The 57,671-nt window shown below is 65.9% G+C and carries 49 protein-coding genes (2 of these 49 only partly in view); 12 read left to right on the forward strand and 37 right to left on the reverse strand.

Going from position 1 to position 57,671, the window contains the following annotated elements; genetic code table 11:
- The 4 genes from J2S45_RS08805 to J2S45_RS08820 all read right to left on the reverse strand — a co-directional run.
- Positions 1–73, reverse strand: the beginning of a protein-coding gene (locus J2S45_RS08805) for an ABC transporter ATP-binding protein (protein ID WP_270975481.1). Its footprint begins 734 nt before the window's first position; 73 of the gene's 807 nt are visible here — the first part of the coding sequence; it begins with the start codon at positions 71–73; the stop codon falls past the left edge of the window.
- Positions 70–2,151 carry a dipeptide/oligopeptide/nickel ABC transporter permease/ATP-binding protein gene (locus J2S45_RS08810; protein ID WP_307635156.1) on the reverse strand — a complete coding sequence of 694 codons (2,082 nt, stop codon included), beginning with the start codon at positions 2,149–2,151 and terminating at the stop codon, positions 70–72. The genes J2S45_RS08805 and J2S45_RS08810 overlap by 4 nt, the downstream gene beginning before the upstream one ends.
- 3 nt (positions 2,152–2,154) lie before the next feature.
- Entirely contained in the window at positions 2,155–3,108 is a 954-nt protein-coding gene (locus J2S45_RS08815; RefSeq protein WP_296929273.1) for an ABC transporter permease, read from the reverse strand.
- 132 nt (positions 3,109–3,240) lie between these two features.
- Positions 3,241–4,827 (reverse strand): ABC transporter substrate-binding protein, encoded by a 1,587-nt coding sequence (locus J2S45_RS08820; RefSeq protein WP_296929275.1) that lies wholly within the window; start codon positions 4,825–4,827, stop codon positions 3,241–3,243.
- 64 nt (positions 4,828–4,891) lie between these two features.
- Here J2S45_RS08820 and J2S45_RS08825 point away from each other — a divergent pair, with 64 nt between their 5' ends.
- The 7 genes from J2S45_RS08825 to J2S45_RS08855 all read left to right on the forward strand — a co-directional run bounded on the left by J2S45_RS08825 (position 4,892) and on the right by J2S45_RS08855 (position 13,678).
- The gene (locus J2S45_RS08825) at positions 4,892–5,656 is read left to right on the forward strand and encodes a FadR/GntR family transcriptional regulator (protein WP_296929277.1); all 765 of its coding nucleotides are present in this window, start codon (positions 4,892–4,894) and stop codon (positions 5,654–5,656) included.
- Between the two features lie 108 nt (positions 5,657–5,764).
- Complete coding sequence (locus J2S45_RS08830) at positions 5,765–6,235, forward strand: DoxX family protein (protein ID WP_307635157.1); 471 nt, start codon at positions 5,765–5,767, stop codon at positions 6,233–6,235.
- Entirely contained in the window at positions 6,232–7,497 is a 1,266-nt protein-coding gene (gene aroA / locus J2S45_RS08835; protein ID WP_296929281.1) for a 3-phosphoshikimate 1-carboxyvinyltransferase, read from the forward strand. Before J2S45_RS08830 ends, aroA begins: the two co-directional genes overlap by 4 nt.
- Positions 7,490–8,500 carry a ribosome small subunit-dependent GTPase A gene (gene rsgA, locus J2S45_RS08840; protein WP_270975495.1) on the forward strand — a complete coding sequence of 337 codons (1,011 nt, stop codon included), beginning with the start codon at positions 7,490–7,492 and terminating at the stop codon, positions 8,498–8,500. The genes aroA and rsgA overlap by 8 nt, the downstream gene beginning before the upstream one ends.
- Before the next feature lie 113 nt (positions 8,501–8,613).
- Entirely contained in the window at positions 8,614–9,411 is a 798-nt protein-coding gene (hisN, locus tag J2S45_RS08845; RefSeq protein ID WP_270975497.1) for a histidinol-phosphatase, read from the forward strand.
- A gap of 83 nt (positions 9,412–9,494) precedes the next feature.
- Entirely contained in the window at positions 9,495–10,634 is a 1,140-nt protein-coding gene (locus tag J2S45_RS08850) for an exonuclease SbcCD subunit D (protein ID WP_307635158.1), read from the forward strand.
- Complete coding sequence (locus J2S45_RS08855) at positions 10,634–13,678, forward strand: AAA family ATPase (RefSeq protein WP_307635159.1); 3,045 nt, start codon at positions 10,634–10,636, stop codon at positions 13,676–13,678. Before J2S45_RS08850 ends, J2S45_RS08855 begins: the two co-directional genes overlap by 1 nt.
- Here the strand turns inward: J2S45_RS08855 and J2S45_RS08860 are convergent.
- The 3 genes from J2S45_RS08860 to J2S45_RS08870 all read right to left on the reverse strand — a co-directional run bounded on the left by J2S45_RS08860 (position 13,675) and on the right by J2S45_RS08870 (position 16,056).
- The gene (locus J2S45_RS08860; protein ID WP_307635160.1) at positions 13,675–14,142 is read right to left on the reverse strand and encodes a DUF6912 family protein; all 468 of its coding nucleotides are present in this window, start codon (positions 14,140–14,142) and stop codon (positions 13,675–13,677) included. The genes J2S45_RS08855 and J2S45_RS08860 overlap by 4 nt on opposite strands.
- 202 nt (positions 14,143–14,344) lie before the next feature.
- Positions 14,345–15,475: an AAA family ATPase gene (locus J2S45_RS08865; RefSeq protein WP_307635161.1), complete on the reverse strand. Its 1,131-nt coding sequence runs from the start codon at positions 15,473–15,475 to the stop codon at positions 14,345–14,347.
- Entirely contained in the window at positions 15,475–16,056 is a 582-nt protein-coding gene (locus J2S45_RS08870) for an SAF domain-containing protein (protein ID WP_307635162.1), read from the reverse strand. The genes J2S45_RS08865 and J2S45_RS08870 overlap by 1 nt, the downstream gene beginning before the upstream one ends.
- Positions 16,057–16,163: 107 nt before the next feature.
- Here J2S45_RS08870 and J2S45_RS08875 point away from each other — a divergent pair, with 107 nt between their 5' ends.
- Entirely contained in the window at positions 16,164–16,373 is a 210-nt protein-coding gene (locus tag J2S45_RS08875; protein WP_270975510.1) for a helix-turn-helix domain-containing protein, read from the forward strand.
- Here the strand turns inward: J2S45_RS08875 and J2S45_RS08880 are convergent.
- A complete protein-coding gene (locus tag J2S45_RS08880) occupies positions 16,370–16,951 on the reverse strand; it encodes a hypothetical protein (protein WP_307635163.1) in 582 nt (193 codons plus the stop codon). The genes J2S45_RS08875 and J2S45_RS08880 overlap by 4 nt on opposite strands.
- Positions 16,952–17,226: 275 nt before the next feature.
- Here J2S45_RS08880 and J2S45_RS08885 point away from each other — a divergent pair, with 275 nt between their 5' ends.
- Both J2S45_RS08885 and J2S45_RS08890 read left to right on the forward strand, forming a co-directional pair.
- Complete coding sequence (locus tag J2S45_RS08885) at positions 17,227–17,808, forward strand: LysM peptidoglycan-binding domain-containing protein (protein WP_270975514.1); 582 nt, start codon at positions 17,227–17,229, stop codon at positions 17,806–17,808.
- A gap of 9 nt (positions 17,809–17,817) precedes the next feature.
- The gene (locus J2S45_RS08890; RefSeq protein ID WP_307635164.1) at positions 17,818–18,351 is read left to right on the forward strand and encodes an Rv3235 family protein; all 534 of its coding nucleotides are present in this window, start codon (positions 17,818–17,820) and stop codon (positions 18,349–18,351) included.
- A gap of 11 nt (positions 18,352–18,362) precedes the next feature.
- Here J2S45_RS08890 and secA read toward each other — a convergent pair whose 3' ends face one another.
- The 18 genes from secA to J2S45_RS08980 all read right to left on the reverse strand — a co-directional run bounded on the left by secA (position 18,363) and on the right by J2S45_RS08980 (position 40,523).
- Entirely contained in the window at positions 18,363–21,227 is a 2,865-nt protein-coding gene (gene secA / locus J2S45_RS08895) for a preprotein translocase subunit SecA (RefSeq protein WP_307635165.1), read from the reverse strand.
- Positions 21,228–21,395: 168 nt separating this feature from the next.
- Positions 21,396–22,406, reverse strand: a complete 1,011-nt coding sequence (locus tag J2S45_RS08900; protein WP_307635166.1) for a polyprenyl synthetase family protein — start codon at positions 22,404–22,406, stop codon at positions 21,396–21,398.
- Positions 22,403–24,010 carry an NADH-quinone oxidoreductase subunit NuoN gene (gene nuoN / locus J2S45_RS08905; protein WP_307635167.1) on the reverse strand — a complete coding sequence of 536 codons (1,608 nt, stop codon included), beginning with the start codon at positions 24,008–24,010 and terminating at the stop codon, positions 22,403–22,405. The genes J2S45_RS08900 and nuoN overlap by 4 nt, the downstream gene beginning before the upstream one ends.
- A complete protein-coding gene (locus J2S45_RS08910) occupies positions 24,007–25,530 on the reverse strand; it encodes an NADH-quinone oxidoreductase subunit M (protein WP_307635168.1) in 1,524 nt (507 codons plus the stop codon). The genes nuoN and J2S45_RS08910 overlap by 4 nt, the downstream gene beginning before the upstream one ends.
- Positions 25,531–25,543: 13 nt before the next feature.
- Positions 25,544–27,484, reverse strand: coding sequence for an NADH-quinone oxidoreductase subunit L (gene nuoL, locus J2S45_RS08915; protein ID WP_407702486.1), 1,941 nt, complete (start codon positions 27,482–27,484; stop codon positions 25,544–25,546).
- A 13-nt stretch (positions 27,485–27,497) separates the two neighbouring features.
- Positions 27,498–27,797, reverse strand: a complete 300-nt coding sequence (gene nuoK, locus J2S45_RS08920; protein WP_296932500.1) for an NADH-quinone oxidoreductase subunit NuoK — start codon at positions 27,795–27,797, stop codon at positions 27,498–27,500.
- Between the two features lie 3 nt (positions 27,798–27,800).
- A complete protein-coding gene (locus J2S45_RS08925; RefSeq protein ID WP_270975529.1) occupies positions 27,801–28,781 on the reverse strand; it encodes an NADH-quinone oxidoreductase subunit J in 981 nt (326 codons plus the stop codon).
- Entirely contained in the window at positions 28,778–29,458 is a 681-nt protein-coding gene (gene nuoI / locus J2S45_RS08930; RefSeq protein WP_270975531.1) for an NADH-quinone oxidoreductase subunit NuoI, read from the reverse strand. Before nuoI ends, J2S45_RS08925 begins: the two co-directional genes overlap by 4 nt.
- Positions 29,459–30,781 carry an NADH-quinone oxidoreductase subunit NuoH gene (gene nuoH / locus J2S45_RS08935; RefSeq protein ID WP_296932503.1) on the reverse strand — a complete coding sequence of 441 codons (1,323 nt, stop codon included), beginning with the start codon at positions 30,779–30,781 and terminating at the stop codon, positions 29,459–29,461.
- The gene (locus tag J2S45_RS08940; protein ID WP_307635169.1) at positions 30,778–33,354 is read right to left on the reverse strand and encodes an NADH-quinone oxidoreductase subunit G; all 2,577 of its coding nucleotides are present in this window, start codon (positions 33,352–33,354) and stop codon (positions 30,778–30,780) included. Before J2S45_RS08940 ends, nuoH begins: the two co-directional genes overlap by 4 nt.
- The gene (gene nuoF, locus J2S45_RS08945; RefSeq protein ID WP_307635170.1) at positions 33,351–34,691 is read right to left on the reverse strand and encodes an NADH-quinone oxidoreductase subunit NuoF; all 1,341 of its coding nucleotides are present in this window, start codon (positions 34,689–34,691) and stop codon (positions 33,351–33,353) included. Before nuoF ends, J2S45_RS08940 begins: the two co-directional genes overlap by 4 nt.
- Entirely contained in the window at positions 34,688–35,365 is a 678-nt protein-coding gene (nuoE, locus tag J2S45_RS08950; protein ID WP_296932508.1) for an NADH-quinone oxidoreductase subunit NuoE, read from the reverse strand. Before nuoE ends, nuoF begins: the two co-directional genes overlap by 4 nt.
- On the reverse strand, positions 35,365–36,666 hold the full coding sequence (locus J2S45_RS08955; protein WP_296932521.1) for an NADH-quinone oxidoreductase subunit D: 1,302 nt from the start codon (positions 36,664–36,666) through the stop codon (positions 35,365–35,367). Before J2S45_RS08955 ends, nuoE begins: the two co-directional genes overlap by 1 nt.
- Before the next feature lie 41 nt (positions 36,667–36,707).
- Positions 36,708–37,391 carry an NADH-quinone oxidoreductase subunit C gene (locus tag J2S45_RS08960; protein WP_296932522.1) on the reverse strand — a complete coding sequence of 228 codons (684 nt, stop codon included), beginning with the start codon at positions 37,389–37,391 and terminating at the stop codon, positions 36,708–36,710.
- A 17-nt stretch (positions 37,392–37,408) separates the two neighbouring features.
- Complete coding sequence (locus J2S45_RS08965) at positions 37,409–37,963, reverse strand: NADH-quinone oxidoreductase subunit B (protein ID WP_270975541.1); 555 nt, start codon at positions 37,961–37,963, stop codon at positions 37,409–37,411.
- A gap of 5 nt (positions 37,964–37,968) precedes the next feature.
- A complete protein-coding gene (locus J2S45_RS08970; protein WP_270975542.1) occupies positions 37,969–38,328 on the reverse strand; it encodes an NADH-quinone oxidoreductase subunit A in 360 nt (119 codons plus the stop codon).
- Positions 38,329–38,419: 91 nt separating this feature from the next.
- A complete protein-coding gene (locus J2S45_RS08975; RefSeq protein WP_296932510.1) occupies positions 38,420–39,691 on the reverse strand; it encodes an NAD(P)/FAD-dependent oxidoreductase in 1,272 nt (423 codons plus the stop codon).
- 130 nt (positions 39,692–39,821) lie between these two features.
- Positions 39,822–40,523, reverse strand: a complete 702-nt coding sequence (locus tag J2S45_RS08980; RefSeq protein ID WP_307635171.1) for a demethylmenaquinone methyltransferase — start codon at positions 40,521–40,523, stop codon at positions 39,822–39,824.
- A 39-nt stretch (positions 40,524–40,562) separates the two neighbouring features.
- On the opposite strand from J2S45_RS08980, the gene J2S45_RS08985 reads away from it, so the two are divergent.
- Positions 40,563–41,816 carry an isochorismate synthase gene (locus J2S45_RS08985; RefSeq protein ID WP_307635172.1) on the forward strand — a complete coding sequence of 418 codons (1,254 nt, stop codon included), beginning with the start codon at positions 40,563–40,565 and terminating at the stop codon, positions 41,814–41,816.
- A 4-nt stretch (positions 41,817–41,820) separates the two neighbouring features.
- Here J2S45_RS08985 and J2S45_RS08990 read toward each other — a convergent pair whose 3' ends face one another.
- The 3 genes from J2S45_RS08990 to J2S45_RS09000 form a co-directional block, all read right to left on the reverse strand.
- Positions 41,821–43,575, reverse strand: a complete 1,755-nt coding sequence (locus J2S45_RS08990) for a trypsin-like peptidase domain-containing protein (protein WP_307635173.1) — start codon at positions 43,573–43,575, stop codon at positions 41,821–41,823.
- Positions 43,576–44,101: 526 nt separating this feature from the next.
- A complete protein-coding gene (gene menD, locus J2S45_RS08995) occupies positions 44,102–45,817 on the reverse strand; it encodes a 2-succinyl-5-enolpyruvyl-6-hydroxy-3-cyclohexene-1-carboxylic-acid synthase (RefSeq protein ID WP_307635174.1) in 1,716 nt (571 codons plus the stop codon).
- Positions 45,814–46,791, reverse strand: a complete 978-nt coding sequence (locus J2S45_RS09000) for an o-succinylbenzoate synthase (protein WP_296929777.1) — start codon at positions 46,789–46,791, stop codon at positions 45,814–45,816. The genes menD and J2S45_RS09000 overlap by 4 nt, the downstream gene beginning before the upstream one ends.
- Before the next feature lie 33 nt (positions 46,792–46,824).
- On the opposite strand from J2S45_RS09000, the gene J2S45_RS09005 reads away from it, so the two are divergent.
- Positions 46,825–47,799: a 1,4-dihydroxy-2-naphthoyl-CoA synthase gene (locus J2S45_RS09005; RefSeq protein WP_307635446.1), complete on the forward strand. Its 975-nt coding sequence runs from the start codon at positions 46,825–46,827 to the stop codon at positions 47,797–47,799.
- A 25-nt stretch (positions 47,800–47,824) separates the two neighbouring features.
- Here the strand turns inward: J2S45_RS09005 and J2S45_RS09010 are convergent, their stop codons facing one another.
- From J2S45_RS09010 to J2S45_RS09045, 8 genes are all read right to left on the reverse strand, one after another.
- Positions 47,825–48,463 (reverse strand): DUF4125 family protein, encoded by a 639-nt coding sequence (locus tag J2S45_RS09010; RefSeq protein WP_307635175.1) that lies wholly within the window; start codon positions 48,461–48,463, stop codon positions 47,825–47,827.
- Positions 48,451–49,332, reverse strand: coding sequence for a DUF4037 domain-containing protein (locus J2S45_RS09015; protein WP_307635176.1), 882 nt, complete (start codon positions 49,330–49,332; stop codon positions 48,451–48,453). The genes J2S45_RS09010 and J2S45_RS09015 overlap by 13 nt, the downstream gene beginning before the upstream one ends.
- Entirely contained in the window at positions 49,329–50,228 is a 900-nt protein-coding gene (locus tag J2S45_RS09020; RefSeq protein WP_296929766.1) for a tetratricopeptide repeat protein, read from the reverse strand. Before J2S45_RS09020 ends, J2S45_RS09015 begins: the two co-directional genes overlap by 4 nt.
- Before the next feature lie 14 nt (positions 50,229–50,242).
- Positions 50,243–51,202 carry a glycyl-radical enzyme activating protein gene (locus J2S45_RS09025; RefSeq protein ID WP_270975555.1) on the reverse strand — a complete coding sequence of 320 codons (960 nt, stop codon included), beginning with the start codon at positions 51,200–51,202 and terminating at the stop codon, positions 50,243–50,245.
- 9 nt (positions 51,203–51,211) lie between these two features.
- Positions 51,212–52,894 carry a PucR family transcriptional regulator gene (locus J2S45_RS09030; protein ID WP_296929762.1) on the reverse strand — a complete coding sequence of 561 codons (1,683 nt, stop codon included), beginning with the start codon at positions 52,892–52,894 and terminating at the stop codon, positions 51,212–51,214.
- 48 nt (positions 52,895–52,942) lie between these two features.
- A complete protein-coding gene (locus J2S45_RS09035; protein ID WP_296929759.1) occupies positions 52,943–54,247 on the reverse strand; it encodes an MFS transporter in 1,305 nt (434 codons plus the stop codon).
- Between the two features lie 86 nt (positions 54,248–54,333).
- Positions 54,334–56,979, reverse strand: a complete 2,646-nt coding sequence (locus J2S45_RS09040; RefSeq protein ID WP_296929756.1) for a pyruvate formate lyase family protein — start codon at positions 56,977–56,979, stop codon at positions 54,334–54,336.
- Positions 56,980–57,281: 302 nt separating this feature from the next.
- On the reverse strand, positions 57,282–57,671 hold the end of the coding sequence (locus J2S45_RS09045; RefSeq protein ID WP_307635177.1) for a CPBP family intramembrane glutamic endopeptidase. 486 nt of this gene lie beyond the right edge of the window; 390 of the gene's 876 nt are visible here — the last part of the coding sequence; the start codon falls outside the window, past its right edge; it ends in the stop codon at positions 57,282–57,284.

Consider the following 57,671-nt stretch of genomic DNA (forward strand, 5'->3'; position numbering starts at 1 on the left):
TGAAGATCGAGCCGGCGCGGGTCTTGAAGATGACGTGCAGGTCGCGCAGTTCGATGATCGGAGTCTCGCTCATCGTGCTTCTCCCTTCGCTTCGGTGGTCTGCTGCGCCGGAACTCCGGGCTGGGCAGGGGCCGGGTAGCCGGCGTCGGTCCATGCCGAGTCCGGTACGGCCGCGTAGTAGTGATCGCGTCCGGGGATCTCCATACGCACCGGCGGGGTGGTGAGCCCGACGTCGGGGTGGGAGGAGCGCGGCGCAAAGCGGTCGCCCGCCGGGAAGTCCTTCGGCGAGGGGACGGTGCCGGGGACCTGGTGTAGGCGGTCGGCACCCGATTCGATGGAGAGCACCGAGCCGAGCAGGCCGCGGGTGTACTCGTGGACGGGGTGGCTGAGCAGCTCCGAGGCCGGCGCCTGCTCGACCACCTGGCCGGCGTACATGACCGTGATCTTGTGGGCGACCTCGGCCACGAGGGCCAGGTCGTGGGAGACGAAGACCATCGCAAATCCGAGCTTCTCGCGCAGGTCATTGAGCAGCTCGATGACCTGCTTTTGCACCGTCACGTCGAGCGCGGTGGTCGGCTCGTCGGCGATGATGAGCTTCGGGTCGCGGGTGAGCGCCATGGCGATGAGCACGCGCTGACGCTGGCCGCCGGAGAGCTCGTGCGGGTAAGACTCGAGCGTGCGCTTCGGATCAAGGCCCACCAGTTCGAGCAGCTCCTCGGCGCTGCGGGTGCCGCCGCGGGAGGTCAGCTGCTTCATCTGGCTACGGATGAGCATAGCCGGGTTGAGCGAGGACAGGGCGTCCTGGTAGATCATGGCCATCTCGTTGCCGAGCAGGCCCTGGCGCTCCTTGGCGCTCATCTTGAGCAGGTCCCTGCCCTCGTAGAAGATCTCGCCGCTGATCTGCGCGCGCGGGTCGATGAGGCCCATGACCGTGAGGGCGGTGATCGACTTGCCACAGCCCGACTCGCCCACAAGGCCCATCGTCTCACCCTTGTGGACGGAGAAGTTCACGTGGTCGACGACGTTGATGTCGCCGTGGCGCGGGAACTTGATCGACAGGTTGCGCACCTCCAGCAGGGGCTGGCCGGTCGCCGTCGCGACGAAACGGTCGGTGCGCTTGGACTCGACCACCTGGAGCTGGTCGAGGCGGGCCTTGAGCGATTCCGCCTGCGCGGCGTAGGCCAGGCGCGGGTCGAGGAGCAGCTTGTCCTGCTCGCGAGTGCCGGTGACGGCCTCAACCTTTTGTGCCGAGGAGGGAGCTGCGACCATCGCGTCGGTGATGCCCTCGGACAGGATGTTCAGGCACAGCACCGTCAGCATGATGAACAGGCCCGGGAAGAGCGCCGTCCACCACATGCCCAGCAGCACCGACAGGTTCGAGGAGGCGTCCGAGAGCACGTTGCCCCAGGTGGGAACCATCGTGGACTGCAGGCCCGAGCCGATGAAGGTCAGCGAGGCCTCGAGGATGATCGCGTCTGCCACCAGCACGGTGGCGAACACCAGCACCGGGGCGGCGGTGTTGCGGGCGACGTGGCGGATGAGGATCCACGGCGCACGCGCACCCGAGACGATAACCGCACGCACGTAGTCCTCGCCGTAGGCGCTCATCACGTTCGCGCGAACGATGCGGGCCAGCTGCGGGATGTAGACGAAGGCGATCGAGCAGATGATGACGAAGACGAGGCCGACCACGTTGTCCGGCTCGAGGCGGCGGGAGAAGACCAGCACCATGACGGCCGCCATCGCGATGCCGGGGACGGCCATGATGACGTCCATGATTCGCATGATCACTTCGCCGATCCACTTGCGTGACACCGCCGCGATCGCGCCGATGAGCGCGCCGAAGAAAAGTGCCACGAGGGTGGCGGCCAGGCCAATCATGAGCGAGAAGCGGCCGCCGTAGAGGATGCGGGAGAGGATGTCACGGCCGACGTGGTCAGTTCCGAAGATGAACTCACCGTTGGGCGGGCTCCACTTGTCTGCCAGCGCGTCCGGGTTGTAGGGCGCGATGAGCGGGGCGAGGAAGGAGACAACGAAGACGATGGTGAGGAAGACCATGGCCAGGCGCGCGCCGATCGACATGTTCTTGATCCGTGAGAAACGGACGCCAGGCGCCGTAACCTTGTCAAGCTTCTTTTTCTTGGACGTCATCTGTTACACCGACCTAATACGCGGGTTGATGAGGAGGTAGAGCATGTCAACGATGATGTTGACGATGATGAAGGCGATCGCGACAACAAGTGCGCCGCCCTGAACGAGGTTGACCCAGTTGTTCTGGATACCGAGGATGAGAACCTTACCCATGCCCTGCAGGCCGAAGATGATCTCGATGACGACGGCGCCACCCATGAGGTAGCCGACGCGAAGGCCGAGGACGGTCACGGGGGTGATGAGGGCGTTGCGCAGGACGTTGCGGCCGATGACGACCGAGCGCGGGATGCCCGCGCCCAGCGCGGTACGCACGTAGTCGCGGTCTAGTTCTTCTACCATTGAGGTTCGCACCACGCGGGTCATCTGGCCGATGACCGGGATCGCCAGGGAGAAGGCGGGAAGCAGCATGCGCATGAACCAGCCGCCAAAATCCTCACTCATGGATGGCAACCCACCCGAGACGGGGATGGATCCGCCCACGAAGGCGAGCACCAGGAGGGAGGCCAGCCAGAAGGACGGGGTGCCGATGCAGATCACCGAAAAGACGCGGATGATCTGGTCCGGCCAGCGGTCGCGGTAAATTGCGGCCAGGATGCCGAGCGGGAAGGCGAGGAGGATGGCGATGATGAGGCCGAAGAAGGTCAGGGACAGGGTCACCGGCAGAGCGCCCGTCACCATGTCGCTGACGCGGTTGGTCTCACCGACGCCGTAGATGCCCAGGTCTCCCTGGAACATGTCGATGACGTAGTTACCGTATTGAACGAAGAAAGGATCATTGAGGCCGTGAGCTGCACGGAATTCTGCCAGTGCCTCCGGCGTCGCGTATTCGCCGAGGGCTGTGTATGCCGGGTCGATCGGCGAGAGAGACATGATGAAGAAGACGAGAAGGGTCACGCCGATCACCATGATGGGGAGCGCGATGAGGCGCCGCCCGAGAAGTCTGAGGAGATTATTCATCCGTTTTCCTCTTCCGACGAGGATTGGCTGAGGTCAGTGTGCACCTATGTGCGCTGCCCAGTGGGTTGAGGGTGCAAAAAGTGGAGGGTAGGCGGGAGGACCTACCCTCCACTCCTTGTCTCGGTTACGTGGTTACTTGACTGCGGCGCCGACGAGGTTCAGGCCCGTGGTGCCAATGCCGTGTGCGCCCACGACCTTCTGACCGTTGATGCCAGTGATCATCGTGCGGTGGAAGAGCGGGAAGAGCGGGGCCTCATCGGCGATGAGGTCCTGAGCCTCGCCCCACTTGGCCTTCGCGTCGTCGCCGGTGGCCTGCTCGGCCTCGGAAACGATGCCGGAAAGCTTGGCGAACTGATCAGGCGCGGAGGTGGCCCACTGGGTGCGCTTCTGCGTCCACACGTTGTCGCCGTACCACCAGTTGATGATGATGCCCGGGTCCGCACCGAAGACCGACGGATCGCCCGGCGCGAGGGCGACGTCGTAGGTCGGGTTGTCGACGTCGGCGAAGTTCGCGTACAGGTCGCCCGACGCCATGGACTGGACGTTGACCGTCAGGCCGGCGGCCTCGAGATCCTGGCGGATCTGCGGGGCGAGGTTAGCGATCCACGGGTGATCGGTGGTGATGAGGGTGATCTCCTTCAGGCCAGCAGCCTCGAAGGCGGCCTTGGCCTTGGCGGTGTCGTAGGTGAACTGCTCGCTAGCTTCCTTGTACATCGGGTTGACGGCGGGCAGGAAGGAGGTCGCAACCTGGGCGTCGCCGCCCATGGCGTCCTTGACCAGCTTCTCGCGGTCGATCGCGTAGTGGAAGGCCTTGCGGACCTCCTTCTTGTCGAACGGAGCCTTGGCAGTGTTGAACATGAGGAACGGGTTGTTGTAGCCCGGGACCTCGTCCAGGGTCCAGCCGGCGGCGGAGAGCTGATCCTTCGTGGCCGAGGGGACGGTCTCCATCACGTCGATGGTGCCGCCGAGCGCGGCGGCCAGACGGGCGGCGTCGTCCTTGAGGACGTCCCAGTGCATCTTCTCAACCTTGGCCGGCTTGGGGCCGTTGTAGTACTCGTTCGGCGAGGCGTCGATCGCGGTGTTCGTGATCGAGTCGTACTTGAACGGGCCGGTGCCGATCGGCTTGGCCGTCATCTCCTCCTGGGTGGAGGAAGCCGGGATGATCTTGACGTCGACGAAACGCTCGGCGACGGCGGCGAAGGGGTACTTCGTCTTGATCGTGATCGTCTTATCGTCCTTGGCGGTGACGCTGTCAACAAAGCTGAAGAACTGCTTGTAGATCGAGGTGTCGGCCGTGGTGCGGGCGTAGGACTCGAGCACGTCTGCCGTAGTGACGTCGGTGCCGTCCGAGAACTTCGCGCCATCGCGCAGGGTCACTTCGTACTCGGTGTCCGACACCTTGGTCGGCTCGCCGGCGGCAAGGGCCGGGAAGAGCTTGTAGTTAGACATGTCGAATTCGTACAGACCCTCGACGACGTGCCAGTTCGACCCCATGGCTAGCGCCGAGGACGTGGTGGACGGATCGTAGTTCGTGGTCTCGTAGGCGACGCCGAGGTTCAGCTGACCGGACGGAGCGCCACCGGACGCGGAAGACGTCGCATCGCTTGCAGAACCGGACTCCGACGGGGTGCCCGACCCTCCTCCACCACAGGCAGCCAGGGCGAGCGTGGTAGCGGCAGCGACGGCTGTCAGCTTCGCCCAGCGCTTAGTAGAACGCATGTTATTTCCTCTCCATTGAGTTAATTGTGAAGCGCCAACGCTTCTCATCGGGTACACTCATCGTATGTTGTCAGACAAGTCAGCGCAAGTGCTTTTAAATAAATTCTCCCCGGCGACGATCTCCGGGGCAGCGACTCCTGGCGTTCCCCTCAACAGGTCCTCCGCAACGATCGACGCCGTTAAGTCTTACATCATTCAACACAACCTCAAGCCCGGCGATCCGCTTCCGACCGAGGCGACGCTATGCGCCACGCTTCAGGTCTCGCGCTCCTCCGTGCGCGAGGCGCTACGCAAGCTCGAGGCGCTCGACATCATCCGCGCCCATCAGGGGCGCGGCTCCTTCGTGGGCGACATGTCGCTCGAGCCGATGGTTGAAACCCTTGTGCTGCGCTTCGCGCTCGATCGATCCTCGGGCACGGAATCGCTGCGCCAGGTGGTCTCCACGCGCCGCTACCTCGACCTAGGCGTGGCCTCCTCGGTGGTCAAGGCGATGGCGGGCACCTCCAACCCCGAGCTCCACCAGCTGGTGGGCGTCATGGTGGAGAAGGCCACCCGCCGGGAGAGCTACATGGATGAGGACATCGCCTTCCACAACGGGATCATGGCCTACCTCGATAACGAGCTCATCTCTCAGCTCAACACGGCGATGTGGCTCATCCACCAGACCTTCATCCCCAAGCTGGACGTGGAGCGCGGCGGGAAGCTGCTCGAAACCGCGCGCGCCCACGAGCGCATGCTCGCCACGGCCGAGGCGGGAGACGAGGCGGCCTATCGCCAGGCGGTCCTCGACCACTACGCCCCGCTCGCGGACATCCTCGAGATGGACTAGGCGCCCGAAGCGCACTCGCCAGTCCTTCCTGTCGCGCGTGATCGTCGAGCGGGCGCGCGGTGTCGGCATCGTCGATTAGACTGGCCACAACAACGATACGGAGGACACATGATTTCCACACTTGCCCGCCCGCTCCTTGCGGCGCCCTTCGTGGCCGCCGGCCTCGACGCCATCCGCAAGCCCGCCGGCCATCGCGCCGCGGCCGAACGTATCCTCAGTGTGCTCGAGAGGGCGGGAATCCCCGCGCAGGACATCCCGGTCGACGTGCTCACGCGCGCCACGGGCGCCGTTTTCACGCTAGCCGGCCTCTCGCTCGCGCGCGGGCGCATGCCGCGTTCCACGGCCCTCATGCTCGGCGCGATGCAGATCCCGATGTCGCTGGGGCGCAACCCCTTCTGGGAGCAGGCCGGCGCTGAGCGCCGCGCCTCGCTTGCGGCCCTCGTCGCCGACGCCGGCCTCATCGGCGGCGCCCTCATCGCCTCCACCGACCGCGGCGGCAACCCCTCGCTCGGCTGGCGCGCCTCAACCTGGGCGAAGGACGTCAGCCACAACGCGCAGAATCTCGGTACCAGCCGGTGACCTGGCTGGCCCCCGCGTCGGGCCCGGTTGACGCCACCGTCTCCATCCCCGGCTCGAAGTCGCTGACGAACCGCTACCTGGTGCTCGCCGCCTTGGGCGAGCAGCCCGCGACGATCCGCCACCCGCTCGTCGCGCGCGACACCGAGCTCATGGCCGGCGCCCTTGAGTCCCTCGGCGCGCGCATCCTGCGCGAGCGCGACTCCTGGCGGGTGGAGCCCGGACCCTTCCGGGGTGGGCGCGTCGAGTGCGGCCTGGCCGGGACTGTCATGCGTTTCATCCCACCGCTCGCTGCCTTTGCCTGCGAGCCCGTGGTCCTCGACGGCGACCCGGCGGCGCGCGTGCGCCCGATGGGCGCGATCGTCACGGCGCTGAGGCGGCTCGGGGTGGCCGTGGAGGCCGCCGAGCGCGAAGGCGCACCCACCCTTCCGCTGACCGTGCGCGGGGCGGGGAGCGTGGCCGGGGGCAAGCTCGACATCGACGCCTCGGCCTCCTCCCAGTTCGTCTCCGCGCTCCTCCTCGCCGCCCCGCGAATGGAACGCGGCCTCGAACTGCGCCACGTGGGCGCAACGCTCCCCTCGACCCCCCACATCGAGATGACGGTGGAGGTGCTACGCAGGGCCGGCATCGACGTCGTCGACGCGGGGCGGCGCTGGGTGGTCTCCCCCGGCGTCCCCACCCTCGGGCAGGTCACGATCGAGCCCGACCTGTCGAACGCGGGGGCCTTCCTCGCCGCCGCCATGGTGACCGGCGGGAGGGTACGCGTGGAACACTGGCCCGCGGCGACCACACAGCCGGGCGACTCCTACCGCGCGATCTTTTCCCAGATGGGAGGCCGGGTGCGCCTGGAGGGCGGGGTGCTCGAGCTGACCGGGCCGGAGCGCATCGCACCCTATGCCGCAGACATGAAGGACGTGGGCGAACTCGTCCCCACCGTCGCCGCCGTCGCCGCATTCGCGCACGGAACCTCGCGCCTGTCCAACATCGGCCAGCTTCGCGGACACGAGACCAACCGCCTCGCCGCGCTCGTCACCGAGCTGGGCCGCGCCGGGATCACCGCGCGCGAGGAGGGCGACGACCTCGTCATCGAGGGCGGGTCCGGGCGCCCCGCCGTCATCGAGACCTACGACGACCACCGGATGGCCACCTTCGGCGCGATCCTCGGGCTGCGCCTGCCGGGCACGCGCGTCGTCAACGCGCAGACCACGGCGAAGACCCTGCCCGACTTCGTGGAGCGCTGGGAAAGGGCCTTCGGCCATGCCTAGACGCGACATCGGCACGGACGATCACCGCGTGCGGGTGCGCCCGGGCAAAGGTTCACGCCCACGCACGAAGATCCGCCCCGACTACAGCCGGGCCGCCCGGGCCCGCGTCTACCGGGTGGATCGCGGGCGCTACCACGTGACTCTGGATGACGGCACGCACGTGACCGCCGTCAAAGCCAAGGAGCTGGCGCGCGGCGCGATCGTCGTGGGCGACATCGTGGCCCTCACCGGCGATCTGACGGGCAGGAAGGATACGTTGGCCCGCATCGTCCAGGTGGATCCACGCCGGACCGCGCTGCGACGCACAGCCGAGGAGTCGGAGGCCGCGGGCACCGAGCGCGTCATCGTCGCCAACGCCGACCAGCTCGTCATCGTCACCGCCCTCGCCCAGCCCGAGCCGCGGCCGGGCATGATCGACCGCTGCCTCGTCGCCGCCTACGACGCCGACATGCACCCTATCCTGTTGCTCACCAAAGCCGATCTCGCCAGCCCCCGCGCACTGCTCGACCTGTATTCCGACCTCGACCTCGACATCTATACCTCCACCATTGACGAGGCGGGCTCCGACATCGCCGACATTGCCGCCGCGCTCGCGGGGCACGTGTCGGTGCTGGTGGGGCACTCCGGCGTCGGGAAATCCACCCTCATCAACGCGCTGGTTCCGAGCGCCGAGCGTGAGACGGGGCACGTGAACGAGGTGACGGGGCGCGGGCGGCACACCTCGACGTCGGCGATGGCGTTCAACCTGGAGGCCGGCGGGCTAGTCATCGACACGCCGGGGGTGCGCACGTTCGGGCTCGCCCACGTTCAGGCCGAGGACCTGCTGCGCGGCTTCCCGGACCTGCGTCAGGTGGCCGAGAACTGCCCGCGCGGTTGCCCGCACGAGGCCGGCTCCCTCGACTGCGCGTTCGACGAGGTGGAAGACGCGCGGCTGATCGCGCGCGTGAAATCCTTCCGCCGGCTACTCGATTCGCGCCTCAGGGTGGACCCGCACTGGGCCTGAGCCTGCCGTGCACCGTCGGTACGCGCGCCTGGGCGCTCGCGGGCCGGGGCCCGCGGGCCAGGCAAAAAGGCCGCGCCGGGCCGGGGCCGTCAATCAGCGGTTATGCTTGAGGCATGCAACCACGTTACGCCGATGACCTTCAGGTCGCCCTCGGGATCGCCGATCGCGTCGACATCCTCACGCTCGAGCGGTTCCGCGCCGCCGACCTGCGGGTCGAGACCAAGCCCGACATGACCCCCGTCTCCGACGCCGACCGCGCCGCCGAGCGCCTCATCCGTGACATGCTACGCCAGTTCCGTTCGCGCGACGGGGTGACGGGCGAGGAAGAGGCCCCTGTGGAGGGCCTGTCTGGGCGGCGGTGGATCATCGACCCGATCGACGGCACCAAGAACTACGTTCGCGGTGTGCCCGTGTGGGCCACCCTGATAGCGCTGGAGGACGACGGGCAGATCGTGCTCGGTATCGTTTCTGCCCCCGCGCTCAAGCAGCGCTGGTTCGCGGCCCAGGGCCTGGGCGCCTACGCGGGGCGCTCCTCGGCCGCGGCGCGGCGCATCCACGTGTCCGATGTTAGTCGTGTCTCCGACGCGTCCCTGTCATATTCCTCGCTGGACGGCTGGTCGGAGCGCAACCAGCTGCGCGCCTTCCTTCGCCTGGCCCAGACCTGCTGGCGCACGCGCGCCTTTGGCGACTTCTGGTCCTACATGCTCGTAGCCGAGGGGGCCGTGGACATCGCGAGCGAACCGGAGCTCAACCTCTACGACATGGCCGCCCTCGTGCCCATCGTGACGGAGGCGGGCGGGCGCTTCACCTCGCTCGATGGGGAGGACGGGCCGTGGGGTGCGAACGCGATCGCCACGAACGGCCGCCTGCACGCCGCCGCCCTGGATATCCTCAATTCCGTTCGAGACTAGCGGAGCTGGCCATATCCTGCGAGTTTGGGCAGAAAGAGCGGGCATCCAAAAGATTTGTCGGAGGGGTCCGCTAGCCTGAAGATATGAGATTCTTACACACGGCCGATTGGCACCTGGGCCGGGAGATACACGGCGCCGATCTCACCCCTGCCTTCGAGCAGTGGGCCGACCACGTCGTCGATCTCGTGGCGAGCGAGGGCGTGGACGCGCTCTTCATTTCGGGCGACGTATACGACCGCGCAGTCCCGCCCGTCGCCATGGTGGAGCTGCTCTCCGACACGCTCTCGCGCCTGCTCGAGCACACGCGCGTCATCATGACCAGCGGCAACCATGATTCCCCCCAGCGCCTCGGCTTCGGCTCCGCCTTCGCTCGGGAGGGGCTCCACATCTGCACAGACTCGCGCCGCGCCCACATCCCCGTCGTCATCGACGACGGCGCGGACGGCGCCCTCATATACCCCATCCCGTACCTGGATCCGCCCACCGAGCGGGATCGGCTGGCCGGCGATGAGCCGCTCGAACGCAGCCATATCGCCGTCAACACCGAGATGCTGGCTCGGGTGGAGGCAGACATGCGAAGGCGCGGCGGCAACCCGTACCGGATCGTGCTCTCCCACTCCTTCGTCATTGGCGCCCAGCCCAGCGAGTCGGAACGCGACATCTCGGTGGGCGGGGCCGATTCGATCCCGTCCCACATTTTCCGGCTCGGCGGGCTGACGGACTACGTGGCCCTCGGCCACATCCACGGCCCGCAGGCTGTGGGAACCCAGGGCGATCCGCTCATGCGCTATTCGGGCTCGCCCATCGCGTTCTCCTTTTCGGAAGAAAAGCACGTGAAGTCCTCCGTGCTCCTCGATACGCGCAGCGGGGAAACAACCCTGATCCCGGCGCCCGTGTATCGGCCGCTGGCAACACTGGAAGACACGCTGGAGAACCTGCTCTCGGCCAAGTATGCCGGCTACGGCGATCACTTCCTGCGCATCCGGGTCACCGACCCGGACCGCCCAGCCGATCTTTACGCCAAGCTCAAGAAGCGATTCGCGCACATGCTCGCGCTTGAGCATGTCAGCGAAGCCACCGCCGTCACGCTTGAACAGCTTGCCGCTATCCGTTCCAATCCGCTCGCCGTACTGCGCGAATTCTTCGCGCACGCCGGCGGGCGGGAATTGACCGCGGCGGAGGATCAGCTGGTGGCAGCCACGTGGGAGGAGGTGTCGGCCTGATGCAGTTTCGCCACTTGACGTTTAGCGCGATCGGCCCATTCCCGGGCACGCACACCATCAACTTCGACCAGCTGGCCGCCTCCGGGCTCTTCCTCTTCGACGGGCCCACGGGTGCGGGCAAGTCCTCCATTATCGACGCGATCGTGTTTGCCCTCTACGGGGACGTGGCGGGCAGTGATTCGGATCGTTCACGCATGCGGTCGAGCTATGCCCCGGCCAGCCAGGGCTCCGTGGTCGACCTCGTGTTCACCATCGCCTCGGGCACCTACCGGGTACAGCGCGCGCCGGCCTACCTGAAGAAGAAGGTGCGCGGGGAGGGCACAACCCCGGTGGCAGCCACCGCCCACCTGTGGCGCCTGTCCGAGTCCGTCGTCGAGCTACGTCAGTGGGAGCAGGGGGAGATTCTCGCCTCGAAAGTCTCCCAGGTAGATCGTGAACTCAAGCTCCTCCTTGGCCTGACCCGCGAACAGTTCGTCCAGACTGTCGTCCTGCCCCAGGGGCAGTTCGCCCAGTTTCTGAAGATGAAGTCCACCGAGCGCGCCGCACTGCTCGAAACCCTCTTCAACACGAGCAACTACAAGCGCTTCGCCAACGCTTTGGAGGATGGCGCGAAGGAGGCGCGCGGCAGGGTCAAGGCGGCATGCGATAACGCCACGCGTGCCCTGCACGCCTGGCTCGACATCGACGGCGTCTCCGATCAGTTCCCCCACCTGGCCGAGCTCGTCCTCGATCCGGGTGACCCCTCACCGCTGGAAGCGATCGCGGCCGCCGACGCGACCCTCGCCGCTGCACGGGATGAAGCCACGGCTCACACGGCGACGCAGAGCGCCAAGGCTACCCAGGCTTCGCAGGCCCTCCTCCGGGCGGAGAACCTCGCCGCCGCCATCGCCGACCGTGAGCGGCTTCTGAAGGCACGCGCCGTCCTCGAAGAGCAGGCGCCACGCATCGAGGCGGCGCGGGCGAAGATAGCCGCCCACGAATCGGTGGCGCTAGCGATCGATCGGCTCCGCCGGACAGCCGCGGCGCGCGAGGCGCTCGCGGAGCTCGCGCTTCCAGCGGCGCCTGCCGCCGTGCAGGAGGGCTATTCCTCACTGGAGGCGGCCATCGCCACCCAGGAAGGGGTGGCCGAGGCCGCCGAGCGGATGATCGACTCTTGCGATCAGGAGCTTGCCGGCGTCGACACCTCGCTCGGCGCGCTCGCGGAGCTCGCGACGCTGGAGGCTGGCCTGCCACACCGGCGAGCCCAGCTTGAGGACTACGCGACCGAGGCGGCGGCCCTGCGTGCCAAGATCGCCGATCTCGAAACCCAGCTCGCCGCGTACCCGGGCAAGGCCACCGATCTGGACTCCGCCCTGCAGGCGGCACACGCACTCGCTGCCAGCACTCCGGTCATCCGGGAGAAGCTCGCCTCCCAGCAGGCTGCACAGGTCACTGCGCAAAGGTTGGCTGACGAGGAGGCGAAGCTCGTCCAAGCGCGGGCCGCGCTCGCGAAGGCCTTCGACGCCCACCGCGCTCAACGCGACAAGCTCCGGACCACCACCGATGCTTGGCGGCGATCGATGGCCTCGAATCTCGCCGCCACCCTCCGCGACGCCCAGCCGTGCCCCGTGTGCGGATCCGTCGAACACCCCGCGCCGGCGAAGCCCACCGCCGATTCTGCCACCCTCGACCAGGTCCAAGAGGAAGAGGCCGCTCTTGCGCCACTTGCCGCGCAGCTGGAGGAGGCCAACCAGACGGTGACGGCGCTCGACGCCTCAGCTTCGGCATTGCGCTCCCAGCTCGGCGGCGCCACCCCCGAATCGATCGACGCCGCAATAAGCGCGCTTAACGCCGATCTGGCCAAGGCGACGGCGGCCGGGGAGAACGCGGCGAGGATAGAGCTCGAGCGCAGCGAACTCGACGGGGCTCAGGCGGCAGATCGTCGGGCCCTCGGTCAAGCCCGGGAGGATCAGCGCGCCCTCGCCGAACGCATCGCCGGCACGGACGCGGCGCTGGAGGCCGACTGCGCGCGCGTCGCGGATGGGCGTGGGGACTTTCCCAGCGTCACCGAACGCCAGGCCGCACTCGCCGCCGAGCGGGCAAGCCTCACGGAACTTCGTTCGGCTTCCTCTGCGGCCGCCTCCGCGGCTCGCTCCCTTGACGACTCCGCGGCGGCCGCCGCCGAGGCCCTCGCGGCGGCGCGGGTCACCGAGGCGGAGGCTCTCGCCGCCTGCCTCCCCGACGCGGAGTTCGCGGCGTTGAAGAAGGAGGTCGCCGACCACGCGGCCGAGGCGGCGAGTATCGATGCTCAGCTGGCAAGCGAGCGCCTACAGGTGGAGGGCTCGGTGGATCTCGACTCGGCCCGCGCCGAAGACGCGTCCGCACGTGAGGCCCTCTCCCAGGCCAACCGCACCGAGGCGATCGCGGCGCAGCGGGCGACGGCCTCGAGCACTCACCTTGCCCGATTGCGCTCCGCGCAGCAGGCGTGGAAGAAGATCAGTGACGACGCCGGGCCTGCGGTCCGGCTGGCTGATCTGGCGAACGCCGGGCAGATGTCCCTTAGTCGCTTGCGGCTCACGGTGTGGGTGCTGCTGCGCCGGTTTGAGCAGATCGTCGACCGAGCCAACGAGCATCTGAGCCGTTTCTCCTTCGGCCGCTACGAGCTGCGTCGTGCCGACGAGGGGCGCGGCGAGCTCAAGTCAGGACTGGGCCTGGAGGTGATCCACCATGACTCCGGGCCGAACGGCGACACCGTCCGCTCTCCCGCCACGCTCTCCGGCGGCGAGACCTTCTACACCTCGCTCGCCCTCGCCCTCGCGTTGTCGGAGGTGGTCCAGGCCGAAAACGGCGGGATCCGCATTGACACCCTCATCATCGACGAGGGCTTCGGCAGCCTGTCCAGCGACTACCTGCAGACCGTCATGGATACGCTCGGCCAGCTGCGCTCCGCCGGGCGCACGGTCGGCGTGGTCTCCCATGTCGAGGAGTTGAAGGCGATGATCCCAGATCGCGTCACGGTCCGGCCACTCGAAAGCGGTGGGTCCACGCTCAGCGTGTCCGCCTAGGCGCCCAGCTCGGCGGCCAGATCGGCCCGTTCGACGACGTCGTACCACAGAAGGTCGATATCGCCGGTGGCGGCGAAGGCCGCCTCGTCACCGGATAGCGCCCGCGAGACGAGGTCCTCGTAGCCCGGCTCGTCTACCAGGATCGTCTCCACGTCCTGCCAATCCACGGAGGTGATCAGTCGGCGAGCTGTGGGTAGCTCCGCCGCGGGTTCGGCTGCGGACTGCAGCGCGGGCTCGAGGGAGCGGTCTGGCACCTCTGCCACGCACACCATGCGGCGGCGCGTCCTGCCCGTGGAGAGTAGCCGGAGCGAGTCGTCGGCTGCGGCCAGGGTGGCGATCATCTCCCATCCTTCAGCGTCCTCGTAAGGTACCGCCCGCTTGAGTTCAGGTGTGACGGCGTGGACGAGGCGAGGCTCGACGGCTGAGACGAGGTCCCCGGGCGTGAGCGGAATGTAGATGCGCATAAGCACATCCTAGACCGCGGCAGACATGTGGCGTACTCCGGCGGCGCCGCCGGCAGACTCCGACTCTGCGGCGCGGGTGGCGCGTGCCCTGCGGCGCGGGTGGCGGGCACTGGTCCCCGGCGCCATCGCACCGCATCTGGGCGCGTGCGCCGAGCGCCCCGCGGGCGCGATCCCTGCCCGACGCCTGCTCCGCAATCGGACCTTAGGAACGCGCGGCGTGCCCGGAGACCGAGCCTATCGCCTCCCACAGCGCCCGGACGTCCCTGGAATAGCCCGAGCGCGGGTAGGCACTGACCGCGTCGCGCGCCCGCAGCTCGCAGCGCTCAAGGCGCCGCCGGTCGGCTCGCACGAAGTGAACCGGCATCTGCGCCTCCCCGATGAGGGCGGCTACCTTGGTCTTGCCGTCCATGCCAAGTCCGTGTTCGGAGAGGAGGACCACCCCGTGGTGTTCGCCGATCCGTTCCGTGCCCAGGGCGTCAAGGTGCTCAAGGAAGCGCCGCAACCCCACCGGCGTTCCCGCACCCACGTGTACGATCACGTCCGCGGCCTCGACAGCGGAACGGGTCATCGCGTGGCGATCCTCGCGGGAGGGGCGGGCCTCCATCCCGCCCGACACGTCCACGATCACCGCCTCAGCATGTGCCGCCAGCGGCTCCCACATGCGTTCGGCCACCACCCGCGGCAGCTCCCGCCAGCGTTCACCCGTGTTGAGGCCGGCGAGCAGCCTGCCGGGCCTGCCAGCCCCGCGCCCCGGCAGATCCACGAGCACCGAGTCAATGAGCTCCGCCGGATCCTGGCCCCGCTCGATGTGACGGGCGAGGGCGACGATCGCGGAGGTCTCCTCCAGCCCGTAAAGCTGGGACAAGCAGGGACGGTGGGTATCGGCGTCGACCACCAAGACATCGGGCGCAACCGCGGCGAGATCCCGCACGAGCGCCGAACGCCCGACGCTCCCGCCCGGCCCCCATACGGCGATGATCCGGCCGCGACGGATCGGCACCACAACGGGCTCAGCGGGCGTGGCTCCCCGCACGAAGTCCACCATCTCCGCCTCCGCGACGGGTACGGCGCCCAGCGCGTGGATCTCCGTGACCGGCCGGAAGGAGGGCACCACGCCCACGCGCGCCCCGCACGCCGCGAGCCGGCTCACCACCGACAGGTCGAGCGCGGGGTCGTCGCCAAGGAGCACGATCTTCCCGAGATTAGCCTCCACGCCGGCGATCACCTCGGCCACGTCGGCGCAGCGCCGGGCGATACGCCCCTCCTCGCCGAAGGCCGCCAGGCCGCGCACCACCTGCTCTTCGAGTGGCGCCGGCAGACACAGAAGGATCATCAGCCGGCCTTCCCCACGATGGCGAGCCCGTCCTGGGTTCCGAGCACCTCGAGGATCCCCGGCACGTCGGCCGGTTCCACGCGGATCTGCGCGGTGGCCTGCGCGCCCACGCCGCCTGCCTCCACGGACACGAGGACCGCGCCCTGCGCGATCAGCCGGGCTCCCGGCGCCGTGTTGATGGTCGCGTTCTGGACGCGCCACACGTCCACCTGCGAACCCACCGCCACGCTCGAGGCGGGCGCGACGATGAGCGGGATGGTCACGTCGAGCAGGCCCCCTGGCTCGCCGATCGCAGAGGACGGGAGGAGGTCACCTGCCTCGATGCCGTGCGCCGCCACCGCGCCATCCGGAATCTGGCCGCTGCGCACGTAGTCCTTCCCCACCCGCTCGGGCAGCTCGGCCACCACGAACTGGCTTTCGCTCAGTACGCTGCCCTCTGCGATCGGTGCGCTCGCGCGCAGGAGCGGAACGGAGGACTCCCCGCCGAGCAGGATCGAACCGGCGACGCCGCCACCTGCGATGAGAATCACTCCGATGGCCAGACGGGGGTCTTTCCACGGTACGTGTGTCAATATCGTCATAGCTCAACCGTGGCACATTTCGCGTAAGCTGAAATCCGTTTTCCACAGGGCAAAGTGCCTGTGTAAAGTGCATGTGTCAAACATACGAAGGGTGGGACACTCAAGCCATGTCGAGGTTTCTAACAATCGCTGATGTCGCCGAGTACTTGAACGTCTCGGCCGGGCAGGTGCGCACGCTCATCAAGAACGGCGAGCTTCCTGCCATCCAGGTTGGTGGTCGTGGGCAGTGGCGCATCGATGAGAAGGTGCTCGCCGCCTATGTCGAGCGTGCCTATGAGATCACGCGCCAGAAGATCACCTCAGAGCAGGAAATCTAAACAGCGCGATTCACCCTCGCCTGGCTGACTACGGCTATCGCATCGATCGGAATGACGATCTGCGATAGCCGTTCACTTTGCCCGAAATCGTAGTGCGCCTGCCACGGTTGTGCGTACGAACCATAACGGCCCTCGCTCTCGCTTTCGATCAGTAGGTGGTCACGCCCGACGCCGACCACCGTTCCCGCCACATCCACGTCGGCACCGCGGAGGGAAACGTAGGAGGCCTGAAGCTGACGCAGGAGTGAGCCCACGCTGACGGGCAGCCCTCCGCCCGGCGATTGCACCCACGACACGCGGGTCAGGCTTGCCACCTCGCGGGTGAGCACGACGTGCTCGCGGGCGGAATCCGCCAGCAGAAACCACCCGCGCCCGACCGTCTCCACAGTTCCAGAAAGGGGCGGCAGGCCGCGAAGTCCAACCTCGACGTTGACGCCGACGGCGCCGCGGAGGCGATCCTCGACCGTCAGCGTGGCGCGCTCGGCGTCCGCGAGATCGGCAGCTTCGGCCTCGAGCTTCTCCCGCTCACCCTGTTCGACTTCCGAGGCGATCGTTTCGGCAAGAATCATCCAGTCCATGCCCGCAGACTACCGCCCACCCCCGCAGGCCCGCTCCCTTATTGCGCACTTCGCGGCCCGCACTCACTCATGCGCCATGTCGGGCTCCTGCCAGCTGGGTCGTCGTTAGGGACGTCGGGTGTGGGCCGGCTGATTCCGAGCCAAACTGCGCCCTCAGCTGGGACGATCCGGATTGAGCCCGATTTACCGGGTATACCCACTCGCGTTAAGCGCCAAATAACACCAAACTCACTCATACGACATCAAACGCCATCAAACAGCAGATTGGAGTCGACATGGACCCCCTCACTGGTGCTCCCCAGCAAGACCTCGAGTCCCTGCTCGTCACCGTGGCCGCAATCGCGATCACCGCCGTCGCCCTCTGGTACCTCCTCGCGGCGCTCGCACTCCTTCGCGCCTCCCGCTCGGGAAGCCGCACCCTGCGCATGCGGGTCGCGCGTTGGGGCCCGCCCATCCTGAGAGGCATCGCGGCCGCCGGCCTGGCCAGTAGCTTCATCGCCCCCGCATCGGCCGACACGGACTTCAGCTGGGGCGCGCCCCTGCCATCCCCGAGCACGATCTACGAACCGCCCCCGGCAGAGCCAACGCCCGCCGCACCCGCACGTGACACCCCGCCAGCCGCGCCCGCGGCCACAACAGTAACCACGCTTCATGATACAGGCCAGGCCGGCCTCATGCCTCGCACCCACACGGTTGTTGCCGGCGATTGCCTCTGGTCCATCGCCCGCGCCTACTACGCACCCACGGACGACTCCGAGATGGCCGACCTCGTCCTCGACCTCTACCTCGCCAACAAGGGGGTCATCGGTAATGACCCGAACCTCATCCACCCCGGCCAAACCATCACACTTCCCTAAGGACACCCCATGAGCCAAGCAGTACTGGACAGCAAGGTCCGCGTCACCGTTCCCCCGCCGCCACCGCGTCAGATCCCGAAAAGCTACCCGGACCGGTCCGCTCAGTCCCTTCCGGCCCCTGCACGGGGCGGGGAATTTGACCGGGCTGCCTTCGCCTCACCGCGAATCGACAGGCCGATGTATAACGGCGAAGCCGAGCAGTCGGCCGAGGCCCCGGCATCGCCGGATCGCTTCGCTGCGCGCGTGGTCGGGCAATCCATCGAGGTCCTTATGGGGCACCGCCCCGCCCGCCAGCTCCAAACCTGGATGCACCCCGACGTCTACGAGGCGCTCATCCGCCGGGCAGGACTCGGCCAACGCGTCCTGGGCCGGGCCGAAAAGTGCATGCCGCCGCGCATCAAGCGCGTGCGGGTGTGCGAGCCACGCAAGGGCGTGGCCGAGGTCTCCCTTGTCGTCTTCGACGGAAAGAGAACTCGGGCGGCCGCCGCCCGCCTCGAGGTCCGCCGCGGCCGCTGGCACGTGACGGCGCTCGAGATCATCTAGGCCGCAAGCAACTACTTGTTGCGACGCTTCGCAGCCCGCCGTTGGGCACGGTTCATCCCCGCGTACGGGTCAACCTCGCCGCCCGACTGCGCCTGCTGCTGGGGCGCCGTGCTGCCGAAGGCGCCGACGGGCGGCTTGTTCCCCGCCGCCGGGCCCCGCCGGCCCGCCGAAGGCCCGCTCTGCCCGGCAGACGAAGAATAGGACAGCTTCTGCGTCTCAGGCCGCTTGATGCCGAGAATCTTCTCCGTCGAAGGCTGGGCCTTATCCGAGCCCACCGGCGTCTTCTGGCCAATGAAGCCGCCCGCTCCCGCGGCAAGCGACGACTTCGCGGCCTCCACCGCCTCACGGGCCATCTTCTCGGACGGCAGCTCAAAGTTGAGCAAGTGGCGAACCGTCTCCTCGCGGATGGAGTCGTTCATCTGCTGGAACATGTGATAACCCTCCTGCTTGTACTCAACAAGCGGATCGCGCTGGGCCATCGCACGCAGGCCGATACCCTCCTTGAGGTAGTCCATCTCGTACAGGTGCTCACGCCACTTGCGATCCAGCACGGTAAGCAACACCTGCCGCTCCACGTTGCGCATCTGCTCGGAGCCGAGCTCCTCCTCGCGCTCTTGGTAAATCGCCTCCACGTCCTCGAGGATCTCAGTGCGCACGTCCTCCCGGGTCAACTCGCGCTGGTCGCCGCCGTGAGCCTCGATAAGCTCCTCGTCGGTGAAAGACGGGCGGTAGATGTTCTTCACGTCCGTCCACAACGCATGCATGTCCCATTCGTCGGACGAACCCAGGGTGTGGCTACGAACGACGTCGTCGACCACGAACGTGATGAAAGAGCTGATCTGATCCTCCACGTCCTCACCCTCGAGGATGCGGCGGCGCTCAGCATAGACGGTGGAGCGCTGCTCGTTCATGACGTCGTCGTACTTCAGGACGTTCTTACGCATCTCCGCGTTGCGCGACTCGATTTGAGTCTGGGCGCGCTGGATTGCCGAGCTCAGCAGCTTGAAGTCGAGCGCCTGATCCTCCGGGCCGTTCTTGAAACGGTCGGTAGCACGCGTGTTGCCGAACAGGCGCATCAGGTCGTCGTCGAGCGAGAGGTAGAAGCGTGACTCCCCCGGGTCGCCTTGACGCCCGGAACGTCCGCGAAGCTGGTTATCAATGCGGCGCGATTCGTGGCGCTCCGAGCCGAGCACGTACAGGCCACCCAGCTCCACCACCTCGTCGTGTTCCTTCGCGACGGCGGCCTTCGCCTCCGCCAGCGCCTGCGGCCACTGCTTCTCGTATTCCTCGGCGTCCTCCTCCGGGTCGAGCCCCCGCTTGGCCATGAGGCCCACCGCGATGTACTCGGCGTTACCTCCCAGCATGATGTCGGTGCCTCGGCCAGCCATGTTGGTTGCGACGGTCACGGCGCCCTTGCGACCGGCCATCGCGACCACCGCTGCCTCACGCTCGTGCTGCTTGGCGTTGAGGACCTCGTGAGGAATGTGAGCCTTCTTCAGCAGCGCGGAGAGCTTCTCGGAGTTCTCCACCGACGCCGTACCCACCAGCACCGGCTGACCCTTCGCGAAACGCTCCTTGATGTCCTCGACAATCGCGCCGAACTTGCCGCGCTCCGTGGGGTAGACCAGATCCGTGTGGTCCGTGCGCCGCATCGGCCGGTTGGTCGGGATCGGCACCACGCCGATGTCGTAGGTGGAGGCGAACTCCTCGGCCTCCGTCTCCGCCGTACCCGTCATGCCCGAAAGCTTGTCATAGAGGCGGAAATAGTTCTGCAGCGTGATCGTGGCCAGGGTCTGATTCTCGGCCTTGATCGTCACGCCCTCCTTCGCCTCGATCGCCTGGTGCATGCCCTCGTTATAGCGGCGCCCGGGAAGGACTCGGCCCGTGTGCTCGTCGACGATCAGCACCTCGCCGTCGGCGACGATGTAATCCTGGTCGCGGGTGAAGAGCTCCTTGGCCTTAATCGCGTTGTTGAGGTAGCCGATGAGCGGGGTGTTCACCGACTCGTAGAGGTTGTCGATCCCGAGCATGTCCTCGATCTTGTCGATGCCCGGCTCGAGAACGCCCACCGTGCGCTTCTTCTCATCCACCTCGTAGTCGATGTCGCGCCGAAGGTTGACTACGGCCTGCGAAAACATCGTGTACCACTTGTTGGCGTCTCCCTCGGCGGGACCGGAAATGATAAGCGGGGTACGCGCCTCGTCGATAAGGATCGAATCGACCTCGTCGACGATCGCGAAGTAGTGCTCGCGCTGGACCAGGCTATCGAGGCTCATCGCCATGTTGTCACGCAGGTAGTCGAAGCCGAACTCGTTATTCGTGCCGTAGGTGATGTCGCACGCGTACTGCTCGCGCCGCTGGGCCGGGTTCAGGCCCGTGGTGATACACCCCGTCGTCATGCCAAGGAAACGGAAGACGCGGCCCATGAGCTCCGACTGGTAACTGGCCAGGTAGTCGTTGACCGTCACGATGTGAACGCCGTGGCCTGGAATCGCGTTAAGGTAGGCGGCGAGCGTGGCCACGAGCGTCTTGCCCTCGCCGGTCTTCATCTCGGCGATGTTGCCAAGGTGCAGGGCCGCCCCGCCCATGATCTGCACATCGTAGTGACGCTGGCCGAGCGTGCGCACCGAGGCCTCACGAACGGCCGCAAATGCCTCCGGCAAGAGCTCATCGAGGGACTCGCCCTCCTTATAACGCTCGCGGAAGTCCGCCGTCTGGGCCTTGAGCTCCTCGTCCGTCATCTCCGTAAAGACGCTCTCAAGTTCGTTGACTTGCTGCGTGATCGCCGAGAGCTTCTTCAGGGTTCGCCCCTCGCCGGCCCGGAGAATCTTATCAATCAGTTTGCGCACGTTTGCTCCTTTTAGGTCTCCGGCCATTCTAGCGGCTCCCCGGCCTTGGGCGGCAATCCACGGCCCTCGCGTTCGCCCACGAAGGAGCGCGGGGCCCAGAGGGTCCCGCGCTCGATCCGGGCCGCACGCCCACGGCCTGCCGATTCGGCTTCGACAAGGGGCCGGTGCCATTCACCGACCACCACGACGCCGCCGTCACATCATCCGGTCAACCATCCCGTGGGCGAACATGACCAGATAGCCGTAGACCTCACGATCCTTGATTACGTCCAGGTACTCCAGCGCCTCGTCTACCCACTGACGGGCGAGCTCCCGGGTCTGCTCGACGACGCGGTGTGCCTTGAGCATCTCCACCACCGTGGCAAGCCGGTCGCCGCTGTCCAGGTTCCCCTCGGAGAGAATGTCGAGAATCGCCTGCCCGGCGTCGTCGATCGTGCCCTCCTTCGCCTCGCGCTCAAGCAGAAGCGTGGGCATGGTCGGCACGCCCTCGAGCAGGTCGGTGCCCGGCGTCTTGCCGGTCAGCGCGGGGTCCGAGGCCAGGTCGATGACGTCGTCGGCGATTTGGAAAGCCACGCCGATGCGCTCGCCGAACTCGGCCAGTGCCTCTCCGAGGTCGTCCGGTCCGCCGGCAGCCATGACGCCGTGGTGAGCGGCCGCCGCGATGAGCGAACCCGTCTTGCCCGAAAGCACCTTCAGGTGGTGCTCGATCGGGTCTTCGCCCCCCTGCGGGCCCACCGTCTCATGGAGCTGCCCCATGCACAGCCGTTCGAAAGACTCGGCGTGCATGTAGATCGCCCGCTGTCCCAGGCCCGCCACGATCTTCGACGCGCGCGAAAAAAGCACGTCGCCGGCCATGATCGCCGAAGAATTGCCGAAGATGTACTGCGCCGTCGGCACGCCGCGGCGCTTGGGCGCCTCGTCCATGACGTCGTCGTGGTAGAGCGACGCGAGGTGGGTCAGCTCCATGACGACGGCGGCGTCGATGACGTCGGGCGAATCCGGGTTCGGCCCCACCTCGGCCGCCAGCAGCGTCAGGAGCGGACGCAGCCGCTTGCCGCCGGCGTCGGCCAGGTAGGACGTGGCCGAATCGACGACGAGATCGTCCACCCGGCACGCCGAGCGCAGGCGGTCTTCAACCACCTCCATGCGCGCGGCGAGCCGGCGGGCGAGCGGGTCGTCGCTGGCTAGAACATCAGTGACGCTCACGCAAACGGTCCCATGATGAAGTCAAGGGCGAAGTGCGGCAGCACGCCGAGGCCGATCGTGGTGATCGCGGCGATGACAATCGCAACGATCGACATGCCCTCCGACTCGACAACCGCCACGGACTCGCCCTCCGGCTCACGGAAGAACATGATCTGGACGAGACGGAAGTAGAACACCGCCGTCGCGGCCGACGCCAGCACGGCGAGCACGACGAGCACCGTCATGCCACCCTGAACACCGGCGCGGAACACCTCGAACTTTCCGATGAAGCCACCCGTCAGCGGGATACCCGCGAACGACAGGAGGAAGATCGTCATCGCGCTCGCCAGCAGCGGGCTGCGCTTGCCCAGGCCGGCCCAGCTCGAGAGCTTCGTCGCCTCGCCCAGGATGTTGCCCTGCGGATCGCGCTCACGCACGAGCGTCACAATGCCGAAGGCTCCCACCGTCGCCACCGCGTAGGCCAGCAGGTAGAACATGATCGCGGGGACCGCCACCAGCGAGGCATCGGCGTTGGAGATGATGTTGATCGAGTTGACCGCGATCAGAATGAAGCCCGCGTGCGCGATTGAGGAGTACGCCAGCAGTCGCTTAACGTCCGTCTGTACCAGGCCCATGACCGTGCCGATCACGATGGTTGCGATGATAACGATCCACATGAAGATGTTGATCGACTCCCACACCGGGGTCACCATCAGGATGAACACCCGCATGAGGGCCACAAACGCGGCGGCCTTCGTGCCGGCAGCCATGAAGCCGGTGACCGGCGTCGGCGCGCCCTGGTAGACGTCCGGCGTCCAGGCGTGGAACGGAGCGGCGCCAACCTTGAACAGCAAGCCGATGACGACCATGACGACGCCAGCGCTCAGCAACGCCGGGGACGCCACTCCCGTGCCCCGGCCGAGGGCTACGATCGGACCCTCGATCGACAGCGAGCCGGTAGCGCCGTAGATAAGCGCCGCACCCATGAGGAAGATGGCCGAGGAGAACGCGCCAAGGATGAAGTACTTCAGCGCGGCCTCCTGCGAGAGCAGGCGCTTGCGGCGAGCGGTGGCCGACAGGACATACAGCGGCAGCGAGAGCACCTCGAGCGAGATGAAGAGGGTAAGCAGATCGTAGGCCGACGTGAAAGCCATCATGCCGCCCGTGGCGAAGAGCGCCAGCGGGAAGATCTCGGTGAGCTGACGCCCGAGCCGAGAGTACTCGCGCTCCTCAGCAGAGCCAGGCCGGGTCGCCGCTGCCGCGGCGAACGCCCCCTCCCGGGTCTGCGTGCGATCCGCGATCACCAGGAAGGACAGTAGCGCGCCAACCACGATGATCGCCTGGGAGATGAGCGAGATCGCGTCCTCCACCAGGCCGACACCCACCGTGCCGTCGGGGTGGACCGCGAACGCCAGGGGCTGCACCTTCGAGCCGTCCACCTGCGTTTCCGTCCAGCGCCACACCACGACCACGAGGGCGGAGGCGAGTGCGGCCAGCGAGAGCGTCACCTGCACGCCGCGGCGCGCACGGCGGGGCACGAAGGCCTCGCACAGCGTACCCACCACGCCTGCTCCGAGGACGATCAACAGTGGCAGGACTGCCACCCATTGAATTTGGACGTTCACTTGGTGCTCCCTTCAGCGATGACCGTCAGCGTGGACGAATACTGTTCCGCGACGGGGTTGACGGCGTCGAGCGCGACGGAGGGGAAGAAGCCCAGCACGAGCATCGCCGCGATGAGCAACCCCATGACCGTCTTCTCGCGACCACCCAAGTCCGCCACGTCCTCCTCCGGCTTCGGGCCCGTGAAGAGGCGCTGGTAGGGAAGGAGGATGTAGAGCGCGGCGAGGACAACGCCGACGACGCCGACGAGCGCGGCCCACGGCACGGCGTCGTAGGTTCCCATGAGGACCATGAACTCCGGGATGAAGCCCGACAGGCCCGGCAGGGCGATCGTGGCAAGTCCCGAGATGAGGAACGTGCCGGCCAGGATCGGCGTGACGCGCTGCCAGCCGCCGTAGCGGGAAATGAGGTGGGAACCGCCGCGCTCGCCGAGGAAGCCCACGATCAGGAAGAGGCCCGCGGTGCCGATCGCGTGCGCCACCATGTAGAGGATGGCGCCGGCCAGCGCGATAGACGAGCCAGAGAAGATGCCCATCACCATGAAGCCAAAGTGGGACACCGAAGTGAAGGCCACCAGGCGCATGAGGTTATCCGAGGCGATCGCCATCAGGCCGCCCCAGATGATAGAGACGAGGGCGAAGGCGATGATCACCGGCGCGGCCGAGCTGGCGGCGTCGGGGAACAACGGCAGGCAGATCGCGATCATGCCGAATGTGCCCATCTTGTCCAGGATGCCAACCAGAAGCGTGGAGGTGCCCGCAGGGGCCTCCTCCGTCGCGTCCGGCAGCCAGGTGTGGACGGGCCACATCGGGGCCTTGATCGCGAAGGCGATGAAGAACGCGAGGAAGATCCACATCTGCACGGTGGAAGACATCTGAGAGCCGGCGGCGAGGTTGTCGATCATGAACCCGCCCGAGCCTCCCGGGCCGTAGGCGTAGACCGCGATGACGCCCACCAGCATGATCAGGCCGCCAGCGAGCGAGTAAATGAGGAACTTCATCGCGGCCTTGCCGCGCCGCTCGCCCTTGCCGTAGCGGCCGATCATGAAGAAGATCGGCAGGATCATGAGCTCGAACAGGACGTAGAACAGGAACAGGTCGCGTGCCGCGAACAGGCCGATGATGATCGCCTCGAGGGCGAGGATCCACGCCATGTAGCCGCCCTGCCGCTCGCCGTCGACCTCGGTCCACGAGGCGATGATGACCACCGGCACGAGGAACACCGACATGGCGAGCATGACCGCGCCCATGCCGTTAATCCCCCACGCGAGCGAAACGCCGATCTGCGGGATCCACGGGTACGTCTCGGCGAGCTGAACGCGCGCCGAGCTTGCGACCTCGAACTCCGTGATCATCGCGAGGATGAACACGACCGCGACGAGGATCGACACGCCCAGCGCGACCGGACGGGCCGCCGAACGTAGCGGCTTGACCAGCCACAGCAGGAGTGCGCCCACCACGGCAATCAGGATCATCGCTGTGATCCAGGGGAAGCCAGCTTCGGAAACAGTTTGCAATTGCATACCTCTTGTCCTCCTAGAGCGCGGCCGCGACGACGACGATGAGCGCCAGGACCAGGCCGATGGTGATGTAGCTGGCGTAGTTACGGGCGTAGCCGGTCTGGAACTTGCCCAGAACGCCTCCGACCGACGGCAGCTTGCCAACCCCGCGTACCATGCCGTCGACCACGTTGCGGTCGAGCACGTCCGCGCTCGCCACGAGCGTGATGCCGGGGTTCATGAACAGGCCCTCGTTGATCTGATCCTGGTAGAGATCGACGCGCGCGGCGCGGGTGAGCCCGTTGCCGACGGGTGCCGCCTTGGGCATCGGGCTGGCCACGTACATCTTCCACGCGATTGCCACGCCGGCAGCGACCACGGCCAGCGTCAGGCCGGTGATCGCCGGGATCGGCAGGACCGGCTCCTCGTGTGCCACGTGGCCGATCGCCGGCTCAAGCCAGGTGAGGAAGCCCGTGTAGTTGAGGATCGCGCCTAGGCCGAGCGAGCCGAGCGCGAGCACCACCATCGGAACCCACATGAGCGGGGACGGGTCGTGCGGGTGCTTCGCATCCGGACCTTCGTGAACCCAGCGCTCCTCCCCCAGGAAGATTCCGAAGAAGAGACGCGACATGTAGAAGGCGGTCAAGCCCGCCACCAGCACGGTGATCGTGCCGAAGATCCACGGCAGCGCGCCCTGGCCCGTGAAGGCGATCTCGATGATCTTGTCCTTCGAATAGAAGCCGGACAGGAATGGGAAACCGATGATGGCCAGGTAGCCGGCGAAGAACGTGTAGAACGTGATCTTCATGTGCTTGCCCAGACCGCCGAAGCCGCGGATGCCCACCTCGTCGTTCATGCCGTGCATGACTGCGCCGGCACCGAGGAACATGTTGGCCTTGAAGAAGCCGTGGGTGACGAGGTGGAAGATCGCGAATCCCGCGCCGACCGGGCCAAGGCCCGCCGCGAGCATCATGTAGCCGATCTGCGACATGGTCGAGGCCGCCAGGACCTTCTTCATGTCATCCTTGGCCGCACCGACGATCGCACCGAAGACGAGGGTGATGAGGCCGACGAGCGCCACCACCAGCGCGGCCACCGGGGCTGCCTCGTAGACGGCGCCGGATCGGACCATCAGGTAGACACCGGCGGTGACCATCGTGGCCGCGTGGATCAGCGCGGAGACCGGCGTCGGGCCCGCCATCGCGTCGCCCAGCCATGCCTGGAGGGGGAACTGTGCGGACTTACCGCAGGCGGCCAGCAGGAGGAAGACGCCGATGAAGGCGGCCGTGCCCTCCGAAACGCTACCCACACCCGCGGAAACGTCGGTGAACTTCACCGAGCCAAAGTTCGCCACCATCGCCATCATCGCCACCAGCATGCCCAGGTCGCCCACGCGGTTCATGACGAACGCCTTCTTACCGGCGGTGGCGTACTCGGGGACGTGATTCCAGAACGAGATGAGGAGGTAGGAAGCGAGGCCCACACCTTCCCAACCGAAGAAGAGCACCACGTAGGAGTTGCCCAACACGAGGAGCAGCATCGCGGCCACGAACAGGTTGAGGTAGGCGAAGAAACGGCGCCTGGCCGGGTCATGCTCCATGTAGGACACGGAGTAGATGTGGATGAGGGTTCCCACGAAGGTCACAAGCAGGACGAACGTGATCGACAGCGGGTCGACCCGCGTGCCGAAGTCCACCGCGAAGCTACCCACCAGCGGGATCCACTCGTACAGCGTGGTCTCGACCACGCGCTCGCTCGCGTCCATCCCGAGCAGCTGGATCGCCGCGGCGAGGCCGACGACGAACGACGCCGCCGAGGCGAGGATAGCCAGCCAGTGGCCCCACGCGTCAGCGGCCTTCCCCGCCAGGAGAAGGATCGCGAAGCTGACGAGCGGGATGGCCACGGCCAGCCAGACGAGGCTAGCCGCACCCGTCGCGCTCGCGACAGCCACGGTGCTTTCCGCAAAAATGCTAGTCAATGCTCGCACCTGCCTAGTTCTTCATGAGGTTGGCGCCGTCGAGCGACGCCGTCCTGCGAGTACGGAATATGGACACGATGATCGCCAGGCCGACGACGACCTCGGCTGCCGCCACCACCATGACGAAGAATGCGAAGACCTGCCCCTCGAGGTTGCCCCACATACGGGAGAAGGTGATGAGCACCAGGTTGCACGAGTTGAGCATGATCTCGACGCCGAGCAGGGCGATGACGCCGTTGCGGCGGGTCAGCACGGTCGCGCCGCCCACCACGAAGAGGACGATAGCGAGGACCACGTAGTACATCAGATCCATGATTTACTCCTCCGTCTTGTCCGTCAGCTCGGCAGTGGTCTCGGCGGCGTCAGCCACCTGCGCGGCGCTCGGCTCATCGTTGCCGCCCTCGAGCTGAGCGAGGCGTTCAAGCGCGGCGTCGTGATCGGGGGCGAGCTCGCCGGGCATACCCGCGAGCGTGGCGCGCCCGACCTTGCCGTACGTGGACGGGCCGGACACGCCCGTGCCGGTGGCGATGCGTTCAACCGTGGCCGGCGAGATCTGGCCGACCGTACGCATCTGGCCGCGTACCTGAAGCACGCGGTTGACCGAGTTCTCGAGCGGCTTGCCGTAGGCGGTGAGCGCGGGGTTGGCCGACGAGTTCGACTCGGCGTAGACGCCGGGGTTCGGCTTGTGGCCGATGTGGCGCCCGTCGGTGACGAAGTCGCGCACGCCCTGGTGGGCGCGAGCTTCCTGCGTGATCGGCGTGTGGATGCGGTCGCGGTGGGTCAGCGTCATCGCGCCGAGCGCGGCCACGATCAGGAGTGTGCCCGTCAGCTCGAGGGTGAGGATGTGGTTGGTGAAGATCGACTGGGCGACGCCGACGGGGTTGCCGTCCGCGTTCGCTGCTGCGAGGCCCACCGCATCCGGGTTGGCAGCTCCAAGCACGACGCCGATGAGGATCCCGGCCACGCCGATCCCGCCCACGAGGGCGACAGGGCGCTGGGCCTTGAGGGTTTCGTGTGTGGAGTCGGACGAATCAACGCCGATGAGCATGAGCACGAAGAGGAACATCATGAGGATCGCGCCCGTGTAGACCACGACCTGGGCTACGCCCATAAAGGGCGCCTCCAGTGCGGTGTAAAGCACGGCCAAGCCGACCATGATGAAGATGACGGAGACGACCGAGTAGACGGCCTTTCGCGCGATGAGCAATCCGTAGACGGCGAGCGCGACCATCGCCACCGCCATGATGGCGAAGATGATCGTCTCACCGAGCGAAATCTCAAGAGGCTGGGGGGTCATGACTGTGCGACCTCAGCTTTCTGGGTAGCCCGCGCCGTGGAGAGCGAGGGATCGTCGGGTCGGTTGTCCTTGACCCAGTCGATCTGGTCCTGCGTCGGCCCGGTGATGGCGCCCTGGTAGTAGTCGGCGTCCGTCGTGCCCTCAACCATCGGGTGCGGCGGGTTGAGCATGCCCTCGGCGAGGGGCACGAGGAGCTGGTGCTTCTCGTAGATCATGTCCTCGCGGGTGGGGCCGGCGATCTCGTAATCGTTCGACATCGTCAGCGCGCGCGTGGGGCATGCCTGGATGCAGTAGGCGCAGAAGATGCAGCGCAGGTAGTTGACCTGGTAGACGCGGCCGTAGCGCTCACCCGGGGAGTACTGCGCCCCCGGCGTGTTCGGCGCGGCCTCGACGTAGATGGCGTCCGCCGGGCAAGCCCAGGCGCACAGTTCGCAGCCGATGCACTTCTCTAGGCCGTCCGCGTAGCGGTTGAGCCTGTGCAGGCCGTGGTAGCGCGGGCGGGTGGGAACCTTTTTGAAGGGATACTCTTCCGTCACGGTGGGACGGAAGATCGTGGAAAACGTCACGCCGAATCCGGCCACCGGCGCGAAGAAGTTGCCGATCGGGCCCTTCTTGGTGGGGCTGTAGAGCGACGGGTCAGGTTGCTCGAAGCGCCCGGCGTCGTTGTCTTCTAACATTTAGGCCTCCTCAATAGTCTGCGTGTCGATCGCCGAACGGTTGCGCGCACGCGGCGACGGCGGAAGGTGCTGGCCGGGCAGCGGCGGGACGGGGTAGCCGTTCTCGAAGCCGTCGAACTCCTGCGACTCGCGCTCTTCGATGATCTCCTGCTGGGTCTTCTTCACCGAATCATCGCCGAATGCCCAGATGAGCAGGATGAGCGAGTAGCCGATGGCGAGGATGGTGAGCACCGGGACCATGTTGATCGCGACGACCATGTTGATGCCGACGACGGCCATGACGATCGCCAGCCAGCCCAAGGCCGCGGGGATGAGGCCCTTCCAGCCCAGGTGCATGAACTGGTCGTAGCGGAAGCGCAGCAGCGTGCCGCGAACCCAAACGAACAGGCCCATGAATGTCCACAGCTTGCAGATGAAGACGAGCACCGGGAACCAGCCGACGTTCGGATCCCCACCCCACAGGCCAAACAGCCAGGTCAGGATCGGACCCGAGCGGTAGCCGCCGAAGAACAGGGTGGTGACCAGCATCGACATGTTGAGCATGTTGACGTATTCGGCCAGGTAGAACCAGCCAAACTTCATGGAGGAGTACTCCAGGTGGGCGCCCGCGACGATCTCGCCCTCTGCCTCGGTCAGGTCGAAGGGTAGGCGGTTGGTGCCGCCGAACATGGTCACGAGGAAGATCATGAAGGCCGGCATGAGGAGGATGACGTTCCACAGTCCCGCCTGGGACTCGACGATGCCCGAGGTGGACATCGTGGAGGCCGCGATGAAGACCGTGACCAGCGACAGGCCCTCTGCCAGCTCGTAGGAGATCATCTGGGTGGCCGCGCGAACCGAGCCGTACAGCGGCAGGGTGGACTTCGCGGACCAGCCGCCGAGCACCAGACCGTATTCTCCAAGCGCCGCAGCCGCGAGCACGAAAAGCATCGCCACCGGCGAGTCGGCCAGCTGGATCGGGGTGTGGATGCCGAACATCGACACGTTCGGACCAACCGGGATGACCGCCATCACCACGAACGCGCAGGTGGCCGAAATGGCCGGCGCGACCGCGTAAATGACCTTATCCGCTCCGCCGAGCCAGAAGTCTTCCTTGAGGATCAGCTTGAGCGCGTCCGGGAAGGACTGCCCCAGACCGAGCGGGCCCACGGTGTTCGGGCCGAGACGGTTCTGCATTTTGGCGAGGAGTCGGCGCTCGAACCACAGCGCGAAGATCACCGAGAAGATGAGGAACAGGACGATCACGACCGCCTTGATCACCCAGATCCACCACGTGTCTTGCGAGAAGTCTGCAGCGACTCCGCCAACGGTATAGAGATTCACTTCGTTACCTCCGATTGAATCGCGACGACGTCGCCGGCGCGGCTTCCGAGCGAGGCGATGGCGCACCCGACTGAGTTCTGCGGGATCCAGACCACGGCGTCGGGCATGTCAAGCACGACGACGTCGAGGCTCAGCGAGCCAGCCGGGCCCGTGATCGTCACCGCGCTGGTCACGCCGGCCTTCTTCGCGGTGGCGGGGCTCATGACGGCTACCGGCTTGCGTGCCGTCTTGGCCAGGTGGGGCTCGCCGCTCAGCAGCGCGCCCGCGTCAATCATCTGCTTCCAGGATGCCAGCACGGCCTGACCGGCGCCAACGGTCGGTGCGGGTGCCGGAGCCTCGTTGGGCATCTCGGCGCGCGCGCCGTCCCAGCGGCGTAGCTCGGCCATCTCCTCGACGACGCCGGCAAGCGTCTCGAGCCCGAGGTCGACCCCCATCTCGGCGGCGAGTTCGGCGAGAACCTTGCGATCGGGCAGGCTCTTGGAGACGAGCGTCTGGCCGAAGGGGCGCAGGCGACCCTCCCAGTTGACGAATGTGCCGCCCTTCTCAGCCGTGGGTGCCACGGGGAGGACGACGTCGGCAAGCGCGGTGGTCTCGGTGTCACGGACCTCGAGCTGGACGACGAAAGCGTTGCGCAGGGCCTGCTCGGCGCCGGCCGGCAGGTCGGCGAGCTCCACGCCTGCGAGCAGGATCGCGCCGAGCTCGCCCGCCGCGGCCGCGGCCAGGATCTGCTCGGTGTTGCGCCCCGGGGTGGCGGGAAGCGAGTCCACGCCCCACACGGCGGCAGTGTCGATGCGGGCATCGGCGTCGGCCACGGGGCGGCCGCCGGGCAGGAGGTTCGCCATGGCGCCGGCGTCGACTGCGCCGCGATCACCCGCTCGGCGGGGAATCCACGCGAGCCGGGCACCCGTGCGCTTCGCCAGCCGGGCGGCGGCGGACAGCGCGCCCGGCGCGTCGGCCGCCCGCTCACCCACGAGGATGACGGAGCCGTCCTTGGACAGATCGGCGAACGCCTCGCCAAAGCCGGCCGCGCCGCCGTCGGCGATCGCGTCCAGTACCTCGGCCTCCGTGCCCGGAACAGCCGGAAGGAAGCGGGCGTCCATCTTCTCGGTGCCCAACGTCTTGTAGGCGGAAATGACGGTCACCGACGTCGTCTTGGCCAGGACGCCCTTACGCAGGCGCAGGAAGACCGAGCCGATCTCGTCCTCCGCCTCCAGGCCCACTGTCAGGACGTGTCCGGCGCGCTCGATGTCGGCGTAGGTCACGCCGAGCTCGGTGCCCGCCACGTGCGCCGCGAGGAACTGGTCCTCCTCGGCGCTGCCGCGGCGGGTGCGGAAGTCGATATCGTTCGTGCCGAGGGCCACGCGCGCGAACTTGGCGTAGGCGTAGGCATCCTCGAGAGGAAGGCGGCCGCCGGTAATGACGCCCACCCCCTTCGCCGCCTTGAGCCCGTCCGCCGCAGCCTGGAGAGCCTCGAACCAGGAGATCGGACCCTCCTGCCCTGCAATGCGCGGATAGGTGAGGCGATCCGGGCCGGTCTGCCAGCGGAAAGCGAAACGGTCCTTGTCGGTGATCCATGCCTCGTTGACGTCCATGTCCTCCTGCGCCATGCGGCGCACCACGGTGCCACGCCGGTAGTCCACGCGGATGGCGGAGCCGGAGGCGTCGTGCTCGGTGACCGATGGGACGGAGACGAGGTCGAACGGCCGAGCGCGGAAGCGGTAGGCCGCCGACGTCAGCGCGCCCACCGGGCAGATCTGGATGACGTTGCCCGAGAAGTAGGACGAGAACGGCTTACCCGTCACGTCCATCTCGCCCACTGCGACCGGGCCGGCCGAGAAGCCGACCTCGCGGCCAGAATCGCCGTCCGGACCCGAGTAGCCATTCTCCACCGCCGGGGCCTGGCCGCCCTCGACCGCAAAATCGAGGACCGAGGCATCGAAGTTGCCGATCTGCGAGCCGTGCAGACCGTGAGTATCGCGCCCGGCGTGGCCGCCACCGCGGCCCTGCAACTGGATGAACGGGTCACCCGCGATCTGGGTGGAGAAGCGCGTGCACCGCTGGCACAGGATGCAACGATCGCGGTCAAGCAGGATCTGCGAGGAGACGGAGATCGGCTTGGGATAGGTGCGCTTAATGTCGATGAAGCGCGACTCGCCGCGCCCATCCGTCATCGCCTGGTTCTGCAGCGGGCACTCGCCGCCCTTGTCACAGACCGGGCAATCCATCGGGTGGTTGATGAGCAGGAACTCCATGACGCCGTGCTGGGCCTTCTTTGCCACCTCCGACGAGGCGGCCGTGAAGACCTCCATGTTCGGCGATACCGTCACCGCGCACGCCGGCTGCGGCTTGGGCATCTTCGCCACCACGCCCTCGCGGTTCGGCGTGGCCACCTCCACCAGGCACTGGCGGCAAGCCGCCACCGGCGCGAGCAGTGGGTGGTCACAGAAACGCGGGATGTGAACACCGATCTTCTCGGCGGCACGGATAATCAGCGTCCCCTTCGGAACGGAGACCTCCTTGCCGTCAACCTTGATCGTGACAAGATCGACGGGTGCGTGATCAGTGGTTGTCATTGAACACCTACTTCGCGAAACAGGACGGAATTCTCAGGCGGGAAGAGCTCGACTGCCGGCGTCGTGTAACCAGCCTCAAACTCCGACCGGAACAGGCCGATCGCGGAACGAATCGGGGTGGCCGCGGCGTCGCCGAGTGCACAGAAGGAACGCCCGGCAATGTTGTCGGCGATCTCGTGAAGGAGCTCGATCTCGCCCTCGCGGGCCTTGCCGGCCTCGAAGCGATGCATGAGCTGGCGCATCCAGTACGTGCCCTCCCGGCACGGCGTGCACTTACCACACGATTCGTGCTGGTAAAAGTCGGTCCAGCGGGACACGACGCGAACCACCGAAACCGTCTCGTCAAAGACCTGGATGGCGCGGGTGGCAAGCATCGAGCCGGAGGCCGCGACCTCGTCGTAGCCGAGGGGAACGTCGAGGTGGTCGGGGGTACACAGCGGCGCCGAGGAGCCGCCCACCGCGTAGAACTTCAGCTCGTGACCCTCGCGGATGCCGCCGGCCATCTCGAGCAGCTCGCGCATCGTGATGCCGAACGGCGCCTCGTACTGGCCGGGGTATTTCACGTGGCCGGAGATCGAGAAAATGCCGTGGCCGCGAGAGTTCTTCGTGTCGGCACCCATCGCCTGGAACCACTCGGCGCCGTTGTTGATGATGCCGGGAACCGAGGCGATCGACTCGACGTTGTTGACCACCGTGGGGCGGGCATACAGGCCCTCGACCGCCGGGAACGGCGGCTTCAGGCGCGGCTGGCCGCGAAAACCCTCGAGCGAGTCGAGCAGGGCGGTCTCCTCGCCACAGATGTAGGCGCCGGCACCGGCGTGGACCGTGATGTCCAGGTCGTAGTCGCCGTTCGGCCCGAGCCCCTTCCCGAGCAGCCCGGCCTCGCGGGCCTCGCGGACCGCGGCGAGCAGGCGGCGGTAAACGTGGACAACCTCGCCACGCAGGTAGATGAAGCCGTGATGGCCACCGATGGCCAGCATGCAGATCATCATGCCCTCCACCAGCAGGTGGGGGTTGGCCATGAGGAACGGCATGTCCTTACAGGTGCCCGGCTCCGACTCGTCGGCATTGACCACGAGGTAGCGCGGCCCGCCGTCGGGTGCGGGAAGGAAGGACCACTTCAGGCCGGTGGGGAAGCCCGCGCCGCCGCGGCCGCGCAGGCCGGAGGCCTTGACCAGGTTCGTGATCGCGCCGTCTTCCTTCGCCATCTCCCAGGCCTTCTCGATGGCCTTGTATCCGCCATTGTTGCGGTAGGTCTCGAGCGTCCATGAACGTTCCTTGTCCCAGTTATCGGACAGGACCGGGGCGAGTGTTCCTGCGGGTGAAAACTCAGTCATTTCGTCTCCTCCACTGCCTTCGGCGCGGTCCAGCCGTGCTCACGGGCGATCTTCAGGCCGCGCAACGAGGCTTCGCCAGCCGCCGGGCCCTCGTCGACGTGGCCGTCTTCAAAGCCGGCCAGCACGCGGGAAATCTCCTTGAAGGTATGAACCTTCTCCGGGCCGCGGGTGGGGTGGATGTCCCTGCCCGCGCGGATGTCATCCACAATCTGCTTGGCGGAGGCCGGGGTCTGGTTGTCGAAGAACTCCCAGTTGACCATGATCACCGGCGCGTAGTCGCACCCGGCGTTGCACTCGAGCTGCTCGAGCGTGATCTTACCGTCTTCCGTGGTCTGGTCGTGCCCTACGCCGACGTACTCGGTGAGCTCATCCCAGATCTCGTCGCCGCCCATGACGGCACACAGCGCGTTCGTGCACACGCCCACGTTGTATTCGCCGTTGGGGTGGCGCCGATACTGCGAGTAGAAGGTCGCCACTGCGGAGACCTGGGCGCGCGACAGGTCGAGGATGTCGGCCACCAGCGTGATGCCGCGCGGCGAGCAGAACCCATCTTCGGACTGAATGAGGTGCAGCAACGGCATGATCGCCGAACGCGGCTGCGGGTAACGCGAGACGACCTCGGCGGCGTCGGCGCGAAGACGCGCCTCGACTTCTGGCGTGTAGTTGGTTGCCATTAGCGGTCCACTCCTCCCATCACGGGATCGACGGCGGCCAGCGCGATGATGAGGTCGGCCAGCAGGCCACCCTCCGCCATCAGCGCCAACGATTGCAGGTTGTTATAGCCCGGATCGCGGAAGTGCGCGCGGTAGGGGCGCGTGCCACCGGACGAGACCAGGTGCACGCCGAGGACGCCCTTGGCGTGCTCGATGGCCGTGTACACCTGGCCGGGCGGAACCCGGAAGCCCTCGGTGACCAGCTTAAAGTGGTGAATGAGGGACTCCATCGACTCGGTCATGATGTGGCGCACGTGCTCCGGGCTGGTGCCCTGGCCATCGGAGGCGATGGAAAGCTGCGCGGGCCAAGCGATCTTCTTGTCGTCAATCATGACGGGCTGGCCGGCGCTCTTCTCCAGTTCGTCCAGCACCTGGTAGATGATGCGGATCGACTGGTAGCACTCCTCGAACTTGACCTTGATGCGGTTGTAGGCGTCGCACTTGTCGGCCACGGGCACGTCAAACTCGTACTTGTCGTAGCCGCAGTACGGCTGGGTCTTGCGCAGATCCCACGGCACGCCCGCGGCACGCACCGACGGGCCCGTCATCGACAGCGCCATGAGCGCCGACAGCGGGGAGACCGCGACGTCGACGTGGCGCTTCAAGAAGATCGGGTTGGCCATCGTCAGGTCCTGCATCTCCGAGATCGTGTTGCGGATCCCGGGCAGCAGCTCGCGGATGTAGTCGATGCCGCCCTCGGGCAGATCCTCAAGGACGCCGCCGGGGCGGATGAACTCGTTGTTCATGCGCAGGCCGGTGATGTCCTCCATGATGCGGAGGATGTCCTCGCGCAGGCGGAAGGTCAGCGTCAGCATCGTCGTCGCACCAAGCTCGTTACCGCCAGAGCCGATGCCCACAATGTGGGAGCTGATGCGGGTGAGCTCCATGAGCAGAACCCGGATAGCCTGGGCGCGCTCGGGGATCTGGTCCTCGATGCCCAGCAGTTTCTCCACCGCCATGCAATAGCCAACCTCCTGGAAGGTCGGCGCCACGTAGTCCATGCGAGTGCAGTAGGCCACGCCCTGGGTCCACGTGCGGTACTCCATGTTCTTCTCGATGCCGGTATGGAGGAAGCCGGTAGCGGCGCGCACTTCGTTGACGCGCTCGCCGTCGAGCTCAACCTGGACTCGGAGCACGCCGTGGGTGGAGGGGTGAACCGGGCCGAGGTTGACGACGATGTGCTCTTCGCCGAGCTCCTCGGCATCCTTGGCAATATCGCCCCAATCCCCGCCGACCGCCTCGTAGATCTTGGCGTTCTCCATCGACTCCTCGGTCGCTGCGCGGGTCGCGTGTGTGGAATTCATTAGTTGTACTCCCTCCGTGTATCCGGCGGCGGAATAACTGCGCCCTTATACTCAACCGGGACCCCGCCAAGCGGGTAGTCCTTACGCTGCGGATGGCCGACCCAGTCATCAGGCATCGCCGAGCGGGCCAGGCCGGGGTGCCCGTCGAAAATGATGCCCATCAGATCGAAGGCCTCGCGCTCGGACCAGTCGTCGCCCGGGTAGACCGAGCAGATGGAGGGCATGTGCGGATCGTCGTCGGGGCAGGTGACCTCGAGGGCGATCATGCGGTTGTGGGTGATGGAGAAGAACGGGAAGTAGCCGTGCAGCTCGCGCCCCTTGTCCATCGGGTAGTGGACGGCCGAGACGCCCAGGCACATCTCAAAACGCAGGTCTTGGTCGTCGCGCAGGTAACGCGCAACGCGCGGCAGGTGCTCGCGCTTGACGAAGATGACCAGCTGGCCGCGGTCCACCGAAACCTTCTCAATGACGTCGCCCTCCGTCAGGCCATCGGCCTGGGCGAGCTCGATGATGATGTCTACCACCTCGTCGAACCAGCCGCCGTACGGACGGGCGGCCGGCGGGGCGACGACGGCGACCTCTTCGTTCCCGGAAAAACCGGTGGTGTCACCGGTATCCTTCACGCCCCACAAGCCCTTGCGGGCGGCGACGACGGAAGCGCCGACCGTCGCGCTTGGCACCATTGCGCCTTCGTTTTCACTCACGCCAGCAGTCCCTTCTTCTCTTCAACGGGGATCGCCGCAAGCGCGGCCTCCTCGGCCTTGCGCGCGATCTCCTTGCGGTGTTCGCCGATCGGCCGGCCCTCAACGTGGTGCTTGCGCAACTCGAAGATCGCGTTGATAAGCATCTCCGGGCGCGGCGGGCAGCCGGGCAGGTAGATGTCGACCGGCACGAGGTGGTCGATGCCCTGCAGGATCGCGTAGTTGTTGAACATGCCGCCCGAGGATGCGCACACGCCCATCGAGATGACCCACTTGGGCTCGGCCAGCTCGTCGTAAATGTTGCGAACGACGGGGGCCATCTTGTGGCTCACGCGCCCGGAGACGAGCATGAGATCCGCGTGACGCGGCGAGGCGCGGAAGACCTCCATGCCGATACGCGCCGCGTCGTAGCGGACCGCGCCGAACGACATCATCTCAATGGCGCAGCATGCAAGGCCCATGGTGACCGGCCACAGCGAGCGAGCCTGCGCCCACCCGCCGACGGCCTCGATGCCCGTCAGCAGCTTGCCGGATGCCTTTTCTTCAATTCCCATTTATTTCACTCCCACTCCAGGCCGCCACGCCGCCATTCGTAAATGAAGGGGACGGTGATGAGGAAAACAAAGACGGCGATCGAGATGACGCCCACCAGCCCAAGATGGCCGGCCGAGACCGCCCACGGGTAGAGGAAGACGACCTCGATGTCGAAAATGATGAAGGTCATGGCCGTCAAGAAATACTTGATCGGGAAGCGGCCTTCGTGACCCGCGTTCGGGGTGGCTTCAAGGCCGCACTCGTAGTTCGCGACCTTGACGCGGTTGTAGCGCTTGGGGCCGATGATCGCCGAGACCAGAAGGCCGGCGACCGCGACCACGCCACCGGCAATGATCATCACGAGAAGCGGAACATACGAATACATCAGTCCTCCACGTGTTCTTTCGTCTCAAAAAAGTGGCTATCCATTCGTGCACCACTTCTCACTTTACAGGTTTGTCCACGAAATAATGGTCTCATGCGTGCGGCACCGCCTTCGACAGTGCCGTGATGAGGCGGTCCATCCAGTCCCCGTCGTGGCGATCGTATGAATCGGACAGAAGCTTCATGACCAGCGTCATGAGCGTCGGGCGCGGCAGACCATACTTGACGCACATGTGCATGATCTCGGGACGCTCGATAAGCGCGGCGAAGACCCTGCCCAGGGTGTAGTAACCGCCGAGCTCCGCGCTCAACCGGCGCGGATACTCGGCCATGACACGATCCTGAGCCCCGAGCGGGCCGTGCGCGAGGGCCTGCGCGATCGCGTCGGCGACGAGCCGGCCGGCCAGGAGCGCGGGGCCAATACCCTCGCCGTTGAAGGGCGAAACCATGCCTCCGGCGTCGCCGACGAGCGCGAGCCCGTTTGCGTAGTGGGGCTTGCGGTTGAACGCCATCGGGAGCGCCGCTCCGCGGATCGGGCCGCGCTGGGTGTCGGCGTTCATCTGCCACTCTTCGGGGGTGTTGGCCAGCCACTGCTGAAAGACCTTGCGGTGGTCGATGCCGGTGGCCTTCGCCGTCGACGACAGCGAGCCCAGGCCGACGTTGACCAGCCCGTCCCCCACCGCGAACGCCCACGCGTATCCCGGCAGCTGTTCGGACTGGCCGGGCCTACCGGCCCACAGCTCCAACCAGGACTCCATCATGTCGGTGGCCGCGAGCGGGGATTCGAAGTAGGTCCGGTAGGCCACGCCCATCGGGCGTTTCATGTCCTTCTCGCGGCCGACCGCGATCGACAGGCGGGCGGCCACTCCCCCGGCGTCGACGACGAAGCGGGCGGAGAAAGTCATCTCCTCCCCGCGGTCCGCGCTCGAGCGGGCACGCACACCGACGACGCGACCGGAGGGTTCGTGGAGAAGCGGGCCAGTGACCGTGACGCCTTCGCGCAGGCGCGCCCCGGAGGCCACGGCGTGGCGGATGAGCATGTGGTCGAAGTCGACACGACGGTTGGCGCTACCCCAGGAGGGCATGGAGGCCAGCTCCGGCCACGGCACCTCGATCATGTGACCGGCGCCGTAGGCGCGCACGCCATAGTTGCGCACCCAGCCGTCCTCTTCGGGTAGCGAGATACCCATGCGGATGAGTTCGGCGACTGCACGCGGGGTCAGGCCGTCGCCGCAGATCTTGTCACGCGGGAACGTGGCCTTCTCAAGTACGAGGACATCGACGCCGTTCTGGGCGAGATAGTGGGCGGTGGCAGCTCCGGCGGGGCCGGCGCCTACGACAATGACGTCCGCATGCTCCGTCATAGCCACCGCCTTTCACCGACGAGAACGGAATCTCGCCACAACGGCCACAAGTCTACGCAACTGCGAGAGCCTTGAAAAATTATGATGTAGGTATTAACGGCATACTTTACTTGCGCAAATAGGGAACCCATTAAGGCTCGATCGGCTTGGTCGCACGATGCAGGGCCACGATCCCGTTAGTCAGGTTGCGATACTCAACCTCGCGCCACCCGGCCTCCTGGATCCGCTTCGCGAAGACCTCCTGGGGCGGCCAGGAGAGAATGGACTCCACGAGGTAGTCATAGGCCGCGGCGTCGGAAGAGACGAAGAAAGCAATCGCAGGCAGGACGTCGGCGAGGAAGAAACGGTATGCGCGGTGGAAGGGCGCGAAGGTGGGACGGGAAAACTCCGTCACCACGAGCTTGCCGCCGGGCTTGGTCACGCGCAGCATCTCGCGCAACGCCTTGTCCGGATCCTCAACGTTGCGCAGGCCGTAGGAAATGGTGGTCACATCAAAGGAGTTGTCCTCGAAGGGCAAATCCGTGGCGTCACCCTGGACAAACGTGAGCTCGGGGTGGCGCCGGCGGCCCACCTCCATCATGCCTTCGGAGATATCGGAGGCGACGACGTCGGCGCCCGCCTCAGCGTAGGTGACCGAGGATGACCCCGTTCCCGCCGCGATATCGAGGATGGTCATGCCCGGGCCGGGGGCAATCGCTTCACGGGTGGCGACCCGCCACACGTCAATGAGACCGAGAGTGAGGATGAAGTTCGTCAGATCGTATTTGGAGGACACCTGGTCGAACATCGCTGCAACGTCCGCCGGGACCTTCTCCAGAGTGGCTCGTTTCATGACTGCATTTAATCATCTCGGCACGTAAGATCGTTATTCGTGTTTAGTATTCCACACCTGCGCGCCCAGACCACAGCCCTGCGTACTCCGCCCGTTCTGACGGAGATCCTGCGTACGCCCACGCACGCGCTGGCGTGGCTCAAGGAGGGGCGCGGCTTCGTCGCCGCGGGCGAGGCCGCCCGCTACGACCAGGGGCGCGACGGCGCGGGCACCCGCTTCGCACTGGCTTCCCAGTGGTGGACAGAGGTGGTGGAGGCCTGCGAGATCCGCGACCCCCTCGAGCGGCCCGGCAGCGGACTGGTCAGCGTGGGCTCCTTCGCCTTCGCCTCCGATTCGCGGGCCGGATCAACCCTCATCGTGCCGCAGGTAGTGGTCGGTTTCGACGGCGAAGTCGGCTGGCTGACCCTCATCGGCCCCGCCGACCGCGACGTCTTCAACACCCTCGCCCCGGACGCCCTAGCACTGGTCGACGCGACGCTTCGGCCGTCGTCGGAAGACTACCCGAGCCACGGGAAGGTGCGCGCCGACGACGTCGACGTGGAAGCCTACCGGCGCAAAGTCGCCCGCATCCAGGAACGGATCGCGGCGGGAACCGTGAGCAAGGTGGTCCTCGCGCGCGAGCTGAACGTGGAGGCGGAGCGGGAAATCGACGAACGCTACGTCATCGCGCGGCTGGCCCAGAGCTACCCGCAGTGCTGGACGTTTGCAGTGGACGGGCTGGTGGGAGCCACACCCGAGCTGCTTGCCGCCAGCTCCGGGCGCGAGGTGGAGGTGAAGGTGCTGGCCGGAACACTCCCCCGCGGGGATGCGGACGTGCGCACGCTACTGGCGTCGGCCAAGGATGCCGACGAACACCGCCTCGCCGTGGAGTCCGTGGTGGAGACCCTGGAGAAGATCGGCCGCGTGCAGGTGGCCCCCACCGAGGTGTTGACCCTGCCCAACGTGTTGCATCTAGCCACACAGGTGCGGGCCGAGCTTGAGATCGAAGCGACGTCGCTGCAGGTTGCCGGGGCGCTTCACCCGACAGCTGCGCTCGGCGGCACCCCCACCCTGCACGCACTCGACGCCATCGCAGAGATAGAAGGTATCGATCGCGACCGCTACGGCGCGCCCGTGGGCTGGATGGACAGCCGCGGCGGACAGTGGTGCATCGCGTTGCGCTGCGCCCGGATCGATGGCATGCGCGCGGTCGCGTGGGCCGGCGGCGGCATCATGGCCGACTCCGACCCGGATGTAGAATACGCCGAGACGGAAGCGAAGCTCGCTCCCGTGCTCGGCGCACTCGGCGGGTAAAAACCTAACCCCGGTTGTGCTCGTCAACGCGGGTCGCCAGCGTGACGTCCACGTTGACCAGCTCCCCGTTGCGCGCCACGAGGAGGGTGACGACGTCGCCCGAACTGAACTGGCGCACGTAGCCCGTCAGAGCCAACCCGGAAGAGACATCCCGATCGTTGACCTTGAGAATCACGTCGCCGGCCTGCAGGTTCGCCTCGGCGGCGGGGGTGGAGGGCTCGACCCGGCTGATCTGGGCACCCTTCCAGCTGGTGCCATTCGCCTTTCCGACACCGTCGACAATGGTCACGCCCAAGAACGCGTGCTCGGCCACGCCGTCGCTGATCAGCTGGTCGGCGACCTTCTTGGCCTGGTTGATCGGGATCGCGAAGCCCAGGCCAATCGAGCCCGACTGGCTCGATTCGCCCCCGGATAGGGTAGCAATCGACGAGGCGACGCCGATCACCGCTCCCGTCGAGTCAAAGACCGGGCCGCCCGAGTTCCCGGGATTGACCGCGGCGTCGACCTGGATCGCGTTCGTGACCACGCGGGTGGCCTGCGCGGGGTTGGAATCGGTGACGGTCTGAACCGGACGGTCAAGCGCGGAGACGATGCCGGTGGTCATCGTGGAGGATAGGCCGAGTGGGTTGCCGATGGCCGCCACGGACTGCCCCACCTGGACCCCCGAGGAGTCACCGAGGCGAGCCACGGTGAGATCCTTGGGCGGGTCGACAAGCTGGATCACGGCCAGGTCAGTGGCCTCGTCCGTGCCGACGATCTCGGCCTGGTAGACGCGACTATCAGAAAGGGTGACGTAGACCTGCTGGGCTCCCGACACCACGTGGTCATTGGTGATGATGCGCCCCTCCGCGTCGATAATGAAGCCCGATCCGGCCGTGCCGCCCGACGCCCCACTGACGTTGATGGAGACCACCGCGTTGCCGACCGCTGCCGCCACCGCCTGCCAGTCCGTTCCTTCCACGGTTGAGACCGTCTTCGTGACGCCCGAGGTGGTGGACGTGGGGGTCGCCGCCGGGCGCGCCGTCCCCCAGCGGGCGGCCATCACGCCCACGCCGATCGTGCCGCCGAGCAGGGAGGCGATAAGGCCGACCGCAATGAGCGCCATCCAGCCCGGGCCACGGCGCACCTTCTTGACCGGCTCCGGCGAGCCCCACGACGGTTGCGGGGCCGAGCCCGGAACCGCCGAGCCCGGGCCCATCGACCCCGGGCCGGAGGGGCCACTGGGGCCCGCCGGACGCGTCGGAGCGGCGGGTCCACCGGCACTGCGGGGGTAGCCGCCGGGGGCATGCGAGTTTTGCGATCCGGGCGCGCCATACCCACCAGCCGCGTATCCCAGGGCGGGCGTCGGCCCGGCGAAGCCGCTGGACTGTCCAGCCGCCGGGAGCGGCTGAGTCGGATACGCGCGCTGGGACGCCGCCGGAGGCTGTCCTGGCTGCCCCGGCTGGGCTGCCTGCCCCGGCTGGGCTGCCTGTCCCGGCTGTCCTGCCTGTGCCGGCTGGGCTGCCTGCCCGGGCTGGGAAGCCGGGCGGGGATCCGGAGCCTCCGAGCTACGGTAGACCCTGGGGTGTGCGGGCGGCAGACTCTGGGCGCCGGCGCCAGGCATCCGGTCGGTGGATTCAGGGGCCGTGGAGTTTAGCGAGCCTTGGCCCTCGGCCGGGTTGCGGACCGGCGTAACTTCTTCAGGCTCACCTTCTATCGGGTTCGCGGGCTGGGTGGCCGGCATCTCATCGGCGGGTCCGCGTTCCTCGTGCTCGTTCATTCGCTGTCCTTTCCAACGCCGGTCCCAATGCCGGCAACATGCTCAGGTTCTATCTTTAATCTTTTCAAAGCGTGGAGAAATCCTGAAACTTGGCTGGGAATTCCGGCCCGCCCGCACCACTACGCCGGCCCGTCCGTAGACAACTAGTGAATCTGAGCATTCTCATCGCCAAAAACACCCTATCCGAGCCAAGACTCACCACTTAGCCGCGCCGGCCACTGCAACCCCACCCCACTACGCCAGCCCGCCCGTAGACAACTAGTGAATCTGAGCATTCTCATCGCCAAAAACACCCTATCCGAGCCAAAACTCACCACTTAGCCGCGCCGGCCACTGTAGATCCTCGGGAGATTGTGAACGTGGCATGGGGTGAAGACCTCCGGCAGGATATGGGCGTCAGGCTCATTTCCTTAACCGGAGGTCTTCACGACTCACCCTGATGCACCACTCACTCCTGGAGGCACAGCGATATTGCTGGTCGCGGGGTAGAGGCACCCGACGCCGAAGAGCACCGTCGCCTAGCTACCTACCGCGGCCAACACCCGCTACCTACCGCGGCCAACACCCGCGCGGCCAACCCCTGCCGGGCGGCGCGCTCGTCGGCCATGGGCACGCGGCCGACGTCGATATGCAAGATCCGCACGCGGAAGTCTTCGGCGAGGGCCGCCCGTAGCTCCCCCAGCGCCCGCACCCGCCGGTACTCGACACCCACCGCCCGCGCGAAGGCCTCCACGTCCAGCCGCTTTTCGGTGCGAAACACTCGGTCGTATGGGCCTTCGGGGCCGGCTCCGTACTCGAGGGTGGAAAACAGCGAGCCGCCGTGGTCGTCGATGACGACCACGTCAAGCCGCGGCCCCTCCTGCGAGGCGGTGGCAACGAGCGAGGTGGCATCGTGGATGAAGGCGAGGTCCCCCACGACGACGCGGGTGGGCTCGCCGGTGGCGAGCGCAGTGCCGATGGCTGTGGACATCGTCCCGTCGATGCCGGCCAGCCCCCGGTTGGCGTACATTGGCCCGGCGGGCGCGCGGCCGTAGAGGTTAACCTCGCGGATGATGGTGGAGGCGGCAAGGTGGGTGGGCACGGCCGACTCGGTCAGCGCTCGCGCGATCGCCGCAGTCGATAGCCCGACGGCCCCCGAGATGCCCTTGTCGCAGCCGGGCGGAGCGCCCCGGCCAGCGGCGCCTGCCGGCGCCCCCTCGACCAGCGCTTCCTCGATCGCCGCGTCGGCACGCCGAGAGGCGTCCTTCCATTCGGCCAGCCACTGGGCGGGGGAACCGGCGAGAAGCTCAGGCACGTCCTCCAGCTCCACGACCTGCGCGATCCCGGCCACATCCGTGTAGCCGGCCGCCTCGTCCACGACGTAAACCTCGCGGTCGGCGAGCAGGGCGGACACGTCGCGGGTGAGAGTCGGGTGGCCGAGCACCACCACGCGTTCGACGCGCTCCCCCAGACCAGTGCGCAGCAGTAGCGGGTGGGCGGCGACAGCGTTGGGATGGCCGCGTAGCTCGGAGGTCGGCTCGGCGAGGATCGGCACCCCGCCAAGGTCGGGAAGTTCCCGCACGTAGAGCGGGTTCGATCTAATTGACGGCCCGGCCACAACGACCGTCCGCACGCCCGCTCCGGTGTCGCCTGTGCCCGCGCCGCCGGCACCCGATCCCGGACCGCTCGGCGTGCGCGGCTCGCATTGCGCCGCCACATCCGTCCAGGGCGCGGCCGGCATGAGAGGCTCGCGGAAGGCCACGTTCACGAGCACCGGCCCGGCCTGACCGAGCGCGACCCGCGTCGCCCGCACCACCTGACCGCGCACGGATGGGGCGTCGGCGGCGATCTCGGCAACGAATCGCACGGAGCCCTCGAGTATTCCCCGATGGTCCGCGGTCTGGGAGGCTCGCACGCCGCGCTTCTCGTGCGGCCGGTCGGCGGCGAGCACGAGAAGCGGCACGCCCGCGTATCGCGCCTCCTCGACGGCCGGATGGAGGTTCGCAACGGCCGAACCCGACGTCGTGACCACGGCCGCCACCTGCCCGGCGAGTCCCGAGCCGAGTGCGACGAAGCCGGCCACCCGCTCGTCGGTCTCCACGTGAAGGTCGAGCACTCCGGCGGCCTCGGCGTCTGCCAGCGCGTAGGCGAGGGGCGCCGAGCGCGAGCCGGGGCACAGGACGAAGCGCCGCACCCCCTGGCGCACCAGCTCGGCCACGATCTCCCGCGCCATCCTCGTCGATGCCTCCAGCTGCACGTTCACGCAAGCCCTCCCATGAATTCGTACTCGCCGCTGACCGTACCCGCGGCCTCGGCCACCTTCCACATCTGCGCCAGCCGCCGCTCCCACGCGCGGGCCAGATCGGCCCCCACCGGCAGGCTGAGCGCGGGCTCCGGCACGACGTCGCGCACCCCGATCTGCCCGCCCACGGGCGTGAGCGGTTCGGCCACGATATCGCCGGTGAAGAGCCGGGAGGTGGCGAGCCCGCAGGCGTGGGGAAGCTCGGGCAGGGCGGCGGCGAAGGCGAGTCCGGCGCGCAGGCCCACCGAGCTCTCGAGGGCGGAGGAGACGACAACCGGCATGGCGAGCTGCTCGGCGAGCGCGAGTGCGGCGCGCACTCCCCCGAGTGGCTGGTTCTTAAGCACGGCGACGTCGGCGGCGTGGCGGCGGGCTACCTCGAGCGGGTCGGCGGCGCGGCGGATGGATTCGTCGGCGGCGATGGGCACGTCGACGCGGCGGCGCACCTTCGCCAGATCCTCCACGGTTTCGCAGGGCTGTTCGACGTATTCGAGGCCCCCACTTGCCCGATCCATCAGCCTGATCTGGTAAACCGCGCTCTCCACGTCCCAGGCGGCGTTCGCATCCACCCTGATCTTCGCCTCCGGCTGCGCTGCTCGCACGGCCTCAAGCCGGGCAAGGTCTTCCGCGAGCGCGCCGGGGTGGTCGGCGATCTTGACCTTGAAAGTCGCACAGTTCGAGGCGGCCGCGAGGTCGAAGGCGACCTGCGCGCCCACGGCCGGTATGGTCTCGTTCACCGGCACGGCCTCCCTTAGCGGGGCAGGCAACCCGGTAGCGGCCTCGACACCGGCGGCCAGCCAGCGAGCCGACTCCTCGGCGTCGTAGTCCCAAAACGGGCTCACCTCGCCCCAGTGTTGGCCCTTCACGAGTAGCCCGTCCCTCTCGGTCAGGCGCCGGAAGCGGTTTTTCAGAGCAAGGCGGTAGACGTAGAACTTCACCGTTCCACCATAAGGCACAATGGTGGCATGACTATCACTGCCCTGCCCAAGAAGGTTTCCGACATCTTTGATCCGCGCCGTTGGCGAGCCGTTGCCGGCTTCCCCGACGCCGACATCACCTACCACCGGGGCGTCGAGCGCGTGTACGACGACGGGCGCCCCCTCTCCGAGCGCGACCTTCCGGTGGTTCGTATCGCCTTTAACCGGCCTTCGGTGCGCAACGCGTTCCGCCCCGAGACTGTCGACCAGCTCTACCGTGCCATCGATCATGCCCGGCTGTCCGGCGAGATCGGCACGGTTATCCTCACGGGCAACGGCCCAAGCCCCAAGGACGGCGGCTGGGCGTTCTGCTCCGGCGGCGACCAGCGCATCCGCGGGCGGGACGGCTACAAATACGACGGCGGTGACGACGACGCCGAGGCAAACGCCGCCGCCCGCGCTGAGACCTCGCGTGCCGGGCGCCTGCACATTCTTGAGGTTCAACGCCTGATGCGCACCTCCGGGATGATCTTCATCGGCGCGATTAGCGGCTGGGCCACCGGCGGTGGGCATTCGCTCAACGTGTTGTGCGACCTCTCGCTTGCTTCTATCGAGCACGCGCGTTTCATGCAGGTGGATGCCAACGTCGGTTCGTTCGACGGAGGGTACGGTGCGGCGCTACTCGCCCGGCAGGTCGGTGACAAGCGTGCCCGCGAAATCTTCTTCTTGGCCCTCGAGTACTCCGCCCACGACGCCGAACGCTGGGGTGTTGTCAACGAGGCCGTGCCGCACGCGCAGCTGGAGGATAAGGCGCTCGAGTATGCACGCATCATGTCCACCAAGTCCCCGCAGGCCCTGCGCATGCTGAAGTTCGCCTTCAACCTCGCCGACGACGGTCTGGCCGGTCAGCAGGTCTTCGCCGGCGAGGCCACACGGCTTGCCTACATGACGGCTGAGGCCCAGGAGGGACGCGACGCCTTCCTGGAGAAGCGGGCCCCGGATTGGTCGAGCTTCCCGTTCTACGCCTAACGTCCACATGTGGGCTCTGGCGCAGTTACTGTGCGGCTTCGGCAGCGTCCAAGCTCTCCCAGCCGTATGCCCGTACGGTGGCCTCTAACTGTTCGCGCACGAGGTTACGTCCGTTGGAGACTGCCGCCTCGACGTCGCGCATGAGGCAATCGAGAGTCGCTTCCGAATAGGTCAAGAGTTCTCCAATCAGATAGGTGTTGGCGGTGGGCACCGCACCAACTTGAGCCTCCTCGTCACGGGTCCGCCCGCGCCCACGCACCTTGGGTAACTCCTCGGCTACGCGCTCGTCCCACATGCGATGCTGGGCGGATATCGCTTCGACAAGGACGAAGACGCGTTCGGGAATGGCCGGGAGCATTGACTCGATCTGGGCGTATTCCTCAGGATGCGTCACCGACATCATGCGGGCGTACTTTTCCGTCATCAGATTTCGTCCCCGCGCCGTGGCCATCGCAAGGTCCCTACGGTAGGAGATCAGCGATTCTTCGCTCCACGTAGAGAACTGGGCGCGGCGCATGATCTCAAACGTCTGGTCTTGGCTCTGGCACGCGGCGGGTCCGCCGGCGTTGGGTACTGTGGAAAACATGTCCCACTCGGCGCGGATGATTTCATCCACGAGCTCCTTGATTCGTCCAGTCGAATCGAGCTCTCCTATCGTTTCCATGGGTTTTCCTCTCGTAGTTCTGGATCGATGATCTGGCCGCGCAGCACCGGGGCGTGGTCGACAAGGAAGGTCGAAGATCCTGAGGTCAGCGACCTCGCCTGTAACTCGTGCAGGATTACCAGGCTCAGGTTTTCGATCTCTTCGGTGGCGTCGGCCGCCAGCGCGATACGCTCGAGTGCGTCCGCTCCCGTCTTCCCAAGCACGGGCAGATCGCGCGCGGCCCGATGCGCCCACTTGTAGAAGGGCATGTAGCGGGAATTGAGGATGAAGATGACCGAGAGCGCCGCGTTCATAAAGATGGACTTGGCTAGCTCAGCGGCGACGCGTTCCCCACGCGCCAGACACCTAGGATAGTTGTATTGGCCCGCCTGCCCCATGCGCAGAACGCTCCCCTCGAGGAGTTTGAGTTGCACGTCGAAAGGATAGAAGGCGGTCAGCTCCGCCCGACGCTGGCTAAACTTGCCCGGCGCATCGAAAAAGACGTCCCCATTCGTGGCGGCGGCGAGATTTCTCGGGGGGATGGCCAGCCATTGCCGCCAAGTGCGCGGCGTATGGTCGAGGCCTGTAAAGCGTCGGTAGAACGTGGGGATCTCCTCCACGATGACCTCGCCACGGTCGACAGCCGCTCGAATCCGCCAGGTCGCGCCCTCTCCGCCTACCCCGATCGGGATCCAGATCTTTACCCGTGTCGCGCAATCGTGATCGGCAGAGATCGGATCGTCGTAACCGAAGCAATCCGAGCCATCACCCACGAGCCCAGCCGCGAGGTAGGGGTATAGGTCTGGAACGCCAGACTCAAGCGCCGGTGCGACGTCGATCATCCATAATAGCCGCGAGCGCTCGAGCCCGGAGATGAAAGGCTCGCTCATCGCACCGCTCCCTGACCAGCGAGCCCCTCCAACTCGCTCTCGATCTGGCGAACTCGCTCGACTTTGCCCAGGTGCTGGCACACTGCCAGCAGGTTGCGCAGGACGGCGTGGTAGTTTTCGCTTCGCGGGCCGAACATCTCCCGTGCCCGGCTGGTAACCCACTCGAGGCGTGGGAGCGCGCCCGCGTAGTCGCCGCTGAGAGCCTGCATGGAGGCAAGGTTATGAAGCTGGCCGAGGTAAAGGTCAGAATTGCGCCCGACCGTACGCTCGTAGATGGCGGAGGCCTCCTCCATGTAGGCGCGGGCCTTGGCATAGTCGCCCAGCTTCGCCCACGCCGAGGCGAGGTTGTTCAGCGTCGTCGCCTCGGCGACGATCTGCCCGCCTTCTTCCTTCAGGCGGCGAAGGGCGTCCTCGTGAAGTTCGCGGGCTTCCTCGGCGCGCCCGCAGTCTTGGAAGACGAGCCCCCGGTTGTTGAGCGCGGAGATGGTCAGCACGTGATGGGGGCCGACAGTGGCCTCGTAAATGTCCGCGGCCCGGAGGTAGATCTCTTCGGCGTCCTCGTATTGACCGCACATGCGCAGGAGCCCGGCGTAGTTGTTGAGCGTGGTGGCGTAGTTGGGATCATGAGTGCCGAACACGGTCGCGCTGGTCTGGACTGCCTGGCGGTACAGTTCTTTGGCGCGGTCAATGTTTCCCAGGTTCCGGTGCAGGCCTGCGAGCCGATCGAGAGCCGCGGCGTATTCGGGTGTTTCGCTGGCAGCGCTGCATCCGCCACCGCTACACCGGTATCTCAGGAGCGAGACGAGTTCCTCCAGCGGGGCGACCATCTGCGGGTAGTGCCCCTCGGCTTCGAGTTCGTCTACGCGGCGACGCAAGGTTGTTTCCTGATCAAGCATGGCATTTCCTCTTACTAAAACGGTGTTTGTGAGCCGACGTAGCAGGCGAGCCCTGCCGCGCGGATATGATCGGCGATATCGTTCATGTGCTCGTCTGTCGGCGGGCACAGGTCGCGGGCGTCGTAGACCTCGTCAAGCTGCTCGTACTTCGACTCGCCCAAGCGGTGGAAGGGCAGGATGTTGATTTCTTTCGCCCCAATGGACTTAACAAATTCGACAGTGGCGTCGATGTTTCCCGGGTCATCGTTGAAGCCGACGACGACCGGGACACGGATGATCTGACGCAGCTCCCCCAGCGCTGCCAGCTCGGCGATGTGGGCGATGTTTTCAAGGATCTTGCGATTGGACTTGCCCGTGGCCCACTTGTGCTTGTCGGGGTCCATGTGTTTGAGGTCGTTAAAGGCCCAATCGACGTTCTCATAGATCTTTTTCAGGTGAGCCCAGTTGCCCATTGAGGAACTCTCCACCGCTGTGTGGATCCCCTGCTCGTGCAAACGGCGAAGGAAGTTGGCAACAAAGCGATACTGCATGGCGATCTCGCCGCCGCCCACCGTCACCCCGCCGCCATCACCCCAGTAACGGGCGTCCCGCTCTATGCGGCGCACGAGCTCGTCGAGGGTGTAGACCTGGCCGGCGACGCCGAGCGCGTCGTGGTAACAGCCGGTGACGCAGGGCATCTCCTCGCATGTGAGGCATTTGCTGCGGTCGATCGTGATGTACGAATCGGGGCCTTCGGCGCTGATGGCATCGTAGGGGCAGATCTTGCGGTCAATGCAGGCATGACACTTGTCGCACTTAGAGCGACGGTACATGATTTCCCGATGCATCTTCAGGCTCTCGGGGTTGCAGCACCAGTAGCACTGGAGCGGACATCCTTTGAAGAAGACGAGGGTGCGCGATCCTGGGCCGTCGTGAACGGAGAAGCCCTGGACGTCGAAGATGATGGCTTCGTTTTCGGGATCCAGCTTCATCATTGTTCCTCCCTAACGTGAGTCGGGCTCCCAAGAGCCCTGGGTGGTGAGTATGCGGTAGAGCCGCATCGCGAGCCAGATGGCGCCCCTGCCGTCCGCGCTGGCGAGGTCAACTCGTAGCAGATCGGAGATCTTTTCGATTCGGTAGCGCACGGTGTTGACGTGCAGGTGAAGAGACTTGGCGGCCCCGGCATAGGACGCGTTGCTGTCTAGGTAGGCGCTGAGCGTGTCGAGGAGTTCGCTGGCGTAGTCGGAGTCTTGATGCAGGAGCGGTCCGAGCACAAACTCGACGTAGGTGCGCGAATTGGCTGACGACGCGAGGGCGGTATCGAGGAAGACGTAGGAGGACAGATCCTTGTATTCCACGACCTTCTGCGGGATTCGGAACGTTTCGATACAGGTCACCGCATAGAAGGCATGTTGGGCCGATTCGTGGATTCCTTCGATCCCCACACTCGCATCACCGATCCCCGCCCGCGCCTCGGTGATGCGCAAGACTGAGCCGAGGCCGCGCACGATTCCCTGCACGATAGCCCGGTAGCGTTCGGGGGCGTGGCGCTCACCCGTGAAGACGATGCCGGCTCCTCGCTCCCACTCGCACACGATGAATTTCTCCGACGGATCGAGAACGCCGCGTAAATACTGGGCTGTGTAGCTCGCCGCTTTCTTGATCAGCCGCCGATCGCCGACGACGTCGGTGCCTGATTCGCGCCCGGTGCCGTCGATGGCGATAACGGCTGCCCGCATCTGCTCGGTGGTGGTCAGCCCGATAAGGCTGGCCAGGTGAGACGCCAACCGCAGGTCGATCTCAGGCTTGGCGATTTCGGCGAAAAATTCGCGCCGGGCGCTCATGGCCGAGTTTTCGACCATGACGTTTTGTGACATGTCAACCGTCACCACCTCGGCTAGGGAAGCGAAGAAATATATCTCGTCGGGTGTCAGTTCCTCGCCCATCATGGCCACGTAGCCGAGGTGTTCTCCTGCGTAGTCCACGCCGGCGACGACGAGCTGGCCGCCATCGATCTGCCCTCGCACAAGGTACTGGTTGTCAGAAACCGCGAGGGATGAGATCTGTTCCCCAGAGGCCAGGGTCCGTTCGATCGCTACGCGGGCCTCGTCCAGTGAGGGGCCGTCGTCATCTTCGATTGAAGCCCCGAGGACGTTCCGCTCGTGGTCGACGATGACCACCGGGTGGTGCAGGTAGGCCGCGATTCGTTCGGCGTCGTGGCTGAGGAGGTGCGGGCCGAAGAGATCGCGAACCATATCGGTAAACAGCTTCGTCCGCTTCTGCTCGCGTTCCTGACTGGCCTCGAGGATCATCCGGAAGACGACGGCGGTAATATCCGCCTGGATCGCCCCTTCGGGCAGCTCAATGATCGGGAATCCCGCCTCGTTTCCGAGGTCGATCACGCTTTGGGGCACGGTGTTGATGTAGCGTCCGGTCTTGAGCGCAAGACAGGCGGCGTTGGCGTCGATAAGGCTGACCACCCACGCCAATAGTGAGTCCTCGTTCAGGGTTCCATCAGGTTCGACGAACATGCGCCCGACGCCATGGACGAAATCGGCCCCGCTGAGCCAGCGGGAGATGTCGGGAATCTCGGCAACCGTCACGGCGGAAACCGGGCGGTCGAGGCTGTCGCCTCCGCCAAGAACCTTCGCTCCAGCCAATTCAGGCCGGCCAAGAATCTGCCTCACGCTCACATCACCGCACACCACTGCTATCAGCTCCCTTGCCGTCGCGTACTAGCGGCTCCCGCGCTCTCTCGGCTTGGCAAGTATGATGAAGAACGCCGCTAGCAGGCAAAACACTCCGAGGTAGCTAAAGACTACCGTGAAAGATCCTGTCTTCCCCAGCACATAGGAGGAGAGGAGAGGCCCCACGAGACCACCGACAAACCCGTATGCCGTGAAGATGTAGCCGAAGATCACGCCGAAGTACTTCAAGCCGAAAAGGTCGGTTCCCAGTGGCGCGGTGATGGCAAACAGCGTTCCGAATGCGAAGCCCACCAGCCCACACATCACGCACAGGGCGAGGGTGTTATGCGTGAACGGCAAAGCAAAGTAACCCACCGCTGCCGCCGCGAAGGTCAGCGCGCCCAGGCGGTTGCGCCCGATGACGTCGGACAGTGCCCCCGCCACAATTCGGGAGAAGCCGTTGGTGAGGTTAAAGGCTGTCAAGAGGGCGACGCCCGCCACCGCGTATCCACTCACCGAGAGGAATTCTCCATAACCGGTGGAGAGGGTGACCATCGAGATGCCTGCGGCACCCATGAAACACCAGGCGAGCCAGATGAACCAGAAGGAACGGGTACGAACGGCGACCTTCGGTTCGACGTCGGGCGCGGGAGCTAGCGCCGCCCCGGACGTTGTGCTCGCGCTCATCATCGCCGTGCGAGCCAGCTTTTGCGACTCGGTCAGCGCCGTACGATCTGGCATTTCCGTGATGGCCGCGGCGATCAGGTTCGTCACGACGATCGCGACAATGAGGGCCCATCCCATGCCAGCGTATCCCCAGGCGTCGAACATCACTTTGAAAAGCGGAGACATGACCGCTGCCGACAGGCCGAAGACAAGGTTGACGATGCCCGTCACCAAACCACGCCGGTTCGGATACCAATTCTGCACCGTCGCCAGGGAGGGTGAATATACGAAACATGAGGCGGTGCCGTTGAGGAAGGCAAACAGGTAGATGAACCAGATATTGGGCGCATAGATGACGATGAGCATGCACGCCACCAGCACACACGTGCCTACCAGGTAGGAGCGGCGGGTACCGAGTGCCATATGCCACTTGCCTGCAAAGAAGGTAAAAATGCCGAGCGAGAGAACGACGAATGTCATCACCCAGCCCAGTTGTCCCGGCGTCGCGTCGAACTTATCGGCCCAAATCGACTTCATCACGCCCGGGTAGCCGAAGATCAATGCCCCGGACCAGAATGTGGAAAGCGCGGAGCCGATCACCGCGCGGCGGGCGTAACGCTCATAGCCCGCATGGTCGGCGCGAACCGGCCGCGAGGGACTAGCTTGTGAGGTTGAAACGTTAGACATGACCAATCCTTATCTCGGTGCCGAAAAGCCGGGGCATGATTGGGGCGCAGTGCCGCAATCATGCCCCGGCCATTAGCAAGGTTCGATTAGACCTCTTCGTACTCGGTGCGGGCAATCAGCTCGTCCTGAATCGGCTTGGCCACCTCAACCCAGTACTGGGTGAACCCGGCCACGCGAACCAACAGGTTGCGGTACTGGTCCGGACGCTTCTGCGCATCCTTGAGCATGCGCGAATCAACCACGTTGAACTGGATGTGGTAACCGCCCTGATCCATGAAAGCCTTGATCATCTGCAGCATCTTCTTCGAACCCTGAGGGCCCTTGATAGATGCGGGGTGAACCTTCATGTTCAGCTGAGTGTTCTTAAAATCGGAGTGATCAATCGACACAGCCGAGTTCAAAACCGCGTACGGGCCGTTAAGGTCGGTACCCGGGTACGGCGACTGTCCGCCGTCGGCGAGCGTAACGCCAGCAAGGCGGCCATCCGGTGAGGCGATGTCCGCCTGGCCGAGCGGGCCGTGCGTCGACGTCGAGAGCATCGAGCCAACCCACTTGCGCCCGAAGACGTCGGTAGTGGACTCGGCGGCATCGCGGAAGGTGTGGGAGACCTGGACGTAGATGTCGTCGACGTAGCGGTCGTCGTTACCGAACTTCGGCGCCCTCGTGCACAGTGCGTGGATGCGCTCCCAATCGGGGTTGGAGTCCTTCTTCTCCTGCTCCATCATGGAGAAGTTGCCCGTGATGAGCGCGGACTCATAGCCGAAGTTGTTCAGCAGGGCGTCCTTGAGCTCCTCAAGGGTGAAGGCCTTGTCTTCGAACACGTTCTTCTTCAGGGAGGCAAGCGAGTTCGCCGCGTTGACCTGGCCGGTGATCCACGTGGTAAAGCAACGGTTGTAGCGGTTGCCCTCGTGATCGATGTCTGCACCCTTCTCCAAGCAGTCGCTTGTCAGGGCCGAGAACAGAATCGGCTGGTCGATTTCGAACGCCGACTTCGTCTTGAAGTTGTACAGCTCCTGGAAGATGCGGGTGACCTCGAAGAACTTCTCCTTAAAGTCATCCATCACCTCGTCGAAAGTCTCCAACGGAAGGTGCTTCTCGGGGAAGACCTGGATGCCGGTTCGCGGATCCTTGCCATCGAACAGGACAAGCTCGAGGATCTTGGGGACGTTGATAAAGTTGATGCCCGAGGATGAGTAGGCGCCGGCGCCGACCTTACCGTAGGCTATTGCGCCCGGCTGAATCTCCAAGCAGCCGCCAACCGACCACGAACGAGCGTCCTCCATCGTGATGTGCTCATCCTGGAAGTACTTCATGCAGTACTCGATACCCACGCGGTTGTTGACCCAAGCGGGCATTCCTGCACCAGTCTTGTTGCACTCGATTGCCTTGTTGAGGAAGGCTTGAGAAAGCTTGCCGTCGTAGAGAACGGTCAGCGTTGGGGAAACGGTTGGCATATTGATGCACGCCTGCAGGAAGAGGATCTCCAGCTCGTTGTCACCAGCCGTACCGTCGGGGTTCTGGCCACCGAGGCAGATGTTGTTGAACGTGTTGCCCGCCAGAATACCTGTGGTCGCGGTGGAGGTCGCGATCTCCAACTCGGTGTACTTCACGCGCATGCACTCGAGGACTTCGAGCGTGAATTCGCGGGTGAGGACGCCGTCGTCGATATCCTTCTTCCAGTAAGGATAGAGCACGGCGCCGAGACGACCCGGCGAGAAGCCCGAGCCCTGCATCTCGTTGTAGACCTCAAGCTGAGCGGTCCAGTGAAGCTGGACAGCCTCCATGAAGTTCCGCGGCGGATTGTCCACCACCCACTCGAGACGCTCGGCGATATCGAGGTATTCCTGCTTCTGGTCGGCGTCGGACTCGGCGTCAGCGAGACGGCGGGCCTCGGCAACATACTTGCGCATCCACGCCTGGACACCTTCGATGGTGGCGATCGTGCCGAGCCAGAAAGCGACCTTATCCACGTTCTCGCCGTCGTGGCAGTGCTCCTCAATCAGCTCGCGACAGCGCTTCTTCATTCCCTCGAAGCCGAGGGTGAAGACCACCGCATAGGAGTTGACGGAACGGCCGTGGCGGTTACCGTATTCCATGTCGGAACTCATGAGGACGGCGTCCTTGAACTTCACGAGCGTGTCATACTCGGGGTGCATCTTGCCCCACATCCAAGACGTTTCCTCAACCGAGGTGTTCTCCCAATAGCGACAGGCCTCGAGCATGCCTTCGTACTCTTCGCGAGGCAGGCCGTAGCGCTTGGAGATAGAGATCAGATCTTCGGTGTCTTCCGCGACGACGCCTCCGCCGGTTGCCAGGATGGTCACGTCCTCGAGGGCCTTGTTCGATGCACGCCCGGAGAGGCGCTGCGTGCGCTCTTCCTCCTGGAGGATCGCACTATTTGCGGTCCAGGGCACGAGCGAAGCGCCTCGCACGTAACGGTTACGGCTCATGACGATGAGTTCGCCGGGGCGAATGTTGGGCTCGAGAGCCGAGAAGGCGGCCTTGAACGCTAGGCCTCGGCGCAGTAGCGGATGGTTGCCTTTGGCTTCCTCCCACGCCTTGGTGTAGGCGATGGGGAATGTGCAGTCAAGCATGAGCTTGGCGTCGTAATACTGCGAAATGAGCTTCTCCGCGCGAGGACTGGCCTTTCCTCGTACTTCGCGGTCTTGGACTTCTTTCGGACGCTCACCGTAGGTGAAGGTGAGGTCGGAAGGCTGGATGCTGGTAGTCACGTCGTTCCTCCTTGAACTTGCAAGCTTTCCTCTCAAGTGGATCGCCGGTGCCCCTTGAGTCAGCTCCAGTCTATGAACGGCACCACACTCAAGACCCTGTGCTTTCCCACAAAAAAGGTCCGCCCCTTCTTGGAGCTAATGCACAACAGCGGGACTTTTGGCATGACGCCCTCACCCGCTTTCGCCCCCAGATTCCGGCATAACCCCGACAGTTCACTTGGACATCTCGACGGCCGATCGCTGGGCCTGGCAGAGCTCATATTCAGGAGTTGTGTCGGGCTTCGGGTTGTACGCGTGAGCCACTAGCGCCGTGGCTCACGCCGGCGCGACGTTTGCCAACCGCAGGCGCGTAGGATCGCCATGACGAGCAGTCCAACCGTTGCCAGCGGAAGCAGGTAGGTGACGAGGGGGTAGGCGATCTCCCTTGCGAGGGACTGGCCGATCGCCCCGTTCGCCTGCGCCGCGAAGTTCCACAGCATATGCCCGACCACCAGCGGACTCACCATCGCCGTCGTGCGGAAGAAGGCCACCGCGAAAACTGACAGTGGCAGGAAGGCGAGCAGGATGGCCAGCGACCCGTGGTGCAGGTGGATGACGCCGCGTACCAACGCCGACACGGCAAGGATGAAACCCCAGCCGCGCCCGTAACGGCGCGAGAGCAGTGCAATGATGCCGACGTTCGCGATCTCCTC

Source organism: Trueperella abortisuis, assembly GCF_030811095.1.
GTDB classification, from domain to species: Bacteria; Actinomycetota; Actinomycetes; order Actinomycetales; family Actinomycetaceae; genus Trueperella; species Trueperella abortisuis.

Excerpts from the sequence above, each read along its gene's own strand:
- J2S45_RS08810 (WP_307635156.1), bottom strand. The coding sequence starts at position 2,151 with ATGACGTCCAAGAAAAAGAAGCTTGACAAGGTTACGGCGCCTGGCGTC.
- J2S45_RS08815 (WP_296929273.1), bottom strand. The coding sequence starts at position 3,108 with ATGAATAATCTCCTCAGACTTCTCGGGCGGCGCCTCATCGCGCTCCCC.
- J2S45_RS08820 (WP_296929275.1), bottom strand. The coding sequence starts at position 4,827 with ATGCGTTCTACTAAGCGCTGGGCGAAGCTGACAGCCGTCGCTGCCGCT.
- J2S45_RS08825 (WP_296929277.1), top strand. The coding sequence starts at position 4,892 with ATGTTGTCAGACAAGTCAGCGCAAGTGCTTTTAAATAAATTCTCCCCG.
- J2S45_RS08830 (WP_307635157.1), top strand. The coding sequence starts at position 5,765 with ATGATTTCCACACTTGCCCGCCCGCTCCTTGCGGCGCCCTTCGTGGCC.
- rsgA (WP_270975495.1), top strand. The coding sequence starts at position 7,490 with ATGCCTAGACGCGACATCGGCACGGACGATCACCGCGTGCGGGTGCGC.
- hisN (WP_270975497.1), top strand. The coding sequence starts at position 8,614 with ATGCAACCACGTTACGCCGATGACCTTCAGGTCGCCCTCGGGATCGCC.
- J2S45_RS08850 (WP_307635158.1), top strand. The coding sequence starts at position 9,495 with ATGAGATTCTTACACACGGCCGATTGGCACCTGGGCCGGGAGATACAC.
- J2S45_RS08855 (WP_307635159.1), top strand. The coding sequence starts at position 10,634 with ATGCAGTTTCGCCACTTGACGTTTAGCGCGATCGGCCCATTCCCGGGC.
- J2S45_RS08860 (WP_307635160.1), bottom strand. The coding sequence starts at position 14,142 with ATGCGCATCTACATTCCGCTCACGCCCGGGGACCTCGTCTCAGCCGTC.
- J2S45_RS08865 (WP_307635161.1), bottom strand. The coding sequence starts at position 15,475 with ATGATCCTTCTGTGTCTGCCGGCGCCACTCGAAGAGCAGGTGGTGCGC.
- J2S45_RS08870 (WP_307635162.1), bottom strand. The coding sequence starts at position 16,056 with ATGACGATATTGACACACGTACCGTGGAAAGACCCCCGTCTGGCCATC.
- J2S45_RS08875 (WP_270975510.1), top strand. The coding sequence starts at position 16,164 with ATGTCGAGGTTTCTAACAATCGCTGATGTCGCCGAGTACTTGAACGTC.
- J2S45_RS08880 (WP_307635163.1), bottom strand. The coding sequence starts at position 16,951 with ATGGACTGGATGATTCTTGCCGAAACGATCGCCTCGGAAGTCGAACAG.
- J2S45_RS08885 (WP_270975514.1), top strand. The coding sequence starts at position 17,227 with ATGGACCCCCTCACTGGTGCTCCCCAGCAAGACCTCGAGTCCCTGCTC.
- J2S45_RS08890 (WP_307635164.1), top strand. The coding sequence starts at position 17,818 with ATGAGCCAAGCAGTACTGGACAGCAAGGTCCGCGTCACCGTTCCCCCG.
- secA (WP_307635165.1), bottom strand. The coding sequence starts at position 21,227 with ATGGCCGGAGACCTAAAAGGAGCAAACGTGCGCAAACTGATTGATAAG.
- J2S45_RS08910 (WP_307635168.1), bottom strand. The coding sequence starts at position 25,530 with ATGCAATTGCAAACTGTTTCCGAAGCTGGCTTCCCCTGGATCACAGCG.
- nuoK (WP_296932500.1), bottom strand. The coding sequence starts at position 27,797 with ATGGATCTGATGTACTACGTGGTCCTCGCTATCGTCCTCTTCGTGGTG.
- J2S45_RS08925 (WP_270975529.1), bottom strand. The coding sequence starts at position 28,781 with ATGACCCCCCAGCCTCTTGAGATTTCGCTCGGTGAGACGATCATCTTC.
- nuoI (WP_270975531.1), bottom strand. The coding sequence starts at position 29,458 with ATGTTAGAAGACAACGACGCCGGGCGCTTCGAGCAACCTGACCCGTCG.
- J2S45_RS08940 (WP_307635169.1), bottom strand. The coding sequence starts at position 33,354 with ATGACAACCACTGATCACGCACCCGTCGATCTTGTCACGATCAAGGTT.
- nuoF (WP_307635170.1), bottom strand. The coding sequence starts at position 34,691 with ATGACTGAGTTTTCACCCGCAGGAACACTCGCCCCGGTCCTGTCCGAT.
- nuoE (WP_296932508.1), bottom strand. The coding sequence starts at position 35,365 with ATGGCAACCAACTACACGCCAGAAGTCGAGGCGCGTCTTCGCGCCGAC.
- J2S45_RS08955 (WP_296932521.1), bottom strand. The coding sequence starts at position 36,666 with ATGGAGAACGCCAAGATCTACGAGGCGGTCGGCGGGGATTGGGGCGAT.
- J2S45_RS08960 (WP_296932522.1), bottom strand. The coding sequence starts at position 37,391 with ATGGTGCCAAGCGCGACGGTCGGCGCTTCCGTCGTCGCCGCCCGCAAG.
- J2S45_RS08965 (WP_270975541.1), bottom strand. The coding sequence starts at position 37,963 with ATGGGAATTGAAGAAAAGGCATCCGGCAAGCTGCTGACGGGCATCGAG.
- J2S45_RS08970 (WP_270975542.1), bottom strand. The coding sequence starts at position 38,328 with ATGTATTCGTATGTTCCGCTTCTCGTGATGATCATTGCCGGTGGCGTG.
- J2S45_RS08975 (WP_296932510.1), bottom strand. The coding sequence starts at position 39,691 with ATGACGGAGCATGCGGACGTCATTGTCGTAGGCGCCGGCCCCGCCGGA.
- J2S45_RS08980 (WP_307635171.1), bottom strand. The coding sequence starts at position 40,523 with ATGAAACGAGCCACTCTGGAGAAGGTCCCGGCGGACGTTGCAGCGATG.
- J2S45_RS08990 (WP_307635173.1), bottom strand. The coding sequence starts at position 43,575 with ATGAACGAGCACGAGGAACGCGGACCCGCCGATGAGATGCCGGCCACC.
- J2S45_RS09010 (WP_307635175.1), bottom strand. The coding sequence starts at position 48,463 with ATGGAAACGATAGGAGAGCTCGATTCGACTGGACGAATCAAGGAGCTC.
- J2S45_RS09015 (WP_307635176.1), bottom strand. The coding sequence starts at position 49,332 with ATGAGCGAGCCTTTCATCTCCGGGCTCGAGCGCTCGCGGCTATTATGG.
- J2S45_RS09020 (WP_296929766.1), bottom strand. The coding sequence starts at position 50,228 with ATGCTTGATCAGGAAACAACCTTGCGTCGCCGCGTAGACGAACTCGAA.
- J2S45_RS09025 (WP_270975555.1), bottom strand. The coding sequence starts at position 51,202 with ATGATGAAGCTGGATCCCGAAAACGAAGCCATCATCTTCGACGTCCAG.
- J2S45_RS09035 (WP_296929759.1), bottom strand. The coding sequence starts at position 54,247 with ATGTCTAACGTTTCAACCTCACAAGCTAGTCCCTCGCGGCCGGTTCGC.